This window comes from Bradyrhizobium sp. CCBAU 45394 (assembly GCF_028128655.1).
Classification (GTDB): Bacteria; Pseudomonadota; Alphaproteobacteria; order Rhizobiales; family Xanthobacteraceae; genus Bradyrhizobium; species Bradyrhizobium diazoefficiens.
Map to the genome: position 1 here is coordinate 125,241 of NZ_LBIX01000012.1, position 55,162 is coordinate 180,402.

The 55,162-nt window shown below is 64.5% G+C and carries 57 protein-coding genes (1 of these 57 running past the window's edge); 28 read left to right on the top strand and 29 right to left on the bottom strand.

Features of this window, described 5'->3' with window-relative positions:
- Window positions 1-85: 85 nt before the first annotated feature.
- Both WN73_RS07750 and WN73_RS07755 read left to right on the top strand, forming a co-directional pair.
- Window positions 86-676 carry a hypothetical protein gene (locus WN73_RS07750; protein ID WP_011084225.1) on the top strand — a complete coding sequence of 197 codons (591 nt, stop codon included), beginning with the start codon at window positions 86-88 and terminating at the stop codon, window positions 674-676.
- Window positions 677-812: 136 nt separating this feature from the next.
- Entirely contained in the window at window positions 813-1,586 is a 774-nt protein-coding gene (locus WN73_RS07755) for an SDR family NAD(P)-dependent oxidoreductase (protein ID WP_271552240.1), read from the top strand.
- A 3-nt stretch (window positions 1,587-1,589) separates the two neighbouring features.
- Here WN73_RS07755 and WN73_RS07760 read toward each other — a convergent pair whose 3' ends face one another.
- Genes WN73_RS07760 through WN73_RS07770 form a run of 3 tightly spaced genes read right to left on the bottom strand, consistent with a single transcriptional unit; the run spans window position 1,590 to window position 3,846 of the window.
- Complete coding sequence (locus WN73_RS07760) at window positions 1,590-2,477, bottom strand: hypothetical protein (RefSeq protein ID WP_271552241.1); 888 nt, start codon at window positions 2,475-2,477, stop codon at window positions 1,590-1,592.
- 11 nt (window positions 2,478-2,488) lie between these two features.
- Window positions 2,489-3,016: an MBOAT family O-acyltransferase gene (locus WN73_RS07765; protein ID WP_271552242.1), complete on the bottom strand. Its 528-nt coding sequence runs from the start codon at window positions 3,014-3,016 to the stop codon at window positions 2,489-2,491.
- Window positions 2,935-3,846 (bottom strand): MBOAT family O-acyltransferase, encoded by a 912-nt coding sequence (locus tag WN73_RS07770; RefSeq protein ID WP_271552243.1) that lies wholly within the window; start codon window positions 3,844-3,846, stop codon window positions 2,935-2,937. The genes WN73_RS07765 and WN73_RS07770 overlap by 82 nt, the downstream gene beginning before the upstream one ends.
- A gap of 185 nt (window positions 3,847-4,031) precedes the next feature.
- Between WN73_RS07770 and glpK the strand changes: the two genes are divergently transcribed.
- Window positions 4,032-5,534: a glycerol kinase GlpK gene (gene glpK, locus WN73_RS07775; RefSeq protein ID WP_271552244.1), complete on the top strand. Its 1,503-nt coding sequence runs from the start codon at window positions 4,032-4,034 to the stop codon at window positions 5,532-5,534.
- A gap of 242 nt (window positions 5,535-5,776) precedes the next feature.
- Window positions 5,777-6,370 carry a GNAT family N-acetyltransferase gene (locus WN73_RS07780; protein WP_271552245.1) on the top strand — a complete coding sequence of 198 codons (594 nt, stop codon included), beginning with the start codon at window positions 5,777-5,779 and terminating at the stop codon, window positions 6,368-6,370.
- Between the two features lie 437 nt (window positions 6,371-6,807).
- On the opposite strand, the gene WN73_RS07785 is transcribed toward WN73_RS07780, so the two are convergent.
- Both WN73_RS07785 and WN73_RS07790 read right to left on the bottom strand, forming a co-directional pair.
- Window positions 6,808-7,122 (bottom strand): DUF6636 domain-containing protein, encoded by a 315-nt coding sequence (locus tag WN73_RS07785; RefSeq protein ID WP_333925487.1) that lies wholly within the window; start codon window positions 7,120-7,122, stop codon window positions 6,808-6,810.
- A 44-nt stretch (window positions 7,123-7,166) separates the two neighbouring features.
- Window positions 7,167-8,144, bottom strand: a complete 978-nt coding sequence (locus WN73_RS07790) for a threonine/serine dehydratase (protein WP_271552248.1) — start codon at window positions 8,142-8,144, stop codon at window positions 7,167-7,169.
- A 27-nt stretch (window positions 8,145-8,171) separates the two neighbouring features.
- Here WN73_RS07790 and WN73_RS07795 point away from each other — a divergent pair, with 27 nt between their 5' ends.
- Window positions 8,172-8,474: an ArsR/SmtB family transcription factor gene (locus WN73_RS07795; protein WP_011084231.1), complete on the top strand. Its 303-nt coding sequence runs from the start codon at window positions 8,172-8,174 to the stop codon at window positions 8,472-8,474.
- Window positions 8,475-8,605: 131 nt separating this feature from the next.
- Window positions 8,606-9,235, top strand: coding sequence for a glutathione S-transferase family protein (locus WN73_RS07800; protein WP_060909198.1), 630 nt, complete (start codon window positions 8,606-8,608; stop codon window positions 9,233-9,235).
- A gap of 16 nt (window positions 9,236-9,251) precedes the next feature.
- Here the strand turns inward: WN73_RS07800 and WN73_RS07805 are convergent, their stop codons facing one another.
- The 5 genes from WN73_RS07805 to metF form a co-directional block, all read right to left on the bottom strand.
- Entirely contained in the window at window positions 9,252-10,259 is a 1,008-nt protein-coding gene (locus WN73_RS07805; protein WP_271552249.1) for a DUF3592 domain-containing protein, read from the bottom strand.
- A gap of 358 nt (window positions 10,260-10,617) precedes the next feature.
- A complete protein-coding gene (locus tag WN73_RS07810) occupies window positions 10,618-11,310 on the bottom strand; it encodes a hypothetical protein (RefSeq protein ID WP_244423869.1) in 693 nt (230 codons plus the stop codon).
- Window positions 11,311-11,366: 56 nt separating this feature from the next.
- Window positions 11,367-11,498 carry a hypothetical protein gene (locus WN73_RS07815; RefSeq protein WP_271552250.1) on the bottom strand — a complete coding sequence of 44 codons (132 nt, stop codon included), beginning with the start codon at window positions 11,496-11,498 and terminating at the stop codon, window positions 11,367-11,369.
- Window positions 11,499-12,002: 504 nt separating this feature from the next.
- A complete protein-coding gene (gene metH, locus WN73_RS07820; protein ID WP_271552252.1) occupies window positions 12,003-15,860 on the bottom strand; it encodes a methionine synthase in 3,858 nt (1,285 codons plus the stop codon).
- Between the two features lie 6 nt (window positions 15,861-15,866).
- Entirely contained in the window at window positions 15,867-16,778 is a 912-nt protein-coding gene (gene metF, locus WN73_RS07825) for a methylenetetrahydrofolate reductase [NAD(P)H] (protein ID WP_028173518.1), read from the bottom strand.
- Window positions 16,779-17,162: 384 nt separating this feature from the next.
- Between metF and WN73_RS07830 the strand changes: the two genes are divergently transcribed.
- Window positions 17,163-18,176: an LLM class flavin-dependent oxidoreductase gene (locus WN73_RS07830; protein ID WP_011084237.1), complete on the top strand. Its 1,014-nt coding sequence runs from the start codon at window positions 17,163-17,165 to the stop codon at window positions 18,174-18,176.
- A gap of 91 nt (window positions 18,177-18,267) precedes the next feature.
- Here WN73_RS07830 and WN73_RS07835 read toward each other — a convergent pair whose 3' ends face one another.
- Together WN73_RS07835 and WN73_RS07840 are read right to left on the bottom strand one after the other, a co-directional pair.
- A complete protein-coding gene (locus WN73_RS07835; RefSeq protein ID WP_271552253.1) occupies window positions 18,268-19,128 on the bottom strand; it encodes a prephenate dehydratase in 861 nt (286 codons plus the stop codon).
- Window positions 19,129-19,149: 21 nt separating this feature from the next.
- Complete coding sequence (locus WN73_RS07840; protein ID WP_028173516.1) at window positions 19,150-19,890, bottom strand: 3-deoxy-manno-octulosonate cytidylyltransferase; 741 nt, start codon at window positions 19,888-19,890, stop codon at window positions 19,150-19,152.
- Between the two features lie 220 nt (window positions 19,891-20,110).
- Between WN73_RS07840 and WN73_RS07845 the strand changes: the two genes are divergently transcribed.
- The 6 genes from WN73_RS07845 (at window position 20,111) to WN73_RS07870 (ending at window position 28,625) form a co-directional block, all read left to right on the top strand.
- The gene (locus WN73_RS07845; RefSeq protein ID WP_011084240.1) at window positions 20,111-20,665 is read left to right on the top strand and encodes a c-type cytochrome; all 555 of its coding nucleotides are present in this window, start codon (window positions 20,111-20,113) and stop codon (window positions 20,663-20,665) included.
- A gap of 210 nt (window positions 20,666-20,875) precedes the next feature.
- Window positions 20,876-22,792, top strand: coding sequence for an extracellular solute-binding protein (locus tag WN73_RS07850; RefSeq protein WP_028173515.1), 1,917 nt, complete (start codon window positions 20,876-20,878; stop codon window positions 22,790-22,792).
- 14 nt (window positions 22,793-22,806) lie between these two features.
- Window positions 22,807-24,693, top strand: coding sequence for an extracellular solute-binding protein (locus tag WN73_RS07855; protein WP_028173514.1), 1,887 nt, complete (start codon window positions 22,807-22,809; stop codon window positions 24,691-24,693).
- A 2-nt stretch (window positions 24,694-24,695) separates the two neighbouring features.
- Window positions 24,696-25,805, top strand: coding sequence for a microcin C ABC transporter permease YejB (locus WN73_RS07860; RefSeq protein ID WP_011084243.1), 1,110 nt, complete (start codon window positions 24,696-24,698; stop codon window positions 25,803-25,805).
- Window positions 25,805-26,983 (top strand): ABC transporter permease, encoded by a 1,179-nt coding sequence (locus WN73_RS07865; protein WP_028173513.1) that lies wholly within the window; start codon window positions 25,805-25,807, stop codon window positions 26,981-26,983. Before WN73_RS07860 ends, WN73_RS07865 begins: the two co-directional genes overlap by 1 nt.
- Before the next feature lie 4 nt (window positions 26,984-26,987).
- Window positions 26,988-28,625, top strand: coding sequence for an ABC transporter ATP-binding protein (locus WN73_RS07870; protein WP_028173512.1), 1,638 nt, complete (start codon window positions 26,988-26,990; stop codon window positions 28,623-28,625).
- 87 nt (window positions 28,626-28,712) lie between these two features.
- Here WN73_RS07870 and WN73_RS07875 read toward each other — a convergent pair whose 3' ends face one another.
- Together WN73_RS07875 and WN73_RS07880 are read right to left on the bottom strand one after the other, a co-directional pair.
- On the bottom strand, window positions 28,713-28,943 hold the full coding sequence (locus WN73_RS07875) for a hypothetical protein (protein WP_028173511.1): 231 nt from the start codon (window positions 28,941-28,943) through the stop codon (window positions 28,713-28,715).
- Window positions 28,944-28,980: 37 nt separating this feature from the next.
- Complete coding sequence (locus WN73_RS07880) at window positions 28,981-29,262, bottom strand: hypothetical protein (protein WP_028173510.1); 282 nt, start codon at window positions 29,260-29,262, stop codon at window positions 28,981-28,983.
- 286 nt (window positions 29,263-29,548) lie between these two features.
- Here WN73_RS07880 and WN73_RS07885 point away from each other — a divergent pair, with 286 nt between their 5' ends.
- The gene (locus WN73_RS07885) at window positions 29,549-29,797 is read left to right on the top strand and encodes a hypothetical protein (protein WP_131234207.1); all 249 of its coding nucleotides are present in this window, start codon (window positions 29,549-29,551) and stop codon (window positions 29,795-29,797) included.
- A 116-nt stretch (window positions 29,798-29,913) separates the two neighbouring features.
- Here the strand turns inward: WN73_RS07885 and WN73_RS07890 are convergent, their stop codons facing one another.
- Entirely contained in the window at window positions 29,914-30,768 is an 855-nt protein-coding gene (locus tag WN73_RS07890) for a C40 family peptidase (protein WP_028173509.1), read from the bottom strand.
- Window positions 30,761-32,134 (bottom strand): leucyl aminopeptidase family protein, encoded by a 1,374-nt coding sequence (locus WN73_RS07895; RefSeq protein WP_271552258.1) that lies wholly within the window; start codon window positions 32,132-32,134, stop codon window positions 30,761-30,763. Before WN73_RS07895 ends, WN73_RS07890 begins: the two co-directional genes overlap by 8 nt.
- A 204-nt stretch (window positions 32,135-32,338) precedes the next feature.
- Here WN73_RS07895 and WN73_RS07900 point away from each other — a divergent pair, with 204 nt between their 5' ends.
- Complete coding sequence (locus tag WN73_RS07900) at window positions 32,339-32,542, top strand: hypothetical protein (protein ID WP_011084249.1); 204 nt, start codon at window positions 32,339-32,341, stop codon at window positions 32,540-32,542.
- 209 nt (window positions 32,543-32,751) lie between these two features.
- A complete protein-coding gene (locus tag WN73_RS07905) occupies window positions 32,752-33,567 on the top strand; it encodes a tetratricopeptide repeat protein (RefSeq protein WP_028173507.1) in 816 nt (271 codons plus the stop codon).
- Between the two features lie 62 nt (window positions 33,568-33,629).
- Here WN73_RS07905 and WN73_RS07910 read toward each other — a convergent pair whose 3' ends face one another.
- The 10 genes from WN73_RS07910 to WN73_RS07955 form a co-directional block, all read right to left on the bottom strand.
- The gene (locus WN73_RS07910; protein WP_011084251.1) at window positions 33,630-34,604 is read right to left on the bottom strand and encodes a type II secretion system F family protein; all 975 of its coding nucleotides are present in this window, start codon (window positions 34,602-34,604) and stop codon (window positions 33,630-33,632) included.
- Window positions 34,605-34,613: 9 nt separating this feature from the next.
- Entirely contained in the window at window positions 34,614-35,591 is a 978-nt protein-coding gene (locus tag WN73_RS07915; RefSeq protein ID WP_028173506.1) for a type II secretion system F family protein, read from the bottom strand.
- A gap of 16 nt (window positions 35,592-35,607) precedes the next feature.
- Window positions 35,608-37,071, bottom strand: a complete 1,464-nt coding sequence (locus WN73_RS07920) for a CpaF family protein (RefSeq protein WP_028173505.1) — start codon at window positions 37,069-37,071, stop codon at window positions 35,608-35,610.
- Between the two features lie 21 nt (window positions 37,072-37,092).
- Entirely contained in the window at window positions 37,093-38,361 is a 1,269-nt protein-coding gene (locus WN73_RS07925; protein ID WP_011084254.1) for an AAA family ATPase, read from the bottom strand.
- Entirely contained in the window at window positions 38,358-39,092 is a 735-nt protein-coding gene (locus WN73_RS07930; protein WP_011084255.1) for a CpaD family pilus assembly protein, read from the bottom strand. The genes WN73_RS07925 and WN73_RS07930 overlap by 4 nt, the downstream gene beginning before the upstream one ends.
- A gap of 20 nt (window positions 39,093-39,112) precedes the next feature.
- The gene (locus WN73_RS07935) at window positions 39,113-40,588 is read right to left on the bottom strand and encodes a type II and III secretion system protein family protein (RefSeq protein WP_028173504.1); all 1,476 of its coding nucleotides are present in this window, start codon (window positions 40,586-40,588) and stop codon (window positions 39,113-39,115) included.
- Window positions 40,589-40,599: 11 nt separating this feature from the next.
- The gene (gene cpaB, locus WN73_RS07940) at window positions 40,600-41,400 is read right to left on the bottom strand and encodes a Flp pilus assembly protein CpaB (RefSeq protein ID WP_028173503.1); all 801 of its coding nucleotides are present in this window, start codon (window positions 41,398-41,400) and stop codon (window positions 40,600-40,602) included.
- Window positions 41,401-41,527: 127 nt separating this feature from the next.
- Window positions 41,528-42,052 (bottom strand): A24 family peptidase, encoded by a 525-nt coding sequence (locus tag WN73_RS07945; RefSeq protein ID WP_028173502.1) that lies wholly within the window; start codon window positions 42,050-42,052, stop codon window positions 41,528-41,530.
- A 122-nt stretch (window positions 42,053-42,174) separates the two neighbouring features.
- Window positions 42,175-42,321 carry a hypothetical protein gene (locus tag WN73_RS07950; RefSeq protein WP_165448137.1) on the bottom strand — a complete coding sequence of 49 codons (147 nt, stop codon included), beginning with the start codon at window positions 42,319-42,321 and terminating at the stop codon, window positions 42,175-42,177.
- 70 nt (window positions 42,322-42,391) lie between these two features.
- On the bottom strand, window positions 42,392-42,556 hold the full coding sequence (locus WN73_RS07955) for a Flp family type IVb pilin (protein ID WP_011084259.1): 165 nt from the start codon (window positions 42,554-42,556) through the stop codon (window positions 42,392-42,394).
- Between the two features lie 265 nt (window positions 42,557-42,821).
- Between WN73_RS07955 and WN73_RS07960 the strand changes: the two genes are divergently transcribed.
- Both WN73_RS07960 and WN73_RS07965 read left to right on the top strand, forming a co-directional pair.
- Window positions 42,822-43,649 carry a sterol desaturase family protein gene (locus WN73_RS07960; protein ID WP_028173501.1) on the top strand — a complete coding sequence of 276 codons (828 nt, stop codon included), beginning with the start codon at window positions 42,822-42,824 and terminating at the stop codon, window positions 43,647-43,649.
- Between the two features lie 154 nt (window positions 43,650-43,803).
- On the top strand, window positions 43,804-44,301 hold the full coding sequence (locus WN73_RS07965; RefSeq protein WP_011084261.1) for a pilus assembly protein N-terminal domain-containing protein: 498 nt from the start codon (window positions 43,804-43,806) through the stop codon (window positions 44,299-44,301).
- A gap of 99 nt (window positions 44,302-44,400) precedes the next feature.
- Here WN73_RS07965 and WN73_RS07970 read toward each other — a convergent pair whose 3' ends face one another.
- From WN73_RS07970 to WN73_RS07980, 3 genes are all read right to left on the bottom strand, one after another.
- Entirely contained in the window at window positions 44,401-44,613 is a 213-nt protein-coding gene (locus tag WN73_RS07970; RefSeq protein ID WP_011084262.1) for a cold-shock protein, read from the bottom strand.
- 276 nt (window positions 44,614-44,889) lie between these two features.
- Window positions 44,890-45,180, bottom strand: coding sequence for a translation initiation factor IF-1 (infA, locus tag WN73_RS07975; RefSeq protein ID WP_011084263.1), 291 nt, complete (start codon window positions 45,178-45,180; stop codon window positions 44,890-44,892).
- A 23-nt stretch (window positions 45,181-45,203) separates the two neighbouring features.
- A complete protein-coding gene (locus WN73_RS07980) occupies window positions 45,204-46,796 on the bottom strand; it encodes a DEAD/DEAH box helicase (protein WP_011084264.1) in 1,593 nt (530 codons plus the stop codon).
- Between the two features lie 479 nt (window positions 46,797-47,275).
- Between WN73_RS07980 and urtA the strand changes: the two genes are divergently transcribed.
- The 10 genes from urtA to ureC all read left to right on the top strand — a co-directional run.
- Window positions 47,276-48,604, top strand: a complete 1,329-nt coding sequence (gene urtA / locus WN73_RS07985; RefSeq protein ID WP_028173500.1) for an urea ABC transporter substrate-binding protein — start codon at window positions 47,276-47,278, stop codon at window positions 48,602-48,604.
- An 86-nt stretch (window positions 48,605-48,690) separates the two neighbouring features.
- Entirely contained in the window at window positions 48,691-50,298 is a 1,608-nt protein-coding gene (gene urtB / locus WN73_RS07990) for an urea ABC transporter permease subunit UrtB (RefSeq protein WP_271552269.1), read from the top strand.
- Entirely contained in the window at window positions 50,295-51,464 is a 1,170-nt protein-coding gene (urtC, locus tag WN73_RS07995; protein ID WP_028173498.1) for an urea ABC transporter permease subunit UrtC, read from the top strand. The genes urtB and urtC overlap by 4 nt, the downstream gene beginning before the upstream one ends.
- A gap of 5 nt (window positions 51,465-51,469) precedes the next feature.
- Window positions 51,470-52,231, top strand: coding sequence for an urea ABC transporter ATP-binding protein UrtD (urtD, locus tag WN73_RS08000; RefSeq protein ID WP_028173497.1), 762 nt, complete (start codon window positions 51,470-51,472; stop codon window positions 52,229-52,231).
- A gap of 3 nt (window positions 52,232-52,234) precedes the next feature.
- Entirely contained in the window at window positions 52,235-52,930 is a 696-nt protein-coding gene (urtE, locus tag WN73_RS08005; protein WP_011084269.1) for an urea ABC transporter ATP-binding subunit UrtE, read from the top strand.
- Window positions 52,931-52,962: 32 nt separating this feature from the next.
- The gene (locus WN73_RS08010) at window positions 52,963-53,793 is read left to right on the top strand and encodes an urease accessory protein UreD (RefSeq protein WP_028173496.1); all 831 of its coding nucleotides are present in this window, start codon (window positions 52,963-52,965) and stop codon (window positions 53,791-53,793) included.
- A gap of 24 nt (window positions 53,794-53,817) precedes the next feature.
- Window positions 53,818-54,120, top strand: coding sequence for an urease subunit gamma (locus WN73_RS08015; RefSeq protein WP_007605424.1), 303 nt, complete (start codon window positions 53,818-53,820; stop codon window positions 54,118-54,120).
- 112 nt (window positions 54,121-54,232) lie between these two features.
- Window positions 54,233-54,538 (top strand): urease subunit beta, encoded by a 306-nt coding sequence (locus WN73_RS08020; protein ID WP_011084271.1) that lies wholly within the window; start codon window positions 54,233-54,235, stop codon window positions 54,536-54,538.
- A gap of 3 nt (window positions 54,539-54,541) precedes the next feature.
- On the top strand, window positions 54,542-55,081 hold the full coding sequence (locus tag WN73_RS08025) for an HD domain-containing protein (protein WP_028173495.1): 540 nt from the start codon (window positions 54,542-54,544) through the stop codon (window positions 55,079-55,081).
- A 37-nt stretch (window positions 55,082-55,118) separates the two neighbouring features.
- Window positions 55,119-55,162: the start of an urease subunit alpha gene (gene ureC, locus WN73_RS08030; RefSeq protein ID WP_028173494.1), read on the top strand. It continues 1,672 nt past the right edge of the window; only the first 44 of its 1,716 coding nucleotides appear in the window; its start codon is at window positions 55,119-55,121; its stop codon lies beyond the right edge, outside the window.

A 55,162-nucleotide genomic window follows, 5' to 3' on the forward strand; every position in this document is an offset into this window, starting at 1 on the left:
CACGCAAAGTTCATGCGTAGTTCATTTCAGGTTCCCTAGCTTTCCAGCGCCAAAACCAGCCAGCCCCCTTCAGGAGGAGACTCTTATGCCAGCATTGCTTCGTCCCGCCCTCACCGCGCTCGGCGTCGCGTGCCTTCTGTCCGCAGCATCGCTTGCCTCCTCCGGCACCGCGTTCGCGCAAGCCAAGCAGCAGACCGCGCCGGCCCCGCAGGCCGCGCCCGCGCAGGCACCGAGCCTCAAGCAGGTCGCGCTGACCGACAAGCAGCTCGACGGCGTGCTCGCCGCGCAGAAGGACATGGATGCGATCACGGAAAAGCTTCCCGAAAACACCGCGCCCGATCAGAAGGTGATCGCGCAGCTCGACGGCGTCGCCAAGAAAAACGGCTTCGCCGGCTACGACGATTACAACAACGTCGTCGACAATATCAGCCTGGTGCTCGGAGGCTTCGATCCCGCGACCAAGAAATATGTCGGCACCGAAGCCGTGATCAAGGCGCAGATCGCGCAGATCCAGGCCGACAAGAAGATGCCGGCCAAGGACAAGAAGGAAGCCCTCGACGAGCTCAACGAGGCGCTGAAGACGCCGGCGCCGGCGATCGAGAACAAGGGCAACATCGATCTGGTCGGCAAATATTACGACAAGCTGGTCGCAGCGCTCGGCGACGACCAGAACTGAGCCGTCAGGCGAAGCCTCCGTCAGCGCTACATCTGCCCCTCGACGGATCGAGCGAGGCCGGCCACACTCACCGCCGTCACGTCGCCCGGCCCCGGCCGGGCGATGTCGAATGAACAGGCGGAGGCTGGGAGGCACAATGAAAAACACCCCGTTCGATCTCACCGGAAAGGTCGCAATCGTCACCGGCTCGAGCCGCGGCATCGGCCGTTCCTCGGCAGAGCTGCTGGCCAGGTTAGGGGCCAAGGTCGTGGTCTCCTCGCGCAAGGCTGACGCCTGCAAGGAGGTCGCCGACGGCATCAACGCGGCCGGCGGCGATGCCATCGTCGTCCCCTGCAACATCGCGCGCAAGGCCGAGGTCGAGGCGCTGATCGCGGGCGCAACCACGCATTACGGCAAGATCGACATTCTCGTCTGCAACGCCGCGGTGAACCCGTATTACGGCCCGCTGCTCGACATCACCGACGAGGCCTTCGACAAGATCATGGGCTCGAACGTGAAGAGCAACATCTGGCTCTCCGCGCTTGCGATCCCGCAGATGGCCGAGCGGGGCAACGGCTCGGTGATCATCATCTCCTCGATCGGCGGCCTGCGCGGCTCCACCGTGATCGGTGCCTACGGCATCTCGAAAGCCGCCGACTTTGCGCTGTGCCGCTCGCTCGCCGGCGAATGGGGCCCGAAAGGCGTCCGCGTCAACTGCATCGCGCCCGGCCTCGTCAAGACCGACTTCGCCCGCGCGCTGTGGGAAGACGAAGCCCTGCTGAAGCGCCGCACCGCCACCACGCCGCTGCGCCGCATCGGCGAGCCCGACGAGATCGCAGGTGCCGTGGCCTACCTCGCCTCCGACGCGTCGAGCTTCATGACCGGCCAGACCATCGTCATCGACGGCGGCGTCACCACCGCGGCGGTGTAGCCGTCACTTGTCCCGGCGTAGGCCGTCGCGTTCGCCGAGCGCGCTTTCGATGGCGCGCACGACGATCAGAGCCGATCGCTCGTCGAGATGCACACCATCGGCCCAGCGCAATTGGCCCCGCGGCGGATTGATCGGTAGCCACAGCGACTGATCCGGAAAAGCTGCGTGGACAATCGCCTTGCTCATGGCGACGAGGCGGGAGTCCTCGATCCCGGCCTCGAACGGAATCTCGATCAGGAAGGCACGGGATCCACGCCGCTGGACGTCGTCGATCAGCTCTCTGGTGCGCGCGACATTGACGCGCACGGGCCCTGTCGCCTCACCTTCATTCATCTGTCGCAGCGCCAGGTCGAGATAGGCCTTGTTGTCGAACGTGCTCGGCGGTTCCTTGAGCAGGCGATCCTGCTCGGCGCGAGCCTGTGCGGGATTGGGCGGCGCGTGATTCCACCTCTCATAGGCCGCAACCGCTGTGCGCACGGGGCGTAGGAACGGCGCTTCCGCGCGCGCGCTACCGGAGAATTGTCCGATCAGCTCGCTGTCGGGCTCGCGCGATAGGACGTTCGTCTCGATCAGGATGATCTTCGGCAAGCTCGGCTGTTTCGCGAGGATCTCGAGGACGGTGACCGGCGAGCCTCCGGCCAGCGCGAGATTGCGGAAGCGGGGAAGCGAGAAATATTCCTCCTTGAGACGCCAGGCGACCGAGCTGCCGACCAGCACGACGTCTGGGACCGGCTCTCTCAGATAGCGATTGAGGGTGATGCGGCTGCCGTCGCGGGTCGTGACGGACGGCTGCTCGAGCGCGGAGCCGAACCGCGCCGTGGCAAGACCGCAGATCAGCAGCAGCGCGACGGCTGCAGCCGCACATCTGATCAACCATGGAAGTCCGGACATCTGTGCCATCATCAGAACTGGAAATAGATGAAGGCGGCGTCTGGCCCCGCCTCGAGATAGGCCAATGCCGCAAGCGCACCATAGAGGTACGGCTCCCATCGCCGCAACCTGCCACTGGCGAGCGCACCGAGGCCGAGATGCTGGATGAGAACGGGAAGGGCGTAGAGCAGGGCCATGCTACGAAACAGTTTTGTCGGATTGGGATTGTCCGTCGGCGTGAACATGCCTGCGAGGTAGCCGAGCGCGTGATCGAAGCTCGGCAGCTTGAAGAAGATCCAAAGCATCGTCACGCAGAAGAAGACGACGCCCACGCGGGCGACGCGCACGACAGGGCCGGCTTCGCCCAGCACCTTCAGAAACGGCCGCTCGACGACGAGCAGGAGGCCGTGCAGCATGCCCCACAATGCGTAGCTCAGGCTCGCGCCGTGCCAGAGGCCGCCAAGCGTCATCACGATCATCAGATTGAGGCCGGTTCTAGCCGGTCCCTTCCTGTTGCCGCCGAGCGGGATGTAGAGATAGGTCCTGAGCCAAACGGACAACGAGATGTGCCAGCGCGTCCAGAACTCGGAGAACGAAGCCGAATGTAGGGCAAGTCGAAGTTGACCGGCAGGCGGTAGCCGAACAGCAGCCCGAGGCCGAGCGCGATTGCCGAATAGCCGAAGAAGTCGGCATAGATCTGGTAGCTGTACAGGAACACGAGCAGCCAGCGGTCCTGCGTGGCCACCGTCTCATAGAGCGGATAGTCCATGTAGGACGTCATCTCATTGAGATTGTTGGCGACGTAGAGCTTGAAGAAGAAGCCGGTCAGGATCCATTTGGCGGCTTCCGCGAAATCGACATTGGAGAGCTGTTTGGGGACGATCTGCGGCATAAACTGACCCGCGCGCGTGATCGGTCCCGACACCAACTGCGGAAAGAAGATGATGTAGAGGAAGACGTCCCGCAGCGGCGGCGGCCGTTTCTCGCGCGTGAGGTCGACCAGAAGGCTGATGTTGTGGAACACGAAGAAGGAGATGCCGATCGGCAGCGGCAGCCGCAACAGGAAATCCACCGGCGCGAAGCCGATCGGGTAAGCCGTGGACGCATCGACGAGCAGGAATTTGTATTTGAAGAACGCCAGCAGCGCGAGATTGAAGACGATTCCAGCCGGCATCCAGATCGCGCGGTTGTCGAAGGCCAGCACCAGACAGAGATGGGTCCCGAGCACGGCGAGGAGCAGCAGAGGCAGCAGCGCTGGCTGACCCGAACCATAGAACACCAGGCTCGCAAGCACCAGCAGCTGGACCTGGAAGCGGCGTAAAGGCGGCAGATAATAGGCGCCGAACACGATCGCGACGAAGAGGCCAAACTGAAAGGAAGTGAATGTCATGTCGCCCCGATTTACCCGGCCCGGCATGTATCATCTTCGCTCCCGCTGTCCTAGCCTCCCGGCTCGCCCGGGCGGTGCACCGTCAACCGCCTCGGCGGGCGTGGCGGCCTTGACCTTCCCGCTCTAATCCGCTCCTTTTGGCGCAACACAATGAACGCCACCAAGAAAACGCCAAGGTAGCTACCATGTCTTTCGTCCTCGCCATCGACCAGGGCACCACCTCCTCGCGCGCGATCGTATTCCGCAGCGACATCTCGATTGCTGCGCGTGCGCAAGCCGAGTTTCCGCAGCATTTTCCGGCCTCGGGCTGGGTCGAGCACGAGCCGGAGGACATCTGGACCTCGACCGTGATGGTCTGCCGCGATGCGATCGCGCAGGCCGGCATCAGCGCGAAGGATATCGCCGCGATCGGCATCACCAACCAGCGCGAGACCACCGTGGTGTGGGACCGCGCCACCGGGCAGGCCGTGCACCGCGCCATCGTCTGGCAGGACCGCCGCACCGCCGACATCTGCGCGAAACTCAAGGCCGACGGCCGCGAGCCTGTGATCTCCGATAAGACCGGCCTGATCATCGATCCCTATTTCTCCGGCACAAAGGTCGCCTGGATCCTCGACCACGTCCCCGGCGCGCGTGCCCGCGCCGCGCGCGGCGAGCTGATGTTCGGCACCGTCGACTGCTACCTGCTCTGGCGCCTCACCGGCGGCAAGGTCCACGCCACCGACGCCACCAACGCCTCGCGCACGCTGCTGTTCAACATCCACACTGGCCAGTGGGACGACGAGCTCCTGGAGATCATCGGCGTGCCGCGTTCGATGCTCCCCGAGGTGAAGGATTCGTCCGCCCGCTTCGGCGAGAGCGTGCCCGACCTGTTCGGCGGCGCGATCGCGATCTCCGGCATCGCCGGCGACCAGCAGGCCGCGACCATCGGCCAGGCTTGCTTCCGCCCGGGCATGATGAAGTCCACCTACGGCACCGGCTGCTTCGCGCTGCTCAACACCGGCACCACGCCGGTGGTGTCGAAGAACAAGCTGCTCACCACGGTCGCCTATCAGCTCGATGGCAAGCGCACCTACGCGCTCGAAGGCTCGATCTTCGTCGCCGGCAGCGCGGTGCAGTGGCTGCGCGACGGCCTCGGCATCATCAAGCACGCCGCCGAGACCGGACCTCTTGCTGATCAGTCCGACTCCATGCAGAGCGTCTATCTGGTCCCCGCCTTCGTCGGCATGGGCGCGCCCTACTGGAATCCGCGCGTGCGCGGCGCGCTGTTCGGCCTCACCCGCAACACGGGACCTGCCGAGCTCGCGCATGCCGCGCTGGAAAGCGTCTGCTACCAGACCTTCGACCTCTGGGCCGCGATGCGCGCCGACTGGCCGAGCTCGGAAACCGCCAGCGTCGTGCTGCGCGTTGACGGCGGCATGACCGCGTCGGACTGGACCATGCAGCGCCTCGCCGATCTCCTCGACGCGCCGGTCGATCGCCCCGTGATTCAGGAAACGACTGCGCTCGGCGCCGCCTATCTCGCCGGCCTCAATGCGGGCGTCTACCCCGAGCCGACCAAATTCGCCGACAACTGGCGCCTCGAGCACCGCTTCAAGCCGAACATGAGCGAGGCAACGCGCGAGCGGAAGCTCGCGGGCTGGGCGCGAGCGGTGAAGGGCGTGCTGGCGAGCGACGAGGGGGCGTGAGCGCGCCTAAAGCCGCGATGAAAGTGCGGAGAAGGAACGCGGCCCCAACACTATGGTCGTCCCGGCGAAGGCCGGGACCCATACCCGCAGAGAGAAGGTTTGCGAAAGCTCGGAGTGGGCGTCTTCGCGCCACGAACAGTCGTGGTTATGGGTCCGGGATCTGCGCTTACGCTTGTCCGGGACGACAATGGAGTGTGTAGCGCCGCTCTGGAGCCTCTCGCGATGAACCGGAACAAGCACGAATGATCCTCCCCGACGGCTATTCCGACATCCCCGCCGGCAAGATCGCCGCCGTCGTCACGCATCTGGAGATGACCGCGCCTCCCGGGCGCCGTGACGATCCGCCCGGCGCCTGGACCCTGCGCAAGGCCGACGCGCCCGCGCTTCATTGGTATCGCGATCTCTTCCGCCGCGTCGGTGAGGATTGGCTGTGGTTCTCGCGGCCGCGCATGAACGATGCCGAGCTCGCCGCAATCATCCACGCGCCTGATGTCGAGGTCTACGCCCTGGTCGCGGACGGCCGCGACGAGGGCCTGCTGGAGCTGGATTTCCGCGAGGCCGGCCAGTGCGAGCTGGTCTATTTCGGCGTCACCGCCGGCCTGATCGGGACGGGCGCCGCCCGCTTCCTGATGAACCGCGCACTGGAGATTGCGTGGTCGCGTGACGTCCGCCGCGTCTGGGTGCACACCTGCACCTTCGACCATCCCTCCGCCGTCGAATTCTATCAGCGCTCCGGCTTCCGCCCCTTCCGCCGCCAGATCGAGATCGCCGATGATCCACGTCTCGATGGCACGGCGCCGCGGATGGCGGCGAAGCACGTGCCGATTATCGAATAGTGCGCGGCTGCCGCCCCACCGTCATTGCGAGGAGCCCTTGCGACGAAGCAATCCAGGCTGTTTCCGCGGAAAGATCCTGGATTGCTTCGCTGCGCTCGCAATGACGGAGTGTGGGCGCCGCCCTCGCTCTTCGAATCGGCACATCAACGCGTGATGGCGCCGTAGCGCCGACGGAGCCAAGCGTAATCCCAGACGATGTCCCCGCATTCCGCTCCATGCGCGCTACGCCTCGCTCCTCGCCGTCATTCCGGGGCGCGCCACTTGGCGCGAGCCCGGAATCCATTTTGTCCGCATGAGACGGTGCACGATGGATTCCGGGTTCGCGCTCCGCGCGCCCCGGAATGACGGCAAGCCGCGAATTCGTAGCCCGATGGAACGCAGCGAAATCCGGGGCCGTTTCCCCGCATTCCGCTCCGCTCCATGCGGGCTACGGCTCGTCAAAACAACTCCTGCTTCCCCCTTGCCAGCGAGAACCCGTGCTGCATGGCGTTGAAGCAGGTCAGCCCCGCCTGCTCCGAGCGGCACGTGAACCCCGCCCGCCGCCACACCTCGCCATAGGCGAGCACCGGGAGCGATGGGTCCATCACCGTGTCGCCGGTGCAGATGCGCTCCGCGTTGCCCTTCGCGCTCATCTCGAAGGCGTGGCCGTAATCGAGATCGCAGTCAGCGGGCCGGCGCGGGCGCGTCTCCATGTTCATGATGTCGCAGCGGAGCACACCTTGTCCGTTGTCGGTGTAGAACTGGCAGACGATGTTTTTCGACGGCGCGGAGCCCGATCATGCAATCCCGCTTGAGACTAGCCGTCGAACTTCACCGCCGTGGTGTTGGCGCCGCAGAGCAGCACTGCGACGCGTTCGCCGGGTGAGGGACGATAGCGGCCGGACAGTAGCGCGGCAAATGCGGCTGCGCCGCCGGGCTCGGCCACGAGACGCAGGCTCGACCACAGCGCTGCCTGCGCCTGCCGGATCGCCTCGTCGCTGACCAGAACGACCCGCTCGACATGGGCCTGCGCGATCGGGAACATCAATTCACCGACGCGCCGCGGCGCGAGGCTGTCGGCGGCGAGGCCGCCGGCCGGCGCATCGACCGGTGCTCCCGCCGCGATAGCGGCGTGCAGGGTCGGTGACTGCTCCGGCTCGATCGCAACAACACGCGTCCTGCCAGCGTACCACGCCGCGATGCCGCCGATCAGGCCGCCGCCGCCGACCGCCACCAGCAGCGTATCGATGCCGGGCGAGTCCTGCTCCAGCTCCAGGGCGACGCTGCCCTGGCCGAGCAGGGTTTCGGCCTGGTCGTAGGCGTGAACGGCCATCGCACCGGTCCGTGCGACATGCGCTTCGCTCGCGGCGAGCGCATCGGCGTAGCGGCTGCCCGCGATCACGAGTTTCGCACCATTCCCCTTGATCCGCTCGGCCTTGGCTGGCGAGGTGATGTCGGGCACGAAGATCGTGGCGGGGATGCCGAGCCGCTGCGCCGCGTAGGCGACCGCCGCCCCGTGATTGCCGCCGGATGCGGCGACCACGCCCGCCTCCGGCACCGGCCGCAGCTGCAGGTTGGCAAAAGCGCCCCGCGCCTTGAAGGATCCGGAATGCTGCAGCATCTCGAGCTTGAACGTGATGGGCGCCGCCGGCAGGCCGAAATCGGCAAGATCGGCCATAACGAGTGGCGTGCGCCTTATGTGCGGACGAATGACGACCTCGGTCGCCGCAATCCGCTCCCGCGTGATTGTCGCTGTCATGATGCCGTTCCTCATAGCGCATCGGAGAGTTGACATCAATTAGGTAATTAGCAAAATGGCTAAATGAAAGTCACTGTCGCCCTGCGCGCGCTGGCCAACGAGCGCCGCCTGCAGATCCTGGACTGGCTGCGGGATCCGCGGAAGCATTTTCGCGAGCAGGCCGATGGCGATCTGGTCGATGACGGCGTCTGCGGATTGCTGATCGCAGAGAAGCTCGGTGTCAGCGCGCCGACCCTGAGCGAGCACATGCGGGTCCTGACCGCCGCAAAGCTGGTGCGCGCCAAGCGGATCAAGCAGTGGACGATGTACAGGCGCAACGAAACCGCGATCGCCGCCATCAAGCGCTCGATCCAGGACGGCCTTTGATCGCGCAGATGTTGCTGCAGGCGACGTTGCACCCGACGCAATGCTCCATTTCCATCTTCTTTCTTGCGCCGCGCCGATCTTGTCGTGGAAACTGACCGGCCCTGCCGTGTTCCAACGAGTGAGCGCGAACCATGTTCCTGATCGGCCAATACGACTCCCCCTTCGTCCGCCGCGTCGCGATTGCGCTACGGCTTTACGGGCTCTCCTTCGAGCACAGGCCGTGGTCCACCTTCGGCGATGCCGACAAGATCGCGCCCTATAATCCGCTGCGCCGCGTCCCGACGCTGGTGCTCGACGACGGCGAGGCGCTGATCGAGAGCGCGATCATCCTCGAATATCTCGATGAGCTGGTCGGCGAGGGCAAGGCGATGCTGCCGCGCAGCGGCGCCGAGCGACGACAGCACCTGCGCATCTGCGCGCTCGCTTCCGGTCTCGGCGACAAGGCGGTGAGCCTGCTCTATGAGCGCGTGCTGCGGAAGGAGCAGCTTGCGCTGTGGGTCGAGCGCTGCCAGGCGCAGATCGGCGACGTGCTCGGCGTGCTGGACGCCGAGCGCGCCAAGGTGACGACGCCATACTGGCTGGGCGACCGCATTGGCCACGCCGATATCGCGGTGGCCTGCGTCGTGCGCTTTACCCGCGAGGCGCATCCGCAATTGTTCGACGCGGCGCGCTATCCGGCGCTCGCGGCGCATGCCGAGCGCTGCGAGGCGCTGACGCCATTCCAGGAGATCGTGCAGCCGTTGGCACCGCCGAAGGGGTGAGCCGCATCAAGCGCCTCTATGCGAACCCGACCTTGATCAGGATTGTCAGGAAAAGACCTCCGACGACCGCGCAGACCGCGGCACCGATCAGCGGCCCCAGCGCGCCCTCCCGGCTCGCAGGCTCCAGCACCGCATGTCCCGGTCGTTCCGGATCGTAATAAACTTTGACGTTCTGCCCGGGACGATATTTCGCTGCGGCCTTTTCGGCGACCTCGCGCAGCACGGAGATCATGGTGCCGCCCCAATCGACCTCGGTGCCGATGAAGTCGCGCTTGTCGACCCTGTAGGCGTAGCGCAGGTCGACCTGATAGCGGTGCTGGAGCTTGCTGGACCGGGACTTGTCGTCGTCGTCGCTCTTCTCCTCGATGATTTCCTCGATCACGTCGCAACGGGTGACCCTGCCAGCCGCGGTCGGCCAGCGCAGGCTGGCGCTCGCCAGCCGGCGCGTCCGGACATACTCTGCGACGCAGAACACGCCGCCTACGAGCACGATGATCGGCAGCGCGAACGCGAACAGCGGAACGCCGTTGTTTGTGTAGAGCACGTGACCCGCGAGCGAATGCGCGGTGAGGGTGGTGGCAATGAAGCCGAACACGATTGTGAACGCCACCAGTGCCGCGACGTTCTGCGCGGCAGCAGGTTCGAGCAACGCCTCGGTCGGTTGCTTCGGATCGACATGGACGTCGACATGCGCGCCGACCGGATATCGTCCGATCAGTTTTGCGGCCAGTACCCTCGTCGTGATGGCGGGGCCGCCGACAAAGACCTTGTCGCTTTCCAGCTCCTGGCCGCCGGCCTGATAGCGATAGCGGATGACAGGCTTGGCGTCGTTCCGATCGTCCGAGGCGTGCGTCGCCGGCTGATCGACCCTTGAGATCGTGATGATGCCCTCCACCTTGTCCCAGCTCCGCGCGGCCTGCATCCGGCCCCGCATGCGGACCAGATTGAACAGCATCAATCCAAACAGCAGCACCGAGATGCCGGCCGCAATCTGCGTCCACATCAATTGTTGGGCGTCCAGCATCCGATTCCCGGCTCCTCGGCGGCGATCGCTATTGGTCGCGGCGAGCGCGCGTTGCGTTCACGGCACTGCCGCCTTTTCGGGAGATCGTGCAATCGCTGCTGCCGCCGAAGGCAGGACTATCGCATGTGACTTCCTGGCGGGGGCCTGAGCGCACGCCTGGTCCTTCGAGACGACCGCTTCCAGCGGTCTCCTCAGGATGAGGCTGAGCGGCATCTTTGCCGGTCGAAATTGCTGCCGCGCACTCCGTCCTCATCCTGAGGGCCCGCCAAAGGCGGGCGTCTCGAAGGATGGGCCGCAGCGCAACGGCCTTAAATGCGATTGCCCTGCCGCCGAGGGGATGAAGCGCGGAACGCAGGCCTTATTTCCGCGAACAGGGCTTGATCTCGCCAGCCGCGGTGTTCAGGACGATCGGATTGGGCGACAGTCTTATGCCGAAGAACAATTGAGAGCCGGACACCTTGTCGTCCGCGCCCTGATGGACGTCCAGGTCGAGTTTCGCTGCGATCTCGGATGTCAGCTTGGCCTTCTCCTCCATCGAGATCTTGTTGTGATATTTGATCTCGTAGACGACATCGGCCTCCAGAACGGACCGCGTCTGGCACACGACGCCGCCACTCGACACGTTCTGGGCCACCGCGTCCTCGCATTCCGCCTTCAGCAATGCGTTCCGGGCCGAGATCAGCGACTCGTCGGAAATCAGCAGGATGTTGGCGTTCTCGAGCTTGAGGTTGACCGCTTCGACCTGCTGCATCCCGGCGACAGCCGACAGCTTCTCCCTCACCTCGGCCGAGACGTCGAGTTTCTTCTCGAGCGTTTGCTTCAAGTCCCGGTCGACGGTCCGTGATTTCTGGATCTTGCTGGCCAGGAGCGCAGGGTCGACATCGCAGGTCGGATGCAGTTCCAGCCGGCCGTTGCTCAGATACTCGATCGTGTTGATCGTGCCGGGACCGCCGAACGTGCTCGGCGGCACCACCTCGAAATATCCGGTCTCGGAGAGGATGGCCGTGATCGTCTGCTTCTTGCGCGGGATTCCGACGAAGACTGCGACCATCACCAGGCCGATCGCGACAAATACCCCGCTACCAAGCCAAAGCCATTTGCGGCTGGCTATTTTCCCGGGCAGCACAACTGACTTCGTTCGCCGCATGGCACGTAGCCTTTCGGACAGTCCGCCGCGGCAATCGTGGGCAGGACGACAAGGGCGATCGCGGCGACGAACAGTGCAATGAACTGGTTCATATGTTCGATCCCAAGCAAACCGTCGGTTTGAAGGTAGTAGGCCGATAGATTAACGAATCAAGGTTGAGCGGACAAGTGAACGAGTTCACACGCGGCGGGTTCCGTTGATGCGTGGGCCGTTGAGGCGGAGCGTTGCCAAGGAACACCGCGTCCAAGAATTCGTGCAGCGGTTGGCGCTACATGTAGGCTCCCCAATGTCGTCCTGGCGAAAGCCAGGACCCATTACCCCAGGGAGCAGTTTGGCGAAGATTCGTTGTTCGGTATTGCTAGCGATACCCACCGATGGATCACGCGGTATGGGTCCTGGCTTCCGCCAGGACGACACCGAAGGTGTGGTGCGCGCTTCCAACCGACGACGACAGGCACGGTTGACGATGATCGCATATTACTGGTGTTTTGCCCGACGTCGCAAGCCGCTTCGGCAAGACCGAAATTCCTCAGGCCTTTCAACCCCATCCCTACTGTGCATGGGGTTGTTTTCGCATTTTTGATTTAGAGGCGGGTCTATCCCGCCCCCGCGCGCTTCTTCTGCCAGACGAGGTGCACCGCGCAAGTGCAGCCCGGCGGATGCGAGGCGAGGTCCTTTGACGTTTCGTCGTTCGCCGGCGTCGCCGCGAAGGCCTTGTCGGTCCCCTCTCGCGCCGGGATGTAGTTCAGCACCGGCGCGAGCCAGCGCTCGGCCTCCGTGATGCTCATGCCCTTGCGCGCGGCGTAGTCTTCGACCTGATCGCGCTCGATCTTGCCGACGCCGAAATAGTAGCTCGCGGGGTTCGCGAAATAGAGCCCGGACACAGAGGAGCCCGGCCACATCGCAAAGCTCTCGGTCAGCTTCACGCCGGCCGTGGCCTCGGCATCGAGCAGCTCGAACAGCGTCGCCTTCTCAGTGTGATCGGGCTGCGCGGGATAGCCCGGCGCGGGACGGATGCCCTGGTATTTTTCCAGGATCAGATCGTCGCAGGAGAGCGCCTCGTCCGGCGCATAGGCCCAGAACTCGCGGCGCACGCGCGCGTGCATGCGTTCGGCAAAGGCCTCGGCGAGGCGATCGGCCAGCGCCTTGCACAGGATCGAGGAGTAGTCGTCGTTCGCCATCTTGAAGCGGTCGGCGACCGCATCCTCGCCGATCCCGGCGGTGACGACGAAGCCGCCGACATAATCGGGCACGCTCGTGTCAACAGGCGCGATGAAGTCGGCGAGCGCCGCGTTGAAACGGCCCTCGCGCTTTTCGAGCTGCTGGCGCAGCGTGTGCAGCGTGGCGATCTGCTTGGTCCGGCTCTCGTCGGCGTACAGCGCGATGTCGTCGCCTACCGCGTTCGCCGGCCAGAAGCCGACGGTGGCGCGCGCCCGGAACCATTTCTCCTTGACGATCAGGTCGAGCATCTTGCGCGCGTCGTCATAGAGCGAGCGCGCGACCTCGCCGACCTTGGCGTCGTCGAGGATCGCGGGGAAGCGGCCGGCGAGCTCCCAGGTCTGGAAGAACGGCGTCCAGTCGATATAGGGCACGAGCTCGGCGAGATCGTATGCGTCAAAGCTCTTGGTGCCGAGGAAGGTCGGCTTCACCGGCTTGTTCGCGGCAAAATCGACCGGCACGCGGTTCTTGCGGGCGTCTGCCAGCTTCAGCCGCTTCTTGTCGGCCTGCGCGCGCAGATGCGCGTCGGAGATCTTGGCGTATTCGGCGCGCACCTCGGCGGCATAGGCCACGCGCTTCTCCGGCGAGAGCAGCGCCGAGGCGACGCCGACGGCACGGCTGGCGTCGTTGACGTGCACGACGGGACCGGCGCGGTAGCTCGGGTCGATCTTGACCGCGGTATGCACGCGGCTCGTGGTGGCGCCGCCGATCAGCAGCGGCAGCTTCAAGCCCTCACGCTGCAATTCGCCGGCAAAGAACGCCATCTCGTCGAGCGAGGGCGTGATCAGGCCGGACAGGCCGACGATGTCGGCCTTCTCCGCCTTCACGGTCTCGACGATCCTGGCGGCGGGCACCATCACGCCGAGGTCGATGACCTCGAAATTGTTGCACTGGAGCACGATGCCGACGATGTTCTTGCCGATGTCGTGGACGTCGCCCTTGACGGTGGCGAGCACGATCTTGCCGGCCGACGAGGAGCCTTCGGTGCCGATGCCGTTGGCAAGGTTGCGCGCCTTCTCTTCCTCCATGAACGGCATCAGCCAGGCCACCGCCTGCTTCATGACGCGCGCGGATTTCACCACCTGCGGCAGGAACATCTTGCCGTCGCCGAAGAGGTCGCCGACCACGTTCATGCCGGCCATCAGCGGGCCTTCGATCACGTCGAGCGGACGCGACGACGCCTTGCGGGCTTCCTCGGTATCCACTTCGATGAACTCGGTGATGCCGTGCACCAGCGAATGCGACAGCCGCTTCGCCACCGGCCATTCGCGCCAGGCGAGGTCGGCTTCCTTGGTCTGGGTCTTGTTGCCGCGGAAGTTTTCCGCAAGCGCCAGCAGCCGCTCGGAGGCGCCGGGGTCGCGGTTGAGGATGACGTCCTCGCACACCTGGCGCAGCTCGGGATCGATGTCGTCATAGACGATCATCTGCCCGGCATTGACGATGCCCATGTCCATGCCGGCTTTGATGGCGTGATACAGGAACACCGAGTGCATGGCCTCGCGCACCGGCTCGTTGCCGCGGAACGAGAACGAGAGGTTGGACACACCGCCAGAAATGTGCGCGCCGGGCAGGTTCTGCCGGATCCAGCGCGTCGCCTCGATGAAGTCGACGCCGTAATTGTTGTGCTCCTCGATGCCGGTCGCGATCGCGAAGATGTTCGGATCGAAGATGATGTCTTCCGGCGGGAAGCCGACGCGGTTCACCAGGATGTCGTAGGCGCGCTTGCAGATCTCGGTCTTGCGCGCGAACGTATCGGCCTGGCCGACCTCGTCGAAGGCCATGACCACGACAGCCGCGCCGTGACGGCGGGCGATCTTGGCCTCGTGGATGAACTTCTCCTCGCCTTCCTTCATCGAGATCGAGTTGACGACCGGCTTGCCCTGCACGCATTTCAGGCCGGCCTCGATCACCGTGAATTTCGAGCTGTCGACCATCACGGGAACGCGGGCGATGTCGGGCTCGGCGGCGACGAGGTTCAGGAACGTCACCATCGCCGCTTCGGAGTCGAGCAGGCCCTCGTCCATGTTGACGTCGATGATCTGCGCGCCGTTCTCGACCTGGTCGCGCGCGACCTGGAGCGCAGCTGTGTAGTCGCCGGCGGTGATGAGCTTGCGGAAGCGCGCCGAGCCCGTGACGTTGGTGCGCTCGCCGACGTTCACGAAGGGAATGGCGTCGGTTAGAATGAACGGCTCGAGGCCGGAGAGCCTCAAGCGAGGCTCGATCTCCGGCACGATGCGCGGCTTGTGCGGGGCAACCGCCGCGGCGATTGCGGCAATATGATCCGGCGTGGTGCCGCAGCAGCCGCCGACGATGTTGACGAGGCCATCACGCGCGAACTCGCCAACCAGGCGCGCCATGTATTCCGGTGTCTCGTCATACTGGCCGAATTCGTTGGGCAGGCCGGCATTGGGGTAAGCGCAGACAAGCGTGTCGGCGACGCGCCCGATGTCGGCGATATGCGCGCGCAGATCTTCGGCGCCGAGCGCGCAGTTGAAGCCGATGGTGACGGGTTTTGCGTGCCGCACCGAATTCCAGAACGCCTCCGGCATCTGGCCTGAGAGCAGGCGGCCGGATTTGTCGGTGATGGTGCCCGACACCATCACCGGCATGTCGATGCCGCGCGCTTCGGTGATTTCGGCGATGGCGTAGAGCGCCGCCTTGGCGTTCAGCGTATCGAAGATGGTCTCGACCAGCAGCAGGTCGACGCCGCCGTCGAGCATGCCGCGGATCTGCTCGCCATAGGACTTGCGCAGATCGTCGAAGGTGACGGCGCGGTAGCCGGGGTTGGAGACGTCGGGCGAGATCGAGGCGGTGCGGTTGGTGGGGCCGATGGCGCCGGCGACGAAGCGCGGCTTGCCGTCCTCGGCTTCGACGCGCCTTGCGGCATTGCCGGCGAGGCGGGCGCCTTCGCGCGCCATCTCGTAGACGATGTCGGTGAGGTCGTAATCGGCCTGCGCGATCGAGGTGGTGGAAAAGGTGTTGGTCGCGACGATGTCGGCGCCGGCGCGAAGGTACGCGGCGTGGATGTCCTCGATCGCCTGCGGCTGGGTCAGGATCAGCAAATCGTTGTTGCCGCGCAGGTCGCGGTGGAAGTTCTTGAAGCGCTCGCCGCGGAAGGCGGCCTCGTCGAGCTGGAGGTTCTGGATCATCGTGCCCATTGCGCCGTCGAGCACCAGGATGCGCTCGCGCGCGGCGGCGAGCAGGGCAGTTCGCTTGGGAGAGGTGGGTACGGTCATGGTGTCTTACGCCGCCTTCTGCGCGCTCTTGGCGCGAATGCCGAGCAAATGGCTGATCGCGAACACGAGATCGGCGCGGTTCATGGTGTAGAAATGGAAGGTGTCGACGCCGTGCTTCGCCAGCTTCTGCACCTGGCCGGCGGCGACGGTGGCCGCCACGAGCTTGCGGGTCTCGGCGTCGTCGTCCAGGCCCTCGAATTTCTCCGCGAGCCAGTCCGGCACGGATGTCCCGGCGCGCGTGACGAAGGCTCTCGCCTGCTTGAAATTGTGCATGGGCATGATGCCCGGCACGACGGGGATGTTGATCCCGCGGGCGCGGACACGGTCGAGATAACGGAAGTAGAGGTCGTTATCGAAAAATACCTGCGTGATCGCGCGGGTCGCGCCGGCATCGACCTTGGCCTTGAGCGTGTCGATGTCGGCGTCGAAATCGCGCGCTTCGGGGTGCTTCTCGGGATAGGCGGACACCGACACTTCGATGTCGCCGTGCCGCTTCTTGATGCCCGCGACGAGGTCCGCGGAGCTCTGGTAACCGTCGGGATGGCTGGAATAGGGCGTGCCGATGCCGCCGGGCGGATCGCCGCGCAAGCCGACGATGTGGCGGACGCCGACCTCGTGATACCGGTCGACGATCTCGTCGATCTCGCCGCGCGAGGCGCCGACGCAGGTCAGGTGCGCGGCCGGCAGCAGCGCGGTCTCCTTGAGGATGCGGGCGATGGTCGAATGGGTGCGCTCGCGGGTCGAGCCGCCGGCGCCATAGGTCACCGAGACGAATTTCGGGTCGAGCGGGGCGAGCCGGTTGATGGTCTCCCAGAGATTGCGCTCCATCTCCTCGGTCTTGGGCGGAAAGAACTCGAAGGAGATCGCAGGCCGCTTCAGGTGCCCGTCGGCTGTCGCAGGCTTCGTCAGATCAGTCATGGCACCACTCACTCCGGGTCTTCGCGGCCTGCGGTCAGGTCTAGATCAGGAGCCGCTAAGATAAGCCAACGCGGCCGCACTCGACAGCCCATCGGGGATGGGAAATGGCCCACTTGGCCCGGGATGTGTTGAATTTTTGTGCCTTCGGAATGAATTGTGGGAAGTGCGTCAATTCAATAAACTATGTAAAATCAATAATATATTTCGAATTGCGGTAGTCAAATGGTTGATCGTCGCGATGGGCAGGATGGAATCCAGCGTCACGCCAATGTCGTCTGTCCCAACGCTTCGTTTGGCGGGGCGTATCGGCTCGCGGTCCGCACACGCCAGACCTGCGCTGTCTGCCCATTGCCGCCGCGCAGCCCTCCACTACGTTAGCGCGCCATGATCCCGCTCTCAGTCCTTGACCTCTCCGTCGTCACCACAGGCACAAAACCCGCCGCGGCGCTGCGCAACAGCATCGATCTGGCGAAGCATGTCGATGGGCTCGGCTATGTCCGCTACTGGCTCGCCGAGCATCACAACCTCGCCTCCGTCGCGAGCCCGGCGCCCGACGTGATGATCGGGCAGATCGCGGCGGTGACGAAGCAGATCCGCGTCGGCTCCGGCGGGGTAATGCTGCCCAACCACGCGCCGCTGGTGGTGGCCGAGCGCTTCAAGATGCTGGAGGCGCTGTTTCCCGGCCGCATCGACCTGGGCCTCGGCCGCGCGCCCGGTACCGATGGTGCCACGGCCTACGCCCTGCGCAGCCGGCTCGATCGCCGCGAGGGCGACGATTTTCTGGAGCGGCTGCACGAACTGATCTTGTGGGAGACGAGAGAATTTCCGTCAGGGCACCCCTACAACAACGTCGTCGCGATGCCCGACGACACCAAGCTGCCGCCGATCTGGCTGCTCGGCTCCAGCGATTATTCGTCGGAACTGGCCGCGCAAGTCGGCATGGGCTTCGCCTTCGCGCATCATTTTGCGTCCCATGATGCGATTGATGCGATGGTGCATTACCGCAACCGCTTCCAGCCCTCGGCCTGGCGCGCCACGCCGCACGCGATCCTTGCCGTCGCCGTCATCGCGGCGGAGACCGACGAGGAAGCTGAAAAGCTCGCGACATCCTTCGACCTCAATCGCCTGCGCCGCGACCGCGGCCAGTATCTGCCGCTGCCGAGCGTCGAGGAGGCGCTGGCCTATCCCTACTCCGACGCCGAGCGCATCTCGATCGCCCGCAACCGCTCGCGCCTGTTCGTCGGCAGCCCTGCGACCGTGCAGAAGAAGCTCCAGCCGCTGATCGATTCCAGCAAGCCGGACGAATTGATGGTGATCACGGCGGTGTACGACCACGAGGCGCGAAAGAAGTCGTATTCGCTGCTGGCGGCGGCGTTCGGATTGGCGAAGGCGGCGTAAGCACTCACCGTCATTCCGGGGCGATGCGAAGCATCGAACCCGGAATCTCGAGGTTCCGGGTTCACGCTTTGCGTGCCCCGGAACGACGGCATCAATCCTGCTGCGTCTCGCTGAACGTCGCGCGGAACGGGTGCCCCGGGTAAACGCCGACGATGCGGAATTCGCGCGAGAAGAATTTCAGCTCCTCGATCGCGAAGGCGAGGCCCTTGTCTTCAGGATGGCCGTCGACGTCGGCATAAAACTGCGTGGCGAAGAAATTGCCGTCGACCATGTAGCTCTCGAGCTTGGTCATGTTGACGCCATTGGTGGCAAAGCCGCCGAGCGCCTTGTAGAGCGCGGCCGGCAAGTTGCGCACCCGGAAGACAAACGTGGTGACCAGCGGGCCCGACCCTTGCGCGGCCCATTTCGGCTCGCGCGCCAGCACCACGAAGCGCGTGGTGTTGTGGGCCTCGTCCTCGATATCCTCGGCGAGGATGTCGAGGCCGTAGATATTTGCGGCCAGACGCGAGGCGATCGCGGCGACCGTCTTGTCCTTGCGCTCGGAGATGTCGCGTGCGCTGCCGGCGGTGTCGGCGTGCACGATCGGCTTGATGCCGAGCTTGCGGATGATGCGCCGGCACTGGCCGAGCGCGTGGACATGGCTCTCGACGGACTTGATGTCGGAGATCTTGGTCCCCTTCACCGCCATCAGCTGATGGCGGACCGGCAGAAACCATTCGCCGATGATGAAGAGGCCGGAGGCCGGCAGGAGGTGATGGATGTCGGCGACGCGGCCGGCGACCGAGTTCTCGATCGGGATCATGCCGAGATCGGCCTCGCCCGACGAGATCGCCGACAGGGCGTCCTCAAAGGTGGCGCAGGGCATCGGCTCGGCGTCGGGATAGGCCTCGACGATGGCGATGTGGGAATTGGCTCCGGGTTCGCCCTGGAATGCGATTTTCAGCTTGCTCATGATCGGCCTTGTAGCAGCGGCTCAGGATTTGGAAAGGATGCTGCGGGCGGTTTCGAGATCGGGCGGTGTGTCGACGCCGCGGGGTACGCTGTCGACGATCATGATGTCGATGCGCATGCCGGCTTCCACCGCCCGGAGTTGTTCCAGGCTTTCCTGCAGTTCTAAGGGCGAAGGCGGCAGCGACACGAACCGCTCCAGCGCAGCGCGGCGGTAGGCGTAAAGGCCGATGTGGTGGTAACGCGGTCCGTTGCCGTAAGGGGCCGTCGCGCGGGTGAAATATAGTGCGCGCAGCCGCCGCGGCCCGATCGGCGAGCCGACGGCCTTCACGACGCTCGGCGCGAGGTCCTCCTCCTCGGTGTGGATCTGCGAGGCCAGGGTCACGATGTCGACCGCGGGGTCGGCAAAGGGCGGCAGCACCTCGCGGATGGTCTGCGGCGTGATTGTCGGGAAATCGCCCTGGAGATTGATCACGATCTCGGCCTTGCCCTCGGGGTCGAGCTTCTGCATGGCCTCGTGGATGCGGTCCGAGCCGGAGGGGTGTGTGGCGCGGGTCATCACGGCCTCGCCGCCATGGGCTGCTACGACGGCCGCGATCTCCGGCGTGTCGGTAGCCACAGCGACGCGGCCGATGCCGGCGGCTTCCGCACGGCGCAGCACATGCACGATCATCGGCAGGCCCGCGATATCGGCGAGCGGCTTGCCGGGCAGGCGGGTGGCGGCCATGCGGGCCGGGATCAGCACCAGGATGCGGGGATCGGTCATCGGGTCAAGAGCCTGGAAACGGGGCGTTTTCCGCGCCGAGAAATGGGGTGGGGACGGGTTCAAAGCCGGGTCGCTTATACGGGTTGCCAGACCCCGGGCAAACCGATATCTCAATGGCAAAACTCGGGGGAAAGACAAGGAACGTGTGATTCTCCCGGGGCTCGTCCTGGCGGCCGCCCGGCCGCTCAATCCTTCTCAGCGGTGTGGGGCCTGGCCGGAAATGGACTCTTTCGAACTCAATAAGATTCTCGGTGCCGTGCTCGGCACCTGTCTCATCCTGCTGGTCACGAGCTTCACCGCGAATGCGCTGTTCTCGCCCAAGATGCCGGAAAAGCCGGGCTTCGAGATCGCCGTGAAGGAAGACGCCGGCCACGGCAAGGAAGGCGGCGCCGCCGCTGCGGCTTCCGAACCCATTGAGAAGTTGCTCCAGACCGCCTCGGTCGAGAAGGGCGCTGCCGCCGCCAAGAAGTGCGGCGCCTGCCACACCTTCGAGAAGGGCGGTCCGAATCGCGTCGGTCCGAACCTCTATGGCGTCGTCGGCGAGGCACGGGGCGAGGGCCGCAATGGCTTCAACTTCTCGGCGGCCATGAAGGGCAAGGGCGGCACCTGGACGTTCGACGACCTCAACAAGTTCATCGCCAATCCGAAGGGCTTCATCCCGGGCACCGCGATGGGCTTCGCCGGCATTCCCAAGGATTCCGAGCGCGCCGATGTCATCGCCTATCTGAATTCGCTGTCGGAGCATCCCAAGCCGCTGCCGACGGCGTCGAAGTAAGGCCTTAAAAACCCGTCTTGGAATATGCGGCCAGGCTGAAAAGCCTGGCCGTTTCCTTATCCGGGCCTCGCGAGGTCGTTATCGGGGCGTTTGGCCGCAGCGAATGGCGCGGCGGGCTACCAAGATGAGGAAAAAGCAACATATTCCGTCGAAACCTCGCCTATATTGGGAACTTAAAGGAGTAGCCTCCTTCAAGACAGGAATGTTGATTTGGCCATTACCCGACGCGATCTCCTGCTCACCGGCACTGCGGCTGCAGCGCTCCCCGCCCTCGGTTCCGTCGCGGGCGTTCCCGTCATCGGCACGGCCGCGGCGCAATCTGCCGGAGAAGCGGCTTCAAGCGCGTTCCCTTGGCGCCATGCGTTGTCGCTGTTCGGAAAGGTCAAGTACCCCGCCGACTTCAAGCGCTTCGACTACGTCAATCCGGAAGCGCCCAAGGGCGGGGTCGCGCGCCAGATCGCGGTCGGCACGTTCGACAATTTCAACATCGTCGTCTCCGGTGTGAAGGGCCAGGTTTCCGGAGCCGTCGCATTCATCTACGAATCCCTACTGACGCCCGCGCTCGACGAAGTCTCGACCGAATACGGCGCGCTGGCCGAAGCCGTCAGCCACCCGGACGATTTCTCTTTCGTCACCTATCGGTTGCGGTCACAAGCCAAATGGCATGACGGCAAGCCGGTGACCGCGGATGACGTGATCTTCTCGCTCGATTCCTTCAAGAAGCACCATCCGATGTACTCGGCGTACTACAGTCATGTGGTGAAGGCCGAAAAGGTCGGCGAGCGCGAGGTCAAATTCGTGTTCGACGCGCCGGGCAATCGCGAGCTGCCGCAGATTGTCGGGCAGCTCACGGTCCTGCCGAAGCACTGGTGGGAGGGAACGGACGCGCAGGGCCGCAAGCGCGATGTTTCCGCCACCACGCTCGAAGTGCCGCTTGGCTCCGGCCCCTACAGGGTCAAGGAATTCGTTGCCGGACGATCGATCGCGCTCGAGCGCGTCAAGGACTATTGGGGCCGCGACCTGCCCGCCAATGTCGGCCGCAACAATTTCGACGAGCTGCGCTACGAGTATTTCCGCGACGCCACCGTCGCGATCGAGGCTTTCAAGGCTGACCAGGTGGATTGGCGCACCGAGAACAGCGCCAAGAACTGGGCGACTGCCTACGACTTCCCGGCCGTCACCGAAAAGCGCGTGATCCTCGAGGAGTTCGCAAATCGCAGCTCGGGCGTGATGCAGGCCTTCGTGCCGAACCTGCGCCGCGCCAAGTTCAGCGATCCCCGCGTGCGCCGTGCGCTCAACTACGCGTTCGATTTCGAGGAGATGAACAAGCAGATATTCTACGGCCAGTACAAGCGCATCAGCAGCTATTTCGACGGCATCGAAGATCTCATGGCGACCGGCTTGCCGCAGGGCAAGGAGCTCGAGATCCTCGAAACCGTCCGCTCCGAGGTCCCGCCCGAAGTCTTCACGACGGCCTACGCCAATCCGGTTGGCGGCAGTCCGGAAGCCGTTCGCGACAATCTGCGCGAGGCGCTGCGCCTGTTCAAGGAGGCCGGCTATGAGGTGCGCGACCGCAAGCTGATCGACGTCAAGACCGGCACACAGTTCTCCGTGGAATTGCTGAATTCCGATCCGAGCTTCGAGCGGATCACGCTGTTCTACAAGCCGTCGCTGGAGCGGCTCGGCATCGCCGTCAGCGTGCGGACGGTCGATCCCACCCAGTACGAGAACAGGACACGCGAGTGGGATTTCGACATCGTCACCAACTCGTGGGGCGAGTCGCAGTCGCCGGGCAACGAGCAGCGCGAATTCTGGTCGTCCAAGACGGCCGACATCGCCGGTTCGCGCAACATTGCCGGCATCAAGAATCCGGCGATCGACAAGCTGATCGAGCGGGTGATCTACGCCAGGGATCGCGACGATCTCGCCGCAGCGACCAAGGCGCTCGATCGCGTGCTGCTGTGGAATCACTATGTCGTGCCGCAGTGGACCTATACGAAGGTGCGCACCGCGCGCTGGGACCGCTTCGGCCGGCCGTCGGAATTGCCCAGATACGGTCAGTCCGGCTTCCCGTTCATCTGGTGGTACGACGCAGACAAGGCGGCGCGGATCGCAAAGAAGTCGTGAAGGACATTTCCCGCATGACGCAGATGTCACGCCGCCATGTGCTTGTTTTGGGTGCCGGCGGCGCCCTCGGTGCATCCCTTGGCGCACCGCTGCTGCGCGGCGCGCGTGCTTCGGAGGCGGGGACCGAGGCGCACGGCATTTCGGCATTCGGCGATCTCAAATATCCCGCCGGCTTCCGTCATTTCGACTACGTCAATCTGGACGCGCCGAAGGGCGGCACGTTCTCGCTCATCCCGTCGGTGAAGGCGTACAACCAGTCCTATCAGACCTTCAACTCGCTCAACGCCTTCATCCTGAAGGGCGACGGCGCGCAAGGCATGGACATGACGTTCGTGCCGCTGATGGTGCGCGCCAACGACGAGCCGGACGCGATGTACGGCCTTGCCGCCAAATCCGTGCGGATATCGCCGGACAGGCTGGTCTATCGCTTCACGATGCGGCCCGAGGCGAAATTCCACGACGGCACCAAGCTCACTGCTCATGATGCGGCGTTTTCGCTGACGGCGCTGAAGACCAAGGGCCATCCGCTGATCATCGTGCAGATGCGTGACATGGTCAGCGCGGAGGCGATCGACGACGCGACGCTGGTCGTCACCTTTGCCAAGGGACGCGCGCGCGACGTGCCGCTCTATGTCGCGAGCCTGCCGATCTTCTCGAAGGCGTACTATGCGTCCCGCCCGTTCGACGAAACGTCGCTGGAGATTCCGCTGGGCTCGGGTCCGTACAAGGTCGGCAGGTTCGAGGTCAATCGTTACATCGAATACGAGCGGGTGAAGGACTGGTGGGCCGCCGATCTGCCGGTTTGCCGCGGCAGCTACAATTTCGACGTCGTGCGCTATGAGTTCTATCGCGATCGCGATGTCGCCTTCGAGGGCTTTACCGGCAAGAGTTATCTTTACCGCGAAGAGTTCACCTCCCGCATCTGGGCGACACGCTATGACTTTCCGGCCGTGAAAGATAATCGCGTCAAGCTCGAAACCGTACCCGACGACACGCCGTCCGGCGCGCAAGGCTGGTTCATCAACACGCGGCGCGAGAAGTTCAAAGACCCGCGCGTGCGCGAGGCCCTGATCAATGCCTTCGACTTCGAATGGACCAACAAGACCATCATGTACGGCGCCTATGCCCGTACGGTATCGCCGTTCCAGAACTCCGATCTCATGGCGGGCGATAGCGCGCCTTCGCCGGAAGAGCTGAAGCTGCTGGAGCCGTTTCGCGGTCAGGTTCCCGATGAAGTGTTCGCAGCACCGTTCACGCCGCCGGTCTCGGACGGCTCCGGGCAGGATCGAAGCCTGTTGCGCAAGGCGCAGCAACTGCTGAGCGAGGCCGGCGTGCCGATCAAGGACGGCAAACGGGTGCTGCCGAACGGCGACGTCTTCAGGATCGAGTTCCTGCTGGACGAGCCCTCCTTCCAGCCGCACCATGCGCCCTACATCAAGAACCTGGGCACGCTCGGCATCGAAGCGAGCGTGCGCCTCGTCGATGCCGTGCAACACAAGGCGCGCCAGGAAGATTTCGACTTCGACATGACGATCCAGCGTTTCAGCATGTCGGCGACGCCGGGCGATGCCATGCGTGCGTTCTTCTCATCGCAGGTTGCGAACACCAGGGGCTCGTACAATCTCGCCGGCGTTGCCAGCCCGGCCATCGACGCCATGATCGAGAAGATCATGGCGGCCGACAACCGCGAGGACTTGACGATCGCTTGCCGGGCCTTCGATCGGCTGTTTCGCGCCGGCCGCTATTGGGTGCCGCAGTGGTATAACAAGACGCACCGGCTCGCTTATTGGGATCTATTCGGTCATCCGCAGAAGCTGCCGCGTTACGCAAATGGCGTAGGCGCTCCCGATATCTGGTGGTCCGACCGCGCCAAGGCGGCCAAGCTCGAGCAGGCGAAATAATCATGAGCGCGTATATCGCCCGCCGCATCCTCCTGATGATCCCGACATTGCTCGGGATCCTCTTCGTCTCCTTCGTCGTCGTGCAGTTCGCGCCTGGCGGTCCTGTCGAGCGCGTGATTGCGCAACTCTCCGGCGCCGATACCGGCGGCACTTCGCGCATTTCGGGCGGTAGCGACTTTGCGCAGCGTGCCCCGGGGCAAGTCGGCGCGGGCGGCGATTCCATCAACTCGAAATATCGCGGCGCGCAGGGGCTCGACCCTGATTTCATCAAGAAGCTGGAGGCGCAATTCGGCTTCGACAAGCCCGCACCGGAACGCTTCGCGCTGATGGTGTGGAATTTCGCCCGCTTCGATTTCGGCAAGAGCTATTTTCGCGACGTCAGCGTGATTCAGCTGATCAAGGAGAAGCTGCCGGTCTCGATTTCGCTCGGCATCTGGTTGACGCTGATCACCTATCTGATCTCGATTCCGCTCGGCATCCGCAAGGCGGTGAAGGACGGCACGCGTTTCGACACCTGGACGTCGACCATTCTCGTGCTGGGCTATGCCATTCCCGGCTTTCTGTTCGCAATCCTCCTCATCATCCTGTTTGCCGGCGGCTCCTTCTTTAACTGGTTCCCGCTGCGCGGACTGACTTCGGACGGCTGGTCGCAGTTTCCCTGGTACTGGAAAATCCTCGATTATTTCTGGCACCTGACGCTGCCGCTGATCGCCATGGGGCTCGGCGCGTTCACCACCATGACGTTCCTGACCAAGAATTCGTTTTTGGATGAGATTCGCAAGCAATACGTCATGACCGCGCGCGCCAAGGGCTGCAGCGAGGGCCGGGTGCTTTACGGCCACGTCTTCCGCAATGCGATGCTGATCGTGATCGCCGGATTCCCCGGGACCTTCATCCACGCCTTCTTCTCAGGCTCGCTTCTGATCGAGACCATCTTCTCGCTGGACGGGCTCGGGCTGCTGAGCTTCGAGAGCGTGCTCAACCGCGACTATCCCGTGGTGTTCGGCACGCTCTACATCTTTTCGTTGGTCGGCCTCGTGATCAACCTGATCTCCGACCTGACCTATATGTGGATCGACCCCCGGATCGATTTCGAGGCGCGGGAGGTCTGATGACGGTTATCGCGCCGACGCCGATCGAGACCACGACCCAGTCTCCGCTGGGCGAGATCGTTCCGATCACGCGCAAGCCGTTCGCGCCTTCGCCGCTGAACAGGCGGCGATGGCAGAACTTCAAGGCCAACCGCCGCGGCTATTGGTCGTTCTGGATATTCATCGCCCTCTTCGTGATCTCGCTGTTCGCCGAGCTGATCGCCAACGATCGACCTTTCCTGGTCAAATTCGACGGCCGTCTCTATTGGCCCGCCTTCGTGACCTATTCGGAAACCACCTTCGGCGGCGATTTCGAGACGGCGGCCGACTACCGCGACCCCTACTTGCAGAAGCTCATCAAGGACAAGGGCGGCGCCATCGTCTGGCCCCTGATCCGCTATTCCTACGACACCCACAATCTCGACTTGCCGACGCCGGCGCCGTCGCCGCCGACCTGGATGCTCACCGAAGCGCAATGCAAGCCGGTGGTCGAGAAGAAGGGGCTGAAGAGCTGCCGCGACCTCGAATACAACTGGTTAGGTACGGACGACCAGGGGCGCGACGTGGTGGCGCGGCTGATCTATGGCTTCCGCATCTCGGTGCTGTTCGGCCTTTGCCTCACGATCATCTCATCCGTCATCGGCATCGCAGCGGGAGCGGTGCAGGGCTATTTCGGCGGCCGGGTCGATCTCATCTTCCAGCGCTTCATCGAGATATGGACGGCAATTCCGTCGCTCTATCTTCTCTTGATCCTGTCCTCGGTCCTCGTGCCCGGCTTCTTCGTGCTGCTCGGCATTCTCCTGCTGTTCTCCTGGGTCTCGCTGGTCGGTCTCGTGCGGGCCGAGTTCCTGCGCGGGCGCAACTTCGAATACATCCAGGCCGCCCGCGCGCTCGGCGTCTCCAACCCGGTCATCATGTTCCGTCACCTGCTGCCGAACGCGATGGTCGCGACCATGACGTTCCTGCCGTTCATCGTCTCCTCGTCGGTGATGACGCTGACGGCACTCGACTTCCTTGGCTTCGGCCTGCCGCCGGGCTCACCCTCGCTCGGCGAGCTGCTGTCACAGGCCAAGTCCAACGTGCAGGCGCCGTGGCTCGGTTTCTCCGGCTTCTTCTCGGTCGCGATCATGCTGTCGCTCCTGATCTTCATCGGCGAAGCCGTGCGCGACGCCTTCGATCCGCGCAAGACGTTCAGGTAAGCCAATGGACGCGATCAACCAGCCCCTGCTTGCCGTGCGCGACCTTTCGGTGGCCTTCCACCAGGGTGGCGCCACGACACTCGCGGTCGACAAGGTCTCGTTCCAGATCAAGCGCGGCGAATGCCTGGCGCTGGTCGGCGAATCCGGCTCCGGCAAGTCCGTGAGCGCGCTCTCGATCCTGAAGCTGCTGCCCTATCCGAACGCCTCGCATCCCTCGGGAAGCATCCGCTTCAAGGGACAGGAGCTGATCGACCAGTCCGAGCAGCAGATTCGGGAGGTCCGCGGCAGCGACATCTCCATCATCTTCCAGGAGCCGATGACCTCGCTCAATCCGCTGCACACGATCGAGGCGCAGATCGGCGAGATCATCCAGCTGCACAATCCCACCAGCAACGCGCTGGCGCGCAAGCGGACGCTGGAGCTGCTGACCCAGGTCGGCATCCCCGATCCGGAGACGCGGCTCAACAGCTATCCGCACCAGCTCTCTGGAGGCCAGCGCCAGCGCGTGATGATCGCGATGGCGCTCGCCAACGAGCCCGATCTGCTGATCGCCGACGAGCCGACCACGGCGCTGGACGTCACCGTGCAGGCGCAGATCCTGGCGCTGCTCGCCGAGATCCGCGCGCGGCTCGGCATGAGCCTGCTCTTCATCACCCATGATCTCGGCATCGTGCGCCGCATCGCCGACCACGTTTGCGTCATGAAGAGCGGCGAGATCGTCGAGCAGGGGCCGGTCGAGCAGGTGTTCAAGACGCCGAAGCATCCCTATACGCGCGACCTGCTCGCGGCCGAGCCGAAGCCGGATCCCGCGCCGCCGCAGCCGAATGCGCCGGTGGTGATGTCGGCCGACGATCTGAAAGTGTGGTTTCCGATCAAGCGCGGCTTGATGCGCAAGACGGTCGGCCACATCAAGGCGGTCGACGGCGTCAGCCTCGCCGTGCGCAAGGGCGAGACGCTCGGCGTCGTCGGCGAATCCGGCTCGGGCAAGACCACGCTGGGGCTGGCGCTGCTGCGGCTGATCTCCTCGAACGGGCGCATCGTGTTCCTGGGGAGAGACATCCAGGGCCTGCGCTTCAAGGAGATGCGGCCCTTCCGGCGCGACATGCAGATCGTGTTCCAGGATCCGTTCGGCTCGCTCAGCCCGCGCATGTCGGTCGCCGACATCATCGCCGAAGGCCTCACCGTGCATCAGCCGAAACTGTCGGGCGAGGAGCGTGAGGTGCGCGTCGTCAAGGCGCTCGAGGATGTCGGACTGAAACCGGACACCCGCTACCGCTATCCGCATGAGTTTTCCGGTGGCCAGCGCCAGCGCATCTCGATCGCGCGCGCGGTGGTGCTGGAGCCGGATTTCGTCGTGCTGGACGAGCCGACCAGCGCGCTCGACATGCTGTTCCAGGCGCAGATGGTCGATCTGTTGCGCGAGCTGCAGCGCAAGCGCGATCTCACCTACATGTTCATCTCGCACGATTTGCGCGTCGTCGCCTCGCTCGCCAGCCATCTGATCGTGATGCGCGGCGGCAAGGTGGTCGAGGAGGGGCAGGCGGCCGAGCTGTTCAAGAACCCGAAGAGCGATTACACGCGCGCGCTGTTCGCGGCAGCCTTCCGGCTGGAGACGGCCGGGAACGGCTCGGTGGCGACGTAGCCCGGCATTCCGGTCGCGCGACAGCGCGAGCCCCAGGGACGCTTCTGCTGGTGGCCGAAGCGGGCCGCACCTACCAGTCGGGTTGATCTACGCGGCGCGTTCCTTGTCTAATTGTTCCTCGACCGTGGTCGCTGTTTCTTCCAACTTCTTTTCGTAATTGCCCGCGAGCTTCTCAATACTATCGGCCCACATCCTCAGCATTGAGACCTGAAAGTGGATCATCGGCATCAAGGCATTCATGCCGATTGCTGTCGCTGCGGCGATGCGCCGTTGTGGGTCGCCCGCGAGATGGTTTGCAGTAACGGTCTTGTCTGCCATGCTGTTCGCTCCTTCGCGCTGGTGTTATGGCCTAAAGTCACCTCTCGGGTTGTGAATTGCGTGCTTCCAAACACTCGGCCAAAACGTGATCTGCCGCGAGTCGCGCACATTGGTCGTCATGCAATTCATCCAATTTTTTCAAGTAGGCGACTGCGGCGACTTGCAGGAGATCGAAATCATCTTCGCCGGTATCGCGAAGACTGGCGATGTAGCGATAGAGGGCGGAACGCCTGTTATCATTCTCGCTGATGCCGCTGTGGAGCAGCAGGTAGTTCCGCCAAGCGAACGCACACGCGCCTTCTCTGGCCTGAGAACTCATGGGGCACCTCCCAAAGGCAGAAAGACTGACGACATGTTTCGTTCCGCAATTCTCCCAATTGTAACGTTGTTCCGTAGTTGCGCCGCGAGATGCCTATCAGCCGGGGCGGGTTGCCTTTCGAGTGACGGGTTGCCCGAATGATCGTGCGTGTATTCCCTGGAAAATGAGCCTGGGGAACGTACGAGACTTCCGGTTCTCTCTGCGCTGGAGTGTCGCAGCCCGCTTCGCTCAAATATGTCGATATCCACGGTAATATCTGGCCGTCGAGCTTACCGCGGAGGCGGTGATGGCTTCAAAGCTGTCTTCTGGCACCGTTGTCTTGCTACTGGTTGGAGCAACGGTGCTTTTGATCGCAAGGCCACCTGTGTGGATGCTGCTGCTGCTCGGTTCCTTCGCGCTGGCGGCGCTGTATATCGTCGTGCGAACAAAGTCGCGTTACGATCCGCTCGATCCACGCTTCGGCAGCTGCATCCCTCCGATTTCCAAGCCGAAGGCCAGCGCCGGTAATGTGCCCAAGCAACATAGCGACGTCTGACATCCATCAGATGCGGATCCGCTTCCAAGACCGACATTCGGCCATACCGGTTTCAACGTCGCCTTCGGAGAGTAAAGCGGACGCGGCAAATTAGCGGTGAATTATGAGCACACGCCCTAGAGCCGCTTGATCGCCACGACCTCGCTGCCGGCCTGCTTGATCCGTGCAATGGCCGGCTCGATCGGCTCGATCACCGTCGCCATATGATGCGCGTTGGCGTGAACCATGGTACCGGCGTCGCGGACGATGGCGACGTGGCCCTTCCAGAAGATTAGGTCGCCGCGTTGCAGCTTGCTCTGCTCGTGAGGCTCCAGGGCTCGTCCAAGGCCGGCCTGCTGCATGTCGCTGTCGCGCGGGCAGCCGGTGCCGGCCGCCGTCAGCGAGACCTGCACGAGACCCGAGCAATCGATGCCGAGGCTGCTCTTGCCGCCCCAGAGGTAGGGCGTGCCGACGAAGCGTTCGGCCACCGCAACGAAGTCCGGCTCGCGATGATCGAGCGGGCCGAGATGCGCCTTCGGCAGATAAGCTCCGTCGCGCATCACCGCGAAGCTGCCGTCCTCGCGCGCCACCGCAATCTTCGATCCCATCACGAGCGTGCCGGCTGGCGGCAGCTTGATCGAGGGGCCCGGGAACGCAAACGTCCGCAGCGCGCTGACCTTGTGCGTCGGGGCGGCCGTCGGCTTCGTGAGCGCCGCATCGGGAAGCCAGCCGACATAGCCGTCACTTCCCAGCTGGCCCCAGGCCCAGCCCTCGCCATTGCGATCGTAGACCGTGACGCGCTCGCCGCGCAGCGCCTCCGTCATCAGCATCGCGTCCGAGGACGGCTGTTCGCGCACCGCTGCAATCGCGTCCGTCACCTCGAATTCCTCGCCGGTGACGAAACGCTCCGCCTGCACCTTGCCTTCGAGATATTTGGCGGCGAGGTCGGCCCGCGCCGGTGTCAGCCTTGGATCGTGTCCTGGATCATGCATAGCGCTCGCTCAGCAATGTGTAGATGGCGCGCGCGGCCTGGCACTCGCCGCCTTCGGGGCGCGCCGGCTTCGCCGACGGCGTCCAGCCATAGATGTCGACATGCAGCCAGCTCTTGGCCTGGTCGACGAAGCGTTGCAGGAACAGCGCGCAGGTGATCGAGCCGGCAAAGCCGCCGGACGGTGCGTTGGTGATGGTGGCGGTCTTGGAGTCCAGCCACGCATCGTAGGCCGGCCACAGCGGCATGCGCCACAACGGGTCGTTCTCCTTGACGGCGCAGCGCGCGACGTCGGCGGCAAGCGTCTCATCATTGGTGTAAAAGGGCGGTAAATCCGGCCCCAGCGCGACGCGTGCAGCTCCCGTCAGTGTGCCGAGATCGATCAGCAGGTCGGGCTTCTCCTCGTCGGCGAGCGCCAGGGCATCGGCGAGCACGAGCCGCCCTTCGGCGTCCGTGTTGCCGATCTCGACCGTGATCCCCTTGCGCGATGTAAAAATGTCGAGCGGGCGGAAGGCGTTGCCGGCGACCGCATTCTCGACCGCCGGAATCAGCACGCGCAGCCGGATCTTCAGCTTCGCGTCCATTACCATGCGCGCGAGCGCCAGAACGTTGGCGGCGCCGCCCATGTCCTTCTTCATGATCAGCATGCCGCTCGACGGCTTCAGGTCGAGCCCGCCGGTGTCGAAGCACACGCCCTTGCCGACCAGCGTCACCTTGGGATGGGCGGGATCGCCCCAGCCGATGTCGATCAGCCGCGGCGCGCGGTCCGAGGCCATGCCGACGGCGTGGATCAGCGGAAAATCCGTCCTCAGATCCTCGCCGATGGTGCAGGCAAAGCTCGCGCCGAATTCGCTGGCGAGCTCTTGGGCGGCTGCGGCGAGCTCCTCCGGCCCCATGTCGTTGGACGGCGTGTTGATGAGGTCGCGCGCCAGCATCGCGGCATCGGCCATGCGGCTGATCTCGACGGCGTCGACGCCGTCAGGCGGCACCAGGCGGACATCGGGGCCATCAGCCTTGCGGTAGCGGGCGAAGCGGTAGCAGCCGAGCGCGAAGGCGAGTGCGGCGAGCCGTGCATCGTGCGGTGCATTCGCAAAGCGATAGGTGCCCGGCGGCAACAGGCCGGGCAGGGCGCCCGGCCGGAACAGGTCGCGGGATCTTGCGCCCTCGTCCTCGAGGCCGAACAGCACTTGCGCGATCGTACCGCCGGGGGCGGGCAGGGCGAGATAGCCGCCCGGCTTGGCGGCGAAGGCGTTCGCCGTGGCGAACTGGCGTTGCGCCGGCGGCAGCGTCTCGGCGACCTGATCCCAGCTCGACTTGGTGACGAAGGTGATCGGGATGGCGGTTGGCGACGTCTCGAAGACAGAAGGCATTGGCGGGTCCAGGTCGTCAGATCAAGCTGGTTATGCGGATGAGGGAGACTTCGCAGAGTTTTGCGGTGGCCGCAATCGGCTTTGCCGTCACCGTTGAGCGAGCGGCTACTCGCAGCAAGGGGGCCATGCTAGGTTCCGGCAACGGCCGCCAGGTGCAAGGAGATCACCGGTGGCCGAAAGCGAAGCCTGCCGGGAGGAAATGCAATGGACGTCGTGTGGAGTATGGTCACTTTCATCGGCCAGGTCGTCGAGGCGATTTTCAGCTATGTCGAGCATCATCATTGGATCTTCGCGTTCCTTGCCGGCGGCTACGTCTTCTATCTCCACGACCGCTCCGTCCATGCGCGCTTCGACGCGCTCGACAAGCGCGTCGACGAAATCCGCAAGCGGCTTGCCATCGAATATTGATCGGGTGAAACGAAACCGGCGACGGGCAGATCTCCAGACCTGAACGAGCAGGTGAAGGCGTTCGGCCTCGACCTCGGTCTCGGCGGAGAGGTGCCGCCGCGGACGCCGCCGTGAGAGGGGCAGGCATCCCAGCGTTAACCCGCCATTAGGGTTAACAGTCTATTGCTGGCGCGTTCGGCTCGATCCATCCGCTCGAGAGTCAAAGCGTCATGCGTCAACGGTTCAGTCCTGCCCGGCTTCTCGCATCTGCCTCGCTCGTTGCGGTGGTGGCCATGAGCCTCGGCGGCTGCACGGCAATGTCAAAGCTCTCCGACGTCACCGGATCGATCGGGTCGCGCGCGGAGGCCCCCCCTCCCAGCGATCCCGCAGGCGCCGTCGAAGTCTATGGCGAGCGTTACCGTGCCAATCCCAAGGACGCCGAGGCCGCGCTCGGCTATGGTCAGGCCTTGCGCGCCAACGGCCAGCGCGCCCAGGCCGCCGCCGTTCTCGAGCAGGCGACCATCGCCAATCCCGGCAACAAGGCGCTGCTCGCCCAGTACGGCCGTGCACTCGCCGACAACGGCAATTTCCAGCAGGCCTTCGACGTGCTGTCGAAAGCGCATTCACCCGACAATCCGGACTGGCGTCTGCTCTCGGTGCAGGGCACGGCGCTCGATCAGATGGGCCGTCACGATGAGGCGCGTTCCTATTATGCGAGCGCGCTGAAGATCGCGCCGGGCGATCCCGGCGTGCTGTCCAATCTCGGCCTGTCCTACATGCTGTCGAGAGACCTTCCCAAGGCCGAAGAGGCGTTGCGGCAGGCCTACGCCTCGCCGCGCGCGAGCGCGCGGGTGCGGCAGAATCTCGGCCTGGTCGTCGGTCTCCAGGGCCGCTTTGCCGAAGCCGAGACTATCGTGAAGGCGGACCTGCCGCCGGAGCAGGCCGCAGCCAACGTCGCCTATCTCAAGGAAATGCTGAGCCGCAGCGACGTCCCACGCGGCGCACCGAAGCGGACGCCCGTCGCCGCGCTCAGCCGACCCGACTGATCCGACCCGATCGTCTCATCCCAAAGCCGCTCGCGCGAACCGCACGCGGCTCAAGTCTTGCGTCACTGCATCTCGGAGATCTTGATGCCGGTCGGCCCGAGAATGACGACGAACAGCACCGGCAGGAAGAACAGGATCATCGGCACCGTCAGCTTCGGCGGCAGCGCAGCGGCCTTCTTCTCGGCCTCGGTCATGCGCATGTCGCGGTTTTCCTGCGCCATGACGCGCAGGGAATGTCCGAGCGGAGTGCCGTAACGTTCCGCCTGCTGGAGCGCCAGACACACCGACTTGACGCCCTCGAGCCCGGTGCGCCGCGCCAGGTTCTCATAGGCGACCTTGCGGTCCTGCAAATAGGACAGCTCGGCGGTGGTCAGCGTGAACTCTTCCGACAGCGCGATCGACTGGCCGACGATTTCGGTGGCGACTTTCCGGAATGCCATTTCGACCGACATGCCGGATTCGATGCAGATCAGCAGCAGGTCGAGCGCGTCGGGAAAGGCGCGCTTGATCGAAAGCTGGCGCTTGGAGATCGCGTTCTTGAGGAACAGCATCGGGGCCTGAAGCCCGAGATAGGCGGCGCCGATGCAGATGCCGATCTTGACCGGCACCGGTTTCTCCATATGCGCGATCAGGAACACGTACAGGACCGAGCCCACGAACAGGGTGATCGGAGCGACCATGCGCGCAAACAGGAAGGTGATGTAGGGCGCCTGACCGCGGTAGCCGGCCATGATGAGCTTGTCGCGGGCAGCTTCCTGCGCGAGCCATTTGGTGAGGTTGAAATCCTCGACGACCTTGGAGACGAGCTGCTTCGGGGTCTGGCGCAGCGAGACCTTCTCGCTCTTGTTGAGGCGCTCGCGCTCGCGCTGCCGGATCCGCTCGCGCTCGCTCGCCACCGCCTTCATGCGCTTGGAGAGGCCTTCGCCGGCGAACAGCGGCATCACCAGCGTATAGACGGTAGCGCTGGCGGCGATGGCCGCCAGCAGCATGGTCATGAAACGGACGTCATGCAGTTTCGAAACCAGAAATTCGACCATACGCCACCGTCAGAAATCGAAGTTGATCATCTTCTTCATCACCATGATGCCGACCGACATCCAGACGACGCAGCCGACCAGCATGAGCTGCCCGGTAGGATGGGTCCACAGCAGGGAGATGTAGTGCGGCGTCGTGAGATAGACGAGAAACATCACGATCGGCGGCAGCGAGCCGATGATGGCGGCCGAAGCCTTGGCCTCCATCGACATCGCCTGGATCTTTTCCCTCATCTTCTTGCGGTCGCGCAGCACCTTGGAGAGGTTGCCCAGCGCTTCGGAGAGGTTGCCGCCCGACTTCTGCTGGATCGAGATGACGATGCCGAAGAAGTTGGCTTCCGGCAGCGGCATGCGATCGTAGAGGCGCGAGCAGGCTTCGCCGAGCGGCATGCCGATCGCCTGCGTCTCGATGATGGCCAGGAACTCGCTGCGCAGCGGCTCGGGCGAATCGGCGGCGACCACCTTGATCGATTCGAACAGCGGCAGGCCCGCCTTGATGCCGCGGACGATCACGTCGACGGCGTCGGGCAGCGCGGCCAGGAATTTGCTTTCGCGGCGCTTCTTCAGGAAGCTGAGTGCCCAGCGCGGCAAGCCGAAGCCGCCGGCGAAGGCGAGGCCGGCGCCGCCGAGCAGGCCGCCACCGACGAACATGGCGGCTACGAACAGCACGCCCGCCACGACGGCGGACACGATCCAGAATTTCTGCGGCGTCCAGTCCAGCCCCGCCTGCGACAGGCGGATGTTGAGCGGAACGCTCTTCTCCTGCTGACGTCGTGCCTCGAGATCCTTCAGCGAAGTCTCGACCTGCTCACGGCGTGAGCGCTGGCTCTTTTCGGTCTGCTTGGCCGCGGGCGCGTCGGCGCGCGCGATCGAGGCACGGCGGTTTTCCGCCTTCCGCTCCCCGGACAGCAACGGATAGAGGAAGACCCAGGCGATGCCGCCGACAGCGGCGGTGGCGAGGAAGGCGAGGGCGAGGACCTGCATGTTCATGGCGGCGCTGACCTGCTCACGTCGTTGGCGCCACTTCCGCCGCATCGAGTGCGGCGGCAAGGCGCTTCTCGTCGCCGTAATAGCGAGCGCGTTCCCAGAACTTCGGACGGCCGATGCCGGTCGAGCGGTGCCGCCCGATGATCTTGCCGTTGGCGTCCTCGCCGATCATGTCGTAGAGGAAGATGTCCTGGGTGATGATGGTGTCGCCTTCCATGCCCATCACCTCGGTGATGTGCGTGATGCGGCGCGAGCCGTCGCGCAGGCGCGCGGCCTGGACGATGACGTCGATCGAGGCGCAGATCATCTCGCGGATGGTCCGCGACGGCAGCGAGAAGCCGCCCATCGTGATCATGGATTCGCAGCGCGACAGCGCCTCGCGCGGGTTGTTGGCGTGCAGCGTGCCCATCGAGCCGTCATGGCCGGTGTTCATGGCCTGAAGCAGGTCGAACGCCTCGGGTCCGCGGACCTCGCCGACGATGATGCGTTCGGGGCGCATACGCAGGCAGTTGCGCACCAGCTCGCGCATGGTGATCTGGCCCTCGCCCTCGATGTTGGGCGGGCGGGTTTCGAGCCGCACCACGTGGGGCTGCTGGAGCTGAAGCTCGGCCGCGTCCTCGCAGGTGATGATGCGCTCGTCGTGCTCGATGTAGTTGGTGAGGCAGTTGAGCAGCGTGGTCTTGCCCGAGCCGGTACCGCCGGAGATCAGCACGTTGCAGCGGACGCGGCCGATGATTTGGAGGATCTCGGCGCCCTCCGGCGAGATTGCGCCGAACTTGACGAGCTGATCCAGGGTCAGCTTGTCCTTCTTGAACTTGCGGATGGTGAGTGCGGGCCCGTCGATCGACAGCGGCGGCACGATCGCGTTGACACGGGAGCCATCGGCAAGGCGCGCGTCGCAGATCGGCGAGGATTCGTCGACGCGCCGGCCGACCTGGCTGACGATGCGCTGGCAGATGTTGAGGAGCTGCTGGTTGTCGCGGAAGCGGATACCGGTGCGCTGGATCTTGCCGCCGACTTCGATGTAGACGGTGTTGGCGCCGTTGACCATGATGTCGGCGATGTCGTCGCGCGACAACAGCGGCTCCAGCGGGCCGTAGCCGAGCACGTCGTTGCAGATGTCGTCGAGCAGCTCTTCCTGCTCGGCGATCGACATCACGATGTTCTTGATCGCGATGATCTCGTTGACGATGTCGCGGATTTCCTCGCGGGCCGATTCCGAATCGAGCTTGGCGAGCTGGGCGAGGTCGATGGCCTCGATCAGCGCGCCGAAGATGGTCGCCTTGACCTCGTAGTAATTGTCCGAGCGGCGGGTTTCCATCGCCGGCGCAGGCCTCGCCGGGGCAAGCGGCGGCGAGGCGACGGCCGGCGGGGGCGGCGCGCGCGACACCGTCGGCGCCGGAGCCGGGGCAGGCTCTGGCGACACGGCGCCGGGCTTCGGGGCCCGAAGGTCGGTGTCTGTTCCGCTACGCTTACCGAACACTTAACGACTCCATGCGGCGGCTTATTTTCCCCGCAACTTATCAATCAGGGGTGAAAGCAGGGACGACTTTTGTTTCTTCGTTTCGCTGCGGCCGGTCAGGCGCTGGGCGATCTGGAGGAACATCTCGATCGATTTGTGGTTGGCGGAGATCTCCGCGATCATCTGGCCGTTGTTGGCCGCCGAGCCGAAGATCTGCGGCTCGAACGGGATCGAGACGACCGGCTGGCTCTCGATCGCCTTGGCGAACTCCGTAGCGGCGATTTCGGGACGTTTCGGCACTCCGACCTGGTTCAGGCAGTAGAGCGGCGGCCGGTCGTTGGGGCGCGAGGCCTTCAGCAGGTCGAACAGGTTCTTGGTATTGCGCAAATTGGCGAGGTCGGGCGCCGCCACGATCAGGATGTCGTCCGCCCCGATCAGAGCGCGCTTGGTCCAGCCCGACCATTGGTGCGGGATGTCGAGCACGATGCAGGGCATGGTGGAGCGCAGCGTGTCGAACACGGAATCGAAGGCGTCGGTGCCGAAATCGTAGACCCGGTCCAGCGTCGCCGGCGCCGCCAGCAGGCTGAGGTGGTCGGTGCATTTCGACAGCAGGCGGTCGATGAAGGCGGTATCGACGCGATCGGGCGAGAACACGGCGTCCGCAATGCCTTGCGGCGGGTCCTGGTTGTAGTCGAGCCCGGCGGTGCCGAAGGCGAGGTCGAGATCGGCGACGACCGCGTCCATCGCGAGGTCGCGCGCGATCGCCCAGGCGACGTTATGGGAGATGGTGGACGCGCCGACGCCGCCCTTGGCGCCGACCACGGCGATGATGCGGCCGACCGCCTTGGCTTCCGGCGCGGAGAACAGGTTGCAGATCGAGCGCACGACGTCGATCGCGCCAACCGGCGCGAGCACGTAGTCGCTGACGCCGCGGCGCACCAGCTCGCGATAGAGCATGACGTCGTTGATGCGGCCGATCACGACCACGCGGGTGCCGGCGTCGCAGACGGTGGCGAGCTGGTCGAGCCCGCCCAGGAGGTCGTTGCGGCCGTCGCTCTCGAGCACGATCACGTTCGGCGTGGGCGCCGAGCGGTAGGCTTCGACCGCAGCCGCCATGCCGCCCATCTGGATCTTCAGGTGGGCCTTGCCGAGACGGCGATCCTCGCCGGCCGACTGTACCGCGGCAGCAGTTTCCACGGTCTCGCAGAAGGCCTGGACCGAGACGCGCGGCGCAGGCGCGATATGCTCCTCGGCCGGCGGCGGAGCTGCTTCCGGCTGCTCTTCGTGTGTTTGCCTGGCGTAGCTGATCATTTGCCGGTGTCGCTGAGTTTGGCCCTGTCGGCCTCAGGATAGGAGACCGCCGTCGGTACTCCCTTGCGATACTTCTCGAACGCGGCGGTGCGCCGTGTCGTATAGGAAGGTGTCTCCGGCCGCGGCTGCTCGAGGTCCGAGGGATTGTCGACCATGGCTGCGAGGTTGCGCTGATAGGCGCAGCCGTAATTGTAGTATTCCTTGTTCTCGAACCAGCCCTTGTTCTTCATCGAGGGGCCGATGTCCTCCGGCCACAGGCCGCAGGGGCCCGCGACTGCGGCGATCTTGGAATAGGTCAGCCGGATCGGCGGCAGGAAACGCTTGTCTTCCGGCTGGTAGGGGCGGGCGATGATGCCGCGTGGCGGAACGCCTGCCGCCGCCAGCATCGCCTGGATCTCACGCATCGACTCCGCGACCGGACGCGCGTTGGGCGTGCCGGACGGCGCGTCGATATGGATGGCGCCGGTGCCCTCATGCAGCCAGGCCGATGCCAGGCCCATCACGTCGGCGCGCTGGGCCGCAGTCAACCCGCCGCGGGCGTGGCCGACGAAGACGACGATCGAGCGGTTCTGCTCCTCGATCGCGATCGGATGACGCTGCTTGTAACTGTCGGGAATGGAGGCGGTGACCGCTTCGTCGTGCTGGCAGCCGCCGAGCGCAAGCCCGATGCCGACGAGCGCGCCACCGAAGCCGATGGCGCCTCTGCGAATCTGGGGTGGTCTTGTGGTCATAACGAAGTCCCCGTTCCGCCTTAGTCGGTGATGAAGCCGTAGGTGCCGCGGTAGTTCCGGCCCGGCTCGGTCCGGCCAGGCACGCCGTAGATGCGGTTGATGTTGCCGAGCAGCTCGACCTGCGGATCGGCAGGCGCGGAGAATCCGTCATCCGGCCGCGACAGATCCTTTTGCGCCACCGCGCGAACGATATAGGGCGTCACGATCACGACCAGCTCGGTCGCGTTGTTGACGAAGTCGCGGCTGCGGAACAGCGTGCCGAGGATCGGGAGCTGCATCAGGCCCGGCAGCCCGCTGACCGCCTGCTTGGTCTGCTGCTGGATCAGGCCGGCCATCGCCATCGCGCCGCCGGAGGGAATCTCCAGCGACGTCTCCGCCCGGCGGGTCTTGATCGAAGGCACCGTGAGCGAGTTCACCGACGTGGAGGTCACGGCCTGCGACAGCGTGATCGCATTCTCGTTCGACAGTTCCGAAACCTCGGTCATCACCCGCAGGCTGATCTTGCCCTCGGTCAGCACCACGGGCGTGAAGTTGAGCGAGATGCCGAACTTCTTGAAGCTGATCTGGGTGGTACAGACATGCGTCGTGGGATCGCACGCATAGCCCGCCGGTACCGGGAATTCGCCGCCGGCGATGAAGGTCGCCGACTCGCCGGAGATCGCGGTCAGGTTCGGCTCGGCCAGCGTCCGGATCACGCCGGCGGTCTCCATCGCGCGCAGGGTGGCCTGCACCGACGGCGTCGCGCCGAACTTCGTGGTCAGACTGTTGCCGTCCACCAGATTTTTGCCAAGAGCGGTGAACGGGTTGGAGTTGCTGAAGGTCACCACGGAGGTACCGTAGTTGAGGTTGGCGGTGAGGTCGATGCCGAGCTGCTTGACGATGCTGCGCGCGACTTCGGCGACTGTCACCTTGAGCATGACCTGATCGCGGCCGCGGACCACGATCGAGTTCACGACCTTGTCGGCGCCGCCGGCGAGGCGCGCGGCGAGATCATTGGCCTGCTGCGCTTCCATCGGATTCGCCGCCGTGCCGGTCAGCACGATGCCTTCGCCGAGGCCGTCGATCTGGATGTCGGAATTGGGCAGGATCTGCTTCAGCGCGGCGCGCACGCCGTTGAGGTCGCGCTTGACCGCGATGTCATAGGCCGCGATCTGCTGGCCGGCGGAATCGAAGAACACGATGTTGGTCTGCCCGACCGCGGCGCCGATGATGTAGGCGCGCTGCGACGAGCGGACCACCGCATTGGCGATCTTGGGGTCGGCGACCAGCACATCCTTGATGTCGCGCGGAAGGTCGATCACGATGGACTTGCCGACGCCGAGCGAGAGGAAGCGCGCGTTCATCTGGCCGTCGGCCGCGACCGGCGCTGCGGGGCGATAGTCGGCGGCGACCACGGGGGTCAGTGCCGGGTTGAGCACCAGCGCGAGGGCGGCCGAAAACGACAGGGCGCGGACCATTGAGGTTCGCATCGTCGCCAAATCTGCCCTGCATTTCATATCGACTGACCTCATCGTGCCTTCGCCGTCGAGCTTGGGATACCGTAGCGAATGATCGAAACGCCATCGCGCCTCTGTGCGGAATCATCGAGCGTGATCTCGCTCATCTTGACGTCGACGATGCTGCGCAGCGCCAGCGACAGCGTGCCGCTCTGGCGGGCGGCGGAAAGCGTCGCCGTCTGCGTGGGGTTGAGCTCGAGGGTGGCGGTCTTGCCGACCACCGTATTCTGGCCGTCCTTCTCCTTCGGCGCCTGGTCGATGGCCAGGACGCGGATGTTGGCCAGGATGATCTCGGACGTGACGATATCGGGGGCGCCGTTGCTCGGGTCCGGGTTCTTGAGGCGGCGCGTCAGAAGCACGTCGACGCGATCGTTGGGCAGGATGAAGCCGCCTGCGCCGGTCTCCGGCGAGATCTCGGTCGAGATCGCGCGCATGCCGGTGGGCAGGATTGCCGCCATGAAGCCGGAGCCTTCGGCCTTGACCAGTTTCTGGTCGCGGATCGGCTCACCCTGGATGAAGGGGGCGCGCGCGATCGAGCCGGTCACCTGGGTCACGCCCTCGGGGCGCTCGTTGCGGCGGATGAAGGTGGCGCTGGCGGTCGCGGCCGGCCAGGTCTGCCATTGCACGTCTTCCGGTTTCACGGTCTGGCCGAGGCCGATGTCGTTCTTGGCCACCAGCACGTCGACGGTTGGAAGCTGCGCGACCGGAGCCGCCGGAGGCGGCGCAGAATTGTCCGAGCCGCTCGCCAGGTACGCGGCGACACCGCCGGCGCAGATGGCGACCGTCAGGACGACAATGCGTGCCCTATTCATACGCTTCACTTTCCAACAAACGCCGCGACGCAGCCGCCGCCGTAATCGGCAGTTGACCAGCTATTCGTCAAAGCATGGTTAATGAGGCGTATCTAAATCGCCTTAACGCCTGGTTTACCCGGAGCGTTCAACGCAGTGCGAGATGAGTGAGGTCGATCGCCTTTACCCACTCGGTTTCCGGGTAGACCATCAGCGCGCTCAGTGCGAGCGCGATGCCATAGGGAATGCCGCTCTCCTTGGCGTGCAGTCGCGCAAGCCAAGCCTGGCCCGCGAGGCCGTAGGGCAGCGGCCATTGCCGGAACTGGAGCAGGAGCAGCGTCAGCGCTCCGCCGAACAGCGAGGCGTAGAGCAGGAAGTTCATCAATGGCGCGAAGCCGAACCAGAGCGCGACGGAGGCCGCGACCTTGGCGTCGCCGCCGCCGACCCAGCCCATCGCAAAACAGGTGAAGGCCACGACCAGGACAAGCGCGCCGGCGCCGACATGGCCCAGCATCTCGTAAGGTGCCATGCCACCGGTGAGGGCGAGCGCGAAGAAGCCTGCGACCAGCGCCAGCGAGACGCGGTTCGAGATCGTCATCGTGAAGAGATCGCTCGCGGCGGCGAACGCCATCAGGGCCGGGAAGAGCAGAAGGCGCGCAAGGTCGAGGATCATGGGCTGCGTCTTGAGGCCTGGGTTCGTCGCGATATCTGGCGTCGCCCGATGCTACCCTGCAGAGCTAAACAAACCGACAACGGCGGCTGTGGCCTCGACAGGGCGGATCGCGCGAGGCGTGCTCACCAGAGGCTGGCAATGCGCGCGGCGAGTGCGAGCGTCGCAAGCAGCAGTGCAAGGCAGACCCAGTAGGCCGGCGAGCCGGTCTGCGCCGCCTCCGCCTCGCTCGCCGCAACCGCGGCATCGGTTCTGTACTTGCGTAACGCCACTGGAACTCGCCGTACTCAGAAAAACAAAGGCCCCGGATGTCCGGGGCTTTTGCCGTCGCCTGTCGGTCGCTTACTTCAGCGAGGTGCTGATCGAGGTGAACTTGGTGTTCAGCGTGCTGCCGAGGTTGTTGACGACGGTGATGATGGCCAGCGCGATGCCGGCGGCGATCAGGCCGTATTCGATGGCGGTGGCGCCGGATTCATCCTTGGCGAAACGCGCAATCAGGTTCTTCATGAACAAACTCCATCTGGGGTTGGATCGCCTCGTTCGGCGCTGTCTTTGACGCTAAGAGCATGAAAGCCGAGCTCTTTCGGTAGAGTTAATTCGATCGTGCAAACCCGATCCCTGCGCGATGCTTTTGCCCAGAGTGAATTTCGCCTTAAGGCCCGCTGGAATTCGCTGCGGTTCTAACGTACCGCAAGTGCGTCGCCGGCTTCACCCTCCCTTAAATTTCGCGGAGTAGGCGTAGGAGGACCAGCAATCCGGAAGAGAGGCGACGATGTCGAGCCTGCCCATGCAAGTCGCCCTGATGCTCGGCGAGACCATCGCGAAGGTGGTCCCCATCACCCTCGCGCTCGCGGCGGTCTTCACCGTGCTCGAGCATTTCTGGGCCTGCAATCCCGGCACGCCCTGGTGGCGCAAGCGGGAGATCGTCACCGACATCTGCTATTGGTTCTTCGTTCCGGTGTTCGCCCGCACCATGCGGATCGGGCTCTTGATCGTCGGCGCGAGTCTCCTCTTCAACATCCACGATGCCGACGGTCTCATCGCCTTCTACGACAATGGCCACGGCCCGCTGGCGCTATTGCCGCTCTGGGTCCAGGCTGTCCTCTTCCTGGTCCTGTCGGATTTCATGTTGTACTGGCTGCACCGGTTGTTCCACGGCGGCGAGTTCTGGAAGTATCACGCGATCCATCACTCCTCGGAGGAGATCAGCTGGATTTCGGCGGCCCGCTTCCATCCCGTCAATCTCGTGCTCGGCTCGATCGGGGTCGACGTCGTGCTGCTGATGGCCGGCATTTCCCCGAATGTCATGATCTGGCTTGCCCCGTTCACGACCTTCCACTCGGCCTTCGTGCACGCCAATCTGAACTGGACCTTCGGACCGTTCAAATACGTGCTGGCGACGCCGGTGTTCCACCGCTGGCACCACACCTCGCTCGAGGAGGGCGGCGACACCAATTTCGCCGGGACCTTCCCGCTCTGGGACGTGCTGTTCGGCACCTTCCGCATGCCGGAGGGGCAACTGCCGCAGGATTACGGCAAGGACGAAGCGACCATGCCCAGGGAGATCGCGGGCCAGCTCGCTTATCCGTTCCGCCGCTAGCACGACCGCGAGGACTTTAAAACGCCAGTCCGCTCAAACAATAGTCGGCGAATTTGCGGAACGTTCACGAATTGAGGGCAGGTTAGCGCGGTCGGGCACCGGCTCCGCTGTATCAATCGCTTCTGCCGGTTTGTGACGTCCCGGGGGTAAGAGTATGCGTAAAGAACTGCTGCGCCGCCATGCGCGCGTGTGTCTTCTGGTTGCGGCCGCGGTGCTGGCATCGCCGGCTGCCGGTCTTGCCGAATCCACCGCCGATACCATCGCCGTCAATGTCGACCAGGCCAAGCTGGTCCGGCTGCCCGGCAAGGTTGCGACCATCGTGGTCGGCAATCCCCTGATCGCCGACGTCACGCTCCAGCCCGGCGGCATGATCGTCGTGACCGGGAAGGGCTACGGCGCCACCAATTTCATCGCGCTCGACAGGGGCGGCGAGATCCTGGTCGACCGCCAGATCCAGGTCGAAGGTCCGAGCGACCGGCTCGTCACCGTCTACCGCGGGGTCGAGCGTGAGTCCTATAGCTGCATGCCGATTTGCCAGCGTCGCGTGACGCTGGGCGACAGCGACAACTTCTTCAACACCACGATGAGCCAGGCCGGTTCGCTGAGCAGCAATGCCAGCGGCAACGCCGGCGCGGGCGCCAAGACCAACTAGCAGGACCGCCCCGTTCTTCGAACATGAAAAAAGGCCGTGCGTCGCGCACGGCCTTTTCTGTTGCGTTGGCTCGTTCGCGCGAGCCGAAACTCCGTCGACTCAGCCAGCGGAGCGAAGATTGTCGGCGGCCGACTTGCCGGACCGGCGATCGGCAACGATCTCGTAGGAGATCTTCTGGCCTTCGCGCAGCGTGCCGAGACCGGCGCGCTCGACGGCGCTGATGTGCACGAACACGTCCTTGCCGCCGTCGTCGGGCTGGATGAAGCCAAAGCCCTTGGTCGCGTTAAACCACTTCACGGTTCCCATGCTCACGGGGGTAGTTCCTTCTCAGATACACAATGTAAGAGCCCGCTCGCGCGGGCAGGTTAGATCGAATTTCTGGAAGGGTCGTCAGCGTGTCTGAACCGGCTGTACCGGTGGATGCCAATGTCGTCCGGCCGAAAATCGATTAATTCATTTTATTGGAAATGAGGCTTCAAAACAATCCTGACGCGCACGATTTTTTGATCCGCCGCGATGTGCGCGGCAGATCAGCATACAGGTCAGCATTTCGATTCCGCGCTTGCGCGCGGAATCGTCGTTCGCCGCCTAGCGGCGGCGGAACTGGCCACCGCGCTGCGCGCCACCCCGCGGCGGTCCGCCGGATGTTGCGGGACGTTCGTCCTTGTGGCGGAAAATCAGCCGGCCCTTCTCGAGATCGTAGGGCGACATCTCCACCGTCACGCGATCGCCCGCGAGCGTCTTGATGCGGTTCTTCTTCATCTTGCCGGCGGTGTAGGCAACGATCTCGTGCCCGGCGTCGAGCTGCACGCGGTAGCGGGCGTCGGGGAGGATTTCGGTGACCAGTCCTTCGAACTGGATCAGCTCTTCCTTAGCCATGAATGTCTCCAGGTCGTGGACGGCTAGTGCGAATAGGGTTTGCGAGTTGGTTGGCCCATCGGCCGACTGTCCCGGCGCAAAAAGGCAACGCCTTGTATCCCATCAGGCGTCCCAGCGCTATGCGCGGAACGCTGTTCAGGGCGGTCGGTTTGCGAAGAGTGCATCTTGCCGCCGGAGCGGCGGCGACGAGACCCCTTTGAGGCCTTCGGGCCGCTGCCGGGCCTTCCGTCGACGTGGCGCGCGTCGCCATGCCGGCCTTCACCGGGCCGTCCATCACCCTGCTTGCCGGCGCTGTGGTGGCGTCCGTCGCCGTGCCTTTCGTCGGTACGCCGTCCGTCACCGTGGCGCTCACCATGCCTTGCGCCTTGCGGACGCTGGCCCGGGCGGCCCGGCCGGCCCTGTCGTTGCTGCGACGGGGGCGGACCCGCATCGCGGCGGCCGGCATCGGTGCGGAGGTCTTCGCGCGGCAGCGCCACCTTGATCAGCCGCTCGATGTCGCGGAGATAGCTGAGCTCCTCGCCGCCTGCGACCAGCGAGATCGCGGTGCCTTCGGCGCCGGCGCGCGCGGTGCGGCCGATGCGGTGGACGTAAGTCTCGGGCACGTTGGGCAGGTCGAAATTGATGACGTGGGTGATGCCGTCGACATCGATGCCACGGGCGGCGATGTCGGTGGCGACCAGCGTGCGGATGTCGCCGGAGCGGAACTGGGCGAGCGTGCGCTCGCGATGGTTCTGCGACTTGTTGCCGTGGATGGCGCTGGCGGCGATGCCGGCCTTCTCGAGCGTCTTCACGACCTTGTCGGCGCCGTGCTTGGTGCGGGTGAAGACCAGCGCGCGGTTGATCGGCTCGTCCTTCAGGAGCTTGGTCAGGAAGGCGGGCTTGGCCGAGAAGTCGACTTGGAGGATACGCTGGTTGATGCGCTCGGCGGTCGAGGAGACCGGGGTCACCGCGACACGGGCCGGATCACGCAGCATGGAGTCGGCGAGCTCGGCGATGTCCTTGGGCATGGTGGCCGAGAAGAACAGCGTCTGCCGCTTGATAGGCAGCTTGGCGACGATCTTCCGGATGTCGTTGATGAAGCCCATGTCGAGCATGCGATCGGCTTCGTCGAGCACGAGGAATTCGACGCTGCCAAGCTTCAGCCCGTTGCTCTGCACGAGGTCGAGCAGGCGGCCGGGGGTGGCGACCAGCACTTCGACGCCCTGCATCAGCGAGCGGACCTGGCGGCCCATCGGCACGCCGCCGATGGCGAGCGTCGAGGACAGGCGGATGTGGCGGCCATAGGCGTTGAAGCTGTCGAGGATCTGGCCGGACAGCTCGCGGGTGGGCGACAGAACCAGGACGCGGGTCGTCTTCGGCTGCGGCTTGATGCGGTGCTCGAGCAGGCGATGCAGGATCGGCAGCGCGAAGGACGCGGTCTTGCCGGTGCCCGTCTGGGCGATGCCGACGACGTCGCGGCCGGTCAACGCCGTGGGGATGGTCTGGGCCTGGATGGGGGTGGGGGTGACGTAATTCTCTTCGGAGAGAGCGCGAGCGATCGGTTCGGCGAGGCCGAAGTCCTGAAACGAAGTCAAAAGATGGGTTCTTTCCATGTCAAAAGCGGGCGCCCGGCGCATTCAGCGCGGCGCGCGCAAACGGGTGTCGAGAAGACACCTGCGTGTTTGGGGTGTCGGATGGCTTGGGAGATATGGGGCAAGCCAGAGGCCCGTAGAGGGCTTAAGAACACGCGGCTCGCAACGACCCCTTGATTCGCAAGAGGTCTCGACCGTCATATGGAACATTGAGCGGGCGCTTTCAAGGCAGGCTGGCCCTAAACGGCGATTGCAGTGCAGAAATAGTTATGCCGGAAATTTAGACAGAGGCGTCATTTTGCTCAATAAATGAACTGTCTGCCGCATTAGAATACAATTTCTTTGCACAAATCTTGAGCAATTAGCTCTCGGCGAAACTTCGATTTTTGCTAGATTATAAAGCAAAATCAATGCCTTGGTGCGTGTCTAGCCCATGGCATGGTTCTTGCGATTCCGTTAATCGCAGGCGGCCGTGGGGCCGTTTCGCAGCGTTTTCACGTCTGCGTCAGGGAGATGATACACAAATGCGCACCAAATCCACTCACGATATAGCGGCGTCATTTAGCCGCCGCGGCGTGCTCGCCGCGACCGCCGGACTGATGCTCGGTCTGGCCTCCATTTCCGGCGCGAAGGCCGCGGACGACACCATCAAGGTCGGTGTGCTTCACTCTCTCTCCGGCACCATGGCCATCAGCGAAACCACGCTGAAGGACACCATCCTCTTCCTGATCGACGAGCAGAACAAGAAGGGCGGCGTGCTCGGCAAGAAGCTCGAAGCCGTCGTCGTCGACCCCGCTTCGAACTGGCCGCTGTTCGCCGAAAAGGCGCGCGAGCTGATCACCAAGGACAAGGTCTCGGTCGTGTTCGGCTGCTGGACCTCGGTGTCGCGCAAGTCGGTGCTCCCGGTCTTCAAGGAGCTGAACAACATCCTGTTCTACCCCGTGCAGTACGAGGGCGAGGAGAGCGAGCGCAACGTGTTCTACACGGGGGCTGCGCCGAACCAGCAGGCGATCCCCGCCGTCGACTATTTGATGAAGGACGAGAAGGTAAAGCGCTGGGTGCTCGCGGGCACCGACTACGTCTATCCGCGCACCACCAACAAGATCCTGGAAGCCTATCTGAAGTCGAAGGGTGTCGCCCAGGAAGACATCATGATCAACTACACGCCGTTCGGTCACTCCGACTGGCAGACGATCGTGGCCGACATCAAGAAGTTCGGCTCGGCCGGCAAGAAGACCGCGGTGGTCTCGACCATCAACGGCGACGCCAACGTTCCCTTCTACAAGGAGCTCGGCAACCAGGGTATCAAGGCGAAGGACATCCCGGTGGTCGCGTTCTCGGTGGGTGAGGAAGAGCTCGCCGGCATCGACACCAAGCCGCTGGTCGGCCATCTCGCCGCCTGGAACTACTTCGAGTCGATCAAGACCAAGGACGGATCGAACGAGAAGTTCATCAAGGACTGGCAGGCCTACACCAAGAACCCGAAGCGTGTGACCAACGACCCGATGGAAGCGCACGTGATCGGCTTCAACATGTGGGTGAAGGCGGTCGAGAAGGTGAAGTCGACCGATCCGGACAAGGTGATCGACGCGCTTCCCGGCATCGAGGCGCCGAACCTGACCGGCGGCGTGTCGAAGATGCTGCCGAACCACCACATCACCAAGCCGGTGTTCATCGGCGAGATCAAGGGCAACGGCCAGTTCGACGTGGTCTGGAAGACCCCGGGTCTTGTCGCGGGCGATGCCTGGTCGAAGGAGCTCGACGGCTCCAAGGACCTGATCGGCGATTGGGTCGGCAAGAAGTGCGGCAACTTCAACACCAAGACCAACAAGTGCCTGGGTTCGGGCTCCTGATCCGGGCCTGACCGTATCTTGCACGCGACCGGAGAGGGCGGCGATCCCGCCGCCTTCTCCACTCATTTCTGCCGGGGTCATTCACAGTGCCAGCTAATTTGTCCGCCCGCCTCTGTTCGCTCCTGCTCTCGTTGTTCCTGATCGCGTTCGCACTGCCGGCCTTCGCCGGTCCGTTCGAGGATGCGGTCGCCAAATTCGCCAACGATGATTATTCCGACACGGAAGAGGCGATCGGCGTGGTCGCGAGCAGCGGCAATCCGCTGGCCTTCCCCATCATCAGCGCGCTCCAGGACGGCCGCCTCATGGCCGATCCCGACAGCAAGAAGGTTTACGTCACCGGCACCGACGGCAAGTCGATCGATGCCGCGACCGGCCAGGCGGTGGCCAGCGTTCCCGACAGTGCGAGCGCGGTCCGCCTCAACAACCGTCTTCGCCGCAGCGTCGATGCCGCGGTCGGCAGCCTGACGCTTCAGTCGCCGGACGTCGGAACGCGCCTCCAGGCCGCGCAATCCGTCTTCAAGTCGCATGAGGAGACCGCGCTCGACGCCGTCGATGCCGCGCTCGCCAAGGAAACCAACAAATCAGTCAAGGCTACGCTCGGCGAAGCCCGCGCGGCGATCCTGCTGTTCAAGCCGGACGCCACCGAGGTCGAGAAGCTCGAGGCCGTCGCCACCCTCAGGGCGCGCGGCGACCAGGAGGCGATGGCGCTGCTCACCGGCATGGGCGACCAGCCGGCCTCGGTGTCCAAGGCCGCCGCGAGTGCGATCGGCTCGATCCAGTCTTCGCTCGCGGTCTGGTCCACGGTGCAGAATGCCTGGTACGGCCTCTCGCTCGGCTCAGTGCTGCTGCTCGCGGCGATCGGGCTCGCCATCACCTTCGGCGTGATGGGCGTCATCAACATGGCCCATGGCGAAATGGTGATGTTAGGGGCCTACACCACCTTCGTGGTGCAGGAGGTGATCCGCACCCGCTATCCCGGCCTGTTCGACTATTCCTTGCTGATCGCCGTGCCGCTGGCCTTTCTCGTCGCCGGCGCGATCGGCGTGTTGATCGAGCGCAGCATCATTCGCTTCCTCTACGGCCGTCCGCTGGAGACGCTGCTGGCGACCTGGGGCCTGTCGCTGGTGCTCCAGCAGGCGGTCCGCACCATGTTCGGCCCGACCAACCGCGAGGTCGGCAACCCCTCCTGGATGAGCGGCGCCTTCGAGCTCGGCCAGATCACCATTACCTATAACCGGCTCTGGATCCTCTGCTTCACGCTCGCCGTGTTCGCGATCCTGCTCGCGATGCTGCGCTACACCGCGCTGGGCCTGGAGATGCGCGCGGTGACGCAGAACCGGCGCATGGCGGCCTCGATGGGCATCGCCACCTCGCGCGTCGACGCGCTCACCTTCGGCCTCGGTTCGGGCATTGCCGGCATCGCCGGCGTGGCGCTGTCGCAGATCGACAATGTCAGCCCCAATCTCGGCCAGAGCTACATCATCGACAGCTTCATGGTCGTGGTGTTCGGCGGGGTCGGCAATCTCTGGGGCACGCTGGTCGGCGCCTTCACGCTCGGCATCGCCAACAAGTTCCTGGAGCCGGTCGCCGGCGCCGTGCTCGGCAAGATCGCCATCCTGGTTCTCATCATCCTTTTCATTCAAAAGCGGCCGCGCGGCCTGTTCGCGCTCAAGGGCCGTGCGGTGGAAGCATGACCCCTCACATGCTGACGCGATCGCTGGACCGCAGCGCGACGATCTTCCTGCTGGTTGTCGCCGCGCTGGGCGTGCTGATCCCGTTGTCCAACCTGCTGCTGCCCGCGGGCTCGTTCCTGCAAGTGCCGACCTATCTGGTCGCGCTCTGGGGCAAATATGTCTGCTACGCCGTCCTGGCGCTCGCGATCGACCTGATCTGGGGCTATTGCGGCATCCTCTCGCTCGGCCACGGGGCTTTCTTCGCGCTCGGCGGCTACGCGATGGGCATGTACCTGATGCGGCAGATCGGCACCCGCGGCGTCTACGGCAACCCTATCCTGCCAGACTTCATGGTGTTCCTGAACTATTCGAAGCTGCCCTGGTACTGGTACGGCTTCGACATGTTCTGGTTCGCCGCGCTGATGGTGCTGGTCGTGCCGGGCCTGCTCGCCTTCTGCTTCGGCTGGCTCGCCTTTCGCTCTCGCGTCACCGGCGTGTATCTGTCGATCATCACGCAGGCGATGACCTATGCGCTGCTGCTCGCCTTCTTCCGCAACGATTTCGGCTTCGGCGGCAACAACGGCCTGACCGACTTCAAGGACATTTTGGGCTTCAACGTGCAGGCGGAAGGGACTCGCGCCGCGCTGTTCGCGCTGAGCTGCCTGGCGCTGATCCTGGGCTTCCTGGTCTGCCGCGCCATCGTCTCGTCCAAGCTCGGCAAGGTGCTGATCGCGGTGCGTGATGCGGAATCGCGCACCCGCTTCCTCGGCTACCGGGTCGAATCCTACAAGCTGTTCGTGTTCACGGTGTCGGCCTGCATGGCCGGCGTTGCCGGCGCGCTCTACGTGCCGCAGGTCGGCATCATCAATCCGAGCGAATTCGCGCCGGGCAATTCGATCGAGGCGGTGATCTGGGTCGCGGTCGGCGGCCGCGGCACGCTGGTCGGCGCGGCGCTCGGCGCCGTCGTCGTCAACTATGCCAAGACGTTCTTCACCTCTGGCATGCTGGCGCCGTACTGGCTGTTCATGCTCGGCGCGCTGTTCATCCTGGTGACGCTGCTGCTGCCCAAGGGCATCGTCGGCACCTTCAACGCCTGGTGGGACGCGTCGAAAGAGAAACGCCCCGCCGCGACAACGGCGAGCGCCGCGGCCGAGGACGGCGTCACCGAACCCAAGATGGCGGAGTAGGCGCAATGAACGTCATGGACACCCGCGCGACCTCCGCAATGCTCTATCTCGACGGCGTGCACGTCTCCTTCGACGGCTTTCACGCCATCAACAATCTGTCGCTGACGCTCGAGCCCGGCGAGATGCGCGCCATCATCGGCCCGAACGGCGCCGGCAAGACCACGATGATGGACATCATCACCGGCAAGACCAAGCCGGACGAGGGCACCGTACTGTTCGACGGCGTCACCGACCTGACGCGACTGGATGAGACCCGGATTGCCGAGCTCGGCATCGGCCGCAAATTCCAGAAGCCCACCGTGTTCGAGAGCCAGACCGTGCAGGACAACCTGCTGCTGGCGCTCAATGTCGATCACAGCGTCAAGGGCACGCTGTTCTGGCGTGGCAGCAAGGCCGAGTCCGAGCGCATCGACAAGGTGCTGGAGACGATCCGTCTCACCGAGGCGCGCAACCGGCTGGCCGGCAGCCTCAGCCACGGCCAGAAGCAGTGGCTGGAGATCGGCATGCTGCTGGCGCAGGATCCGAAGCTCCTGCTGGTCGACGAGCCCGTCGCCGGCATGACCGACGTCGAAACGCTTCTCACGGCCGAGCTGCTGAAGGAGATCAACAAGACCCACACCGTCATGGTGGTCGAGCACGACATGACGTTCGTGCGCGAACTCGGGGTCAAGGTCACCTGCCTGCACGAAGGCTCGGTGCTCGCGGAAGGTACCATCGACCAGGTCTCGTCCAACGAGCGGGTCATCGAAGTCTATCTGGGACGCTGACCGATGCTCGAAGTCAAAGACATCAACCTGTTCTACGGCGCGGCGCAGGCGCTGCGCGGCGTCTCGATTGCGGCCGAGCCCGGCAAGGTGACCTGCGTGCTCGGGCGCAACGGCGTCGGCAAGACCTCGCTGCTGCGGGCCATGGTTGGGCAATATCCCATCTCCTCCGGCGCGATCGTGTTCGACGGCAGCGACATCACGGGCCTCAAGCCTTACGAGCGGGCGCGCAAGGGCATCGGCTTCGTGCCGCAGGGCCGCGAGATCTTTCCGCTGCTCACGGTCGAGGAGAATCTCAAGACCGGCTTCGGTCCGCTCAAGCGCGAGGACAGGCACATCCCGGACGACGTGTTCTCGCTGTTTCCGGTGCTGCAATCCATGCTCGGCCGCCGCGGCGGCGATCTCTCCGGCGGCCAGCAGCAGCAGCTCGCGATCGGGCGTGCGCTGGTGATGCGGCCGAAGCTGCTGCTGCTCGACGAGCCGACCGAGGGCATCCAGCCCTCGATCATCAAGGACATCGGCCGCGCCATCTCCTACTTGCGCAACCTCGGCAACATCGCCATCGTGCTGGTCGAACAATATCTCGACTTTGCCTGCGAACTCGGCGACAGTTTCGCCGTGATGGATCGCGGCGCGGTGAAGTTCACCTGCGACCGCACCAATCTCGACGCGAGCGAGATCAGCCGTCAGATGGCTCTGTAAGCCATTTGTGCCGCGACCGGCTGGGGAGGCGGATGCGCAGCGAACTATCAGTCACGTCCAGCATATTCGAGGCCAATCGCGCCCGCGGCGCGGTCAGGTTCGACGTGCATGCGCGGGACGGCGTAACACGGCGCGGAGTGTTGCATGAATCCGGCTCGCTGCGCGTGCGCTTTCCCTCGCCCGAGGATGAAGGTCTCTCCGGCGTGTTCGTCAACACGGCCGGTGGCGTTGCCGGCGGTGATCGCTTCGATGTCGAGATATCGGCGGCCGATGCCGCGCGGCTGACGCTGACCACGGCGGCCGCCGAAAAGGTCTATCGCGCTCAGGGCCCGGCGGCGGAGCTCAATATCGCCCTGAAGGTCGGCGCAGGCGCGCATCTGTCCTGGCTGCCGCAGGAGACCATCCTGTTTGATCGTGCCCGTGTCCATCGTCGCTTCGACATCGCGCTCGATGAGGCGGCCTCGCTCCTGCTTTGCGAGATCGTGGTGTTCGGACGCACTGCGATGGGTGAGCGGATGGAGCAGGGCGAGTTCGTCGACCGATGGCGGCTCTCTCGCGGCGGTCGGCTCGTCTTTGCTGAGACCGTCAGGCTGGGCGGTGATATCGGTGCGAAACTCGCGAGGTCCGCGGTGGCCAAGGGGGGCGCGGCAATCGGCACGGCCTTGATCGTGCCCGGCGATGAGGCACTCATCGAGCGCATTCGGGAGGCCTCGGAATCCTTCGCCGGCGAGGTCGGGATATCGGCCTGGAATGGCTTTGCAATGGCGCGGTTCTGTGCCCAAGATGCGGCGCGCTTGCGCGCCGACATGATGGCCGTGCTGGCGCGCACCGGTGCGGCGTTGCCGCGGCTGTGGTTGAATTGACGTGTTGAACGGAAGAGATTTCGCATGAACCTGTCTCCCCGCGAAAAGGACAAGCTTCTGATCTCGATGGCCGCCATCGTGGCGCGCCGCAGGCTGGACCGCGGCGTCAAGCTCAACCATCCCGAGGCGATCGCGATCATCTCCGATTTCATCCTCGAAGGTGCGCGCGACGGCCGTACCGTGGCCGAGCTGATGCAATCCGGCGCGCAGGTGCTGACCCGCGACCAGGTGATGCCGGGCATCCCCGAAATGATCCACGACATCCAGGTCGAGGCGACGTTTCCGGACGGCACCAAGCTCGTCACCGTGCACGAGCCGATCAGGTGATTTGAATTCGTCATTCCGGGGCGCGCGCAGGGCGAACCCGGAATCCAGAGATTGTTGATCGAGATTCCGGGTTCTCGTTCCGCGAGCCCCGGAATGACGGAGGAAGACAGAGATGATCCCCGGTGAACTCTTCATTCAGGACGGCGAGATCGAGCTCAATGCCGGCCGCAAGACCGTGACGCTGACGGTCGCCAACACCGGCGACCGCCCTATCCAGGTCGGCTCGCACTACCATTTCTTCGAGACCAACCCGGCCTTGAAATTCGAGCGCAAGAAGGCCCGCGGCATGCGCCTCGACATCGCCGCCGGCACCGCCGTCCGCTTCGAACCCGGCCAGACCCGCGACGTCCAGCTCGTCGCGCTCGCCGGCAAGAAGACCATCTACGGCTTCCGTGGCGACGTGATGGGGAAGCTGTGAGGCATGCTTTCCGCCGTCCGCCTCATCTCTGAAGCCGCTGACCTGGCCGCGCGCCGGCACAACGGCATGGCGCGCAAGGGGCGGGGGAACGAGCCTTACGTCAATCACCTTGCCGAGGTCGCGAACCTGCTCGCGAGGGCGACCGATGGCGCCGATGCGGAGCTGGTCGCGGCCGGCTGGCTGCATGATACGATCGAGGACACCGAGACCACGCGTGAAGAGCTCGCGCAGAAATTCTCCGAACGTATCGCATCTCTCGTCGTCGAGTGCACCGATGACATGAACCTGCCGAAAGCCGAGCGGCGCCGGCGGCAGGTGGTCGATGCGCCGAAGAAATCTGCGGGCGCAAAACTGATCAAGATCGCCGACAAGATCAGCAATGTCGGCGCACGCATTCATTCCGATCCGACCGCCGAAGAGCGTGACGATCTCGTCGACTATACCGGCTGGGCCGAGCAGGTGGTCGCCGGTTGTCGCGGCGGCAATCCGTGGCTCGATCAGAAATTCGACGACGCAGTGCGTACGGCGAGAGCTTCGCTGTGAGCACCATCAAGACATTCAAACGCAAACGGGGCCTGTGATGTCCGTCAAGATCAAACGTTCCGTCTATGCCGACATGTTCGG

What these genes read in the sequence shown, in the direction of transcription:
- WN73_RS07955 (WP_011084259.1), bottom strand. Translation starts at nt 42,556, where the DNA reads ATGAAGAACCTGATTGCGCGTTTCGCCAAGGATGAATCCGGCGCCACC.
- WN73_RS07895 (WP_271552258.1), bottom strand. Translation starts at nt 32,134, where the DNA reads ATGCCTTCTGTCTTCGAGACGTCGCCAACCGCCATCCCGATCACCTTC.
- urtC (WP_028173498.1), top strand. Translation starts at nt 50,295, where the DNA reads ATGACCCCTCACATGCTGACGCGATCGCTGGACCGCAGCGCGACGATC.
- WN73_RS07840 (WP_028173516.1), bottom strand. Translation starts at nt 19,890, where the DNA reads ATGACCGATCCCCGCATCCTGGTGCTGATCCCGGCCCGCATGGCCGCC.
- WN73_RS08010 (WP_028173496.1), top strand. Translation starts at nt 52,963, where the DNA reads ATGCGCAGCGAACTATCAGTCACGTCCAGCATATTCGAGGCCAATCGC.
- WN73_RS07810 (WP_244423869.1), bottom strand. Translation starts at nt 11,310, where the DNA reads ATGGTCGCAGTCTTCGTCGGAATCCCGCGCAAGAAGCAGACGATCACG.
- WN73_RS07860 (WP_011084243.1), top strand. Translation starts at nt 24,696, where the DNA reads ATGAGCGCGTATATCGCCCGCCGCATCCTCCTGATGATCCCGACATTG.
- WN73_RS07890 (WP_028173509.1), bottom strand. Translation starts at nt 30,768, where the DNA reads ATGCATGATCCAGGACACGATCCAAGGCTGACACCGGCGCGGGCCGAC.
- WN73_RS07880 (WP_028173510.1), bottom strand. Translation starts at nt 29,262, where the DNA reads ATGAGTTCTCAGGCCAGAGAAGGCGCGTGTGCGTTCGCTTGGCGGAAC.
- WN73_RS07760 (WP_271552241.1), bottom strand. Translation starts at nt 2,477, where the DNA reads ATGTCCGGACTTCCATGGTTGATCAGATGTGCGGCTGCAGCCGTCGCG.
- urtD (WP_028173497.1), top strand. Translation starts at nt 51,470, where the DNA reads ATGAACGTCATGGACACCCGCGCGACCTCCGCAATGCTCTATCTCGAC.
- WN73_RS07910 (WP_011084251.1), bottom strand. Translation starts at nt 34,604, where the DNA reads ATGGTCGAATTTCTGGTTTCGAAACTGCATGACGTCCGTTTCATGACC.
- WN73_RS07870 (WP_028173512.1), top strand. Translation starts at nt 26,988, where the DNA reads ATGGACGCGATCAACCAGCCCCTGCTTGCCGTGCGCGACCTTTCGGTG.
- WN73_RS07930 (WP_011084255.1), bottom strand. Translation starts at nt 39,092, where the DNA reads ATGACCACAAGACCACCCCAGATTCGCAGAGGCGCCATCGGCTTCGGT.
- WN73_RS07795 (WP_011084231.1), top strand. Translation starts at nt 8,172, where the DNA reads ATGAAAGTCACTGTCGCCCTGCGCGCGCTGGCCAACGAGCGCCGCCTG.
- WN73_RS07830 (WP_011084237.1), top strand. Translation starts at nt 17,163, where the DNA reads ATGATCCCGCTCTCAGTCCTTGACCTCTCCGTCGTCACCACAGGCACA.
- metH (WP_271552252.1), bottom strand. Translation starts at nt 15,860, where the DNA reads ATGACCGTACCCACCTCTCCCAAGCGAACTGCCCTGCTCGCCGCCGCG.
- WN73_RS07900 (WP_011084249.1), top strand. Translation starts at nt 32,339, where the DNA reads ATGGACGTCGTGTGGAGTATGGTCACTTTCATCGGCCAGGTCGTCGAG.
- WN73_RS08015 (WP_007605424.1), top strand. Translation starts at nt 53,818, where the DNA reads ATGAACCTGTCTCCCCGCGAAAAGGACAAGCTTCTGATCTCGATGGCC.
- metF (WP_028173518.1), bottom strand. Translation starts at nt 16,778, where the DNA reads ATGACTGATCTGACGAAGCCTGCGACAGCCGACGGGCACCTGAAGCGG.
- WN73_RS08025 (WP_028173495.1), top strand. Translation starts at nt 54,542, where the DNA reads ATGCTTTCCGCCGTCCGCCTCATCTCTGAAGCCGCTGACCTGGCCGCG.
- cpaB (WP_028173503.1), bottom strand. Translation starts at nt 41,400, where the DNA reads ATGAATAGGGCACGCATTGTCGTCCTGACGGTCGCCATCTGCGCCGGC.
- WN73_RS07915 (WP_028173506.1), bottom strand. Translation starts at nt 35,591, where the DNA reads ATGAACATGCAGGTCCTCGCCCTCGCCTTCCTCGCCACCGCCGCTGTC.
- WN73_RS07885 (WP_131234207.1), top strand. Translation starts at nt 29,549, where the DNA reads ATGGCTTCAAAGCTGTCTTCTGGCACCGTTGTCTTGCTACTGGTTGGA.
- WN73_RS07905 (WP_028173507.1), top strand. Translation starts at nt 32,752, where the DNA reads ATGCGTCAACGGTTCAGTCCTGCCCGGCTTCTCGCATCTGCCTCGCTC.
- WN73_RS07980 (WP_011084264.1), bottom strand. Translation starts at nt 46,796, where the DNA reads ATGCGCCGGGCGCCCGCTTTTGACATGGAAAGAACCCATCTTTTGACT.
- infA (WP_011084263.1), bottom strand. Translation starts at nt 45,180, where the DNA reads ATGGCTAAGGAAGAGCTGATCCAGTTCGAAGGACTGGTCACCGAAATC.
- urtE (WP_011084269.1), top strand. Translation starts at nt 52,235, where the DNA reads ATGCTCGAAGTCAAAGACATCAACCTGTTCTACGGCGCGGCGCAGGCG.
- WN73_RS07780 (WP_271552245.1), top strand. Translation starts at nt 5,777, where the DNA reads ATGATCCTCCCCGACGGCTATTCCGACATCCCCGCCGGCAAGATCGCC.
- WN73_RS07960 (WP_028173501.1), top strand. Translation starts at nt 42,822, where the DNA reads ATGTCGAGCCTGCCCATGCAAGTCGCCCTGATGCTCGGCGAGACCATC.
- WN73_RS08020 (WP_011084271.1), top strand. Translation starts at nt 54,233, where the DNA reads ATGATCCCCGGTGAACTCTTCATTCAGGACGGCGAGATCGAGCTCAAT.
- WN73_RS07835 (WP_271552253.1), bottom strand. Translation starts at nt 19,128, where the DNA reads ATGAGCAAGCTGAAAATCGCATTCCAGGGCGAACCCGGAGCCAATTCC.
- WN73_RS07790 (WP_271552248.1), bottom strand. Translation starts at nt 8,144, where the DNA reads ATGTCAACTCTCCGATGCGCTATGAGGAACGGCATCATGACAGCGACA.
- WN73_RS07755 (WP_271552240.1), top strand. Translation starts at nt 813, where the DNA reads ATGAAAAACACCCCGTTCGATCTCACCGGAAAGGTCGCAATCGTCACC.
- WN73_RS07815 (WP_271552250.1), bottom strand. Translation starts at nt 11,498, where the DNA reads ATGAACCAGTTCATTGCACTGTTCGTCGCCGCGATCGCCCTTGTCGTC.
- WN73_RS07935 (WP_028173504.1), bottom strand. Translation starts at nt 40,588, where the DNA reads ATGAAATGCAGGGCAGATTTGGCGACGATGCGAACCTCAATGGTCCGC.
- WN73_RS07770 (WP_271552243.1), bottom strand. Translation starts at nt 3,846, where the DNA reads ATGACATTCACTTCCTTTCAGTTTGGCCTCTTCGTCGCGATCGTGTTC.
- WN73_RS07945 (WP_028173502.1), bottom strand. Translation starts at nt 42,052, where the DNA reads ATGATCCTCGACCTTGCGCGCCTTCTGCTCTTCCCGGCCCTGATGGCG.
- WN73_RS07875 (WP_028173511.1), bottom strand. Translation starts at nt 28,943, where the DNA reads ATGGCAGACAAGACCGTTACTGCAAACCATCTCGCGGGCGACCCACAA.
- urtA (WP_028173500.1), top strand. Translation starts at nt 47,276, where the DNA reads ATGCGCACCAAATCCACTCACGATATAGCGGCGTCATTTAGCCGCCGC.
- WN73_RS07805 (WP_271552249.1), bottom strand. Translation starts at nt 10,259, where the DNA reads ATGCTGGACGCCCAACAATTGATGTGGACGCAGATTGCGGCCGGCATC.
- WN73_RS07800 (WP_060909198.1), top strand. Translation starts at nt 8,606, where the DNA reads ATGTTCCTGATCGGCCAATACGACTCCCCCTTCGTCCGCCGCGTCGCG.
- WN73_RS07965 (WP_011084261.1), top strand. Translation starts at nt 43,804, where the DNA reads ATGCGTAAAGAACTGCTGCGCCGCCATGCGCGCGTGTGTCTTCTGGTT.
- WN73_RS07750 (WP_011084225.1), top strand. Translation starts at nt 86, where the DNA reads ATGCCAGCATTGCTTCGTCCCGCCCTCACCGCGCTCGGCGTCGCGTGC.
- WN73_RS07925 (WP_011084254.1), bottom strand. Translation starts at nt 38,361, where the DNA reads ATGATCAGCTACGCCAGGCAAACACACGAAGAGCAGCCGGAAGCAGCT.
- WN73_RS07855 (WP_028173514.1), top strand. Translation starts at nt 22,807, where the DNA reads ATGACGCAGATGTCACGCCGCCATGTGCTTGTTTTGGGTGCCGGCGGC.
- glpK (WP_271552244.1), top strand. Translation starts at nt 4,032, where the DNA reads ATGTCTTTCGTCCTCGCCATCGACCAGGGCACCACCTCCTCGCGCGCG.
- WN73_RS07865 (WP_028173513.1), top strand. Translation starts at nt 25,805, where the DNA reads ATGACGGTTATCGCGCCGACGCCGATCGAGACCACGACCCAGTCTCCG.
- WN73_RS07845 (WP_011084240.1), top strand. Translation starts at nt 20,111, where the DNA reads ATGGACTCTTTCGAACTCAATAAGATTCTCGGTGCCGTGCTCGGCACC.